The organism is Candidatus Chlamydia corallus (genome assembly GCF_002817655.1).
Classification (GTDB): Bacteria; Chlamydiota; Chlamydiia; order Chlamydiales; family Chlamydiaceae; genus Chlamydia; species Chlamydia corallus.
Genome location: NZ_NWQK01000002.1, coordinates 173,014 through 230,063, shown reverse-complemented (window position 1 = coordinate 230,063; position 57,050 = coordinate 173,014). Strand labels below are relative to the sequence as shown.

Below are 57,050 nucleotides of genomic sequence, written 5' to 3'. Positions count from 1 at the left end.
CCTTCTAGGCTCCTCCTGTAGATTTTTTCCCTCATGTTCCCACTATGCAGCACAGGCCTTAAAATCTCATGGCTTCCTTATGGGGTGTTGGCTCTCTATAAAGAGAATGGGAAAATGTGGGCCTTGGCATCCTGGAGGCATCGACCTTGTTCCTAAGACGACTTTGGAGGAAGCTTTAGAACCTTGCCAGGAAAGAGACGGTTGTGAGTCAATCCATTTTTCTGAATGATTTTCTCCACAGGAATACCAAACCTCCTTGCAATCAACCATAAAGAATCCCCATCCTGAATCACATACTCTTCATCCTGATCTTCTGAAACACTACGAATATCTACAGTTGGGGTGGCCTGGCAAGCCTGTTCTCTACGCGGAGAATTTTGTAGTCGGGATAAGAAATTCTGACTATAGGGAGATTCTTTAGGCATAAGGCGAACTACCTTCTGAAGATCTTCATCAGAAAATTCATGCAAAACAAGATCGCTATCATGAACAAGCAATAGCAAGGCAGCTAAAGACTCCTCGCAAGCTAAATATGATTTTAATACCTTCTGACGTTGTGTAGGTGAAATGATCGTGGTACGGCTTTCTTCGTTACAAAATTCAAAGAAACGCTCAGCTCCGCAACGAATTACCATACGAGCTAACGAGGCGACTGAAGACGCCCGAATTTCCGCACCTACTAATAATGTACGCAAGTAAAGAAATTCTGGAGTCAAACAGAAGTGATAGAGGCAGTCTTCATCTACCCAACCTTCTTGTACAGTCTTTTCTATCATCAAAAACAAGCCCCTAGACGTATAGGGATACTTGTGGCGATACAAATAGTCAATAATGCCAGGAAATTCTTTATTATCAATATTCGGCAAAAGCCACCGAACTCCAGACCCTTGCAACTCCGTATAGGTCAAAGGCTTCGAAAGCACAGGAGTAATATCTATATGGTGGGAAGAGATGGCTATGCTCAAAGCCCAAAGTCTTATAGGCCTACCATAAACATAGCACTCATCTTTGAGTAGGGAAAATAAATCATCTAGAGGTGCTTGAGACAGCTTGTTTAGAAAATCTTCAGAAAGGTAGACCTTACGACTACTTTTAGCAATCAAAGGTCCTGAAAATAGATGCAGTTTGTAGATGTCTTTTCGAAATATGGCAGAGTAAAATAAGAGCAAAAAAAGCATATTCAATCCCAGACTGAGGATCAATACTTGCCAGAGCCACCTAGTTTTTCTTTTGAAAGCCATACATTTTGCGCCTAAAACTCAGTCCATTCTCTCGGATGAAAACACTTGCCACTATACACAGGTCATCGTAAAATCCCTCGTAAAAACAGCCTTGCGTTTATCATCCATGCGGATTCCCTTAACTTTACTGCAAACATACTTTTCAGAACCTCTTTCTACAAAGGAAATTTTAGAAGCCTGTGATCATATTGGCATAGAAGCCGATATCCTAAAAACAACCCCCCACCGATTCAGCTCTGTGGTCACGGCAAAAATTTTAGATGCCATTCCCCACCCCAATGCAGATAACCTCCGTGTAGCCACTCTTACCGATGGGAGAAAAGAGTACCAAGTTGTTTGCGGAGCCCCCAACTGCAACGCAGGGATAACTGTAGCCCTTGCTCTACCTGGGGCGCAATTATTTGATAGCGAAGGGAAAGCCTACACAATCAAAAAATCTAAACTTCGTGGTGTAGAATCTCAAGGGATGTGCTGCGGAGCAGACGAATTAGGCCTCGATGAACTACACATGTACGAGAGAGCTCTTTTAGAACTCCCAGAAACTACTCCTTTAGGTGAAGATCTTGCGACATGGTTAGGCAATACTTCTTTAGACCTCTCTCTAACACCAAATTTAGGTCACTGTGCTTCTCTGCTAGGATTTGCCCGAGAAATCTGCCATGTCACTCAGGCCAACCTTGTCATTCCCAACGAATTTTCTTTTGAAGATCTCCCAACCACAACGATAGAAATGGGTAGTGATCCTGATGTTTGTCCTTTGTTTTCCTATGTAGTCATTTCTGGAGTTTCGGCCCAACCCTCACCAATGAAACTTCAGGAATCCCTACAAGCTCTTAAACAAAAACCTATAAATGCGATTGTAGATGTTACAAATTACATCATGCTTTCTCTAGGACAACCTCTGCACGCTTACGATGCCAGTCAAATCGCTCTCAACTCTCTACGAGCAGAAAAACTCTCAACCCCCGAATCTCTAGTCCTATTGAACGGAGAAACCGTCCTTTTGCCCTCAGGAATCACTGTAGTCCGTGATGATACTTCTCTCTTAGGTCTCGGAGGTGTTATGGGAGGGAAAGCATCCTCATTCCAAGAAACTACAACCACGATAGTCCTCGAAGCTGCGTATTTTCTCTCTGCAGCTATCCGTGCCTCGCAAAAACTCCTTCCTATTCAATCGGAATCCGCCTATAGATTCACCCGGGGTGTAGATCCACAAAATGTTTTGCCAGCACTACAAGCTGCGATTCACTATATTTTAGAGATCTTCCCAGAAGCTAAAATCTCTTCTATCTATAGTTCTGGAGAGATTTGTCGTGAGCTAAAAGAAGTTGCTTTACGCCCTAAAACTTTACAAAGAATTCTAAAAGAGTCCTTCACAATAGAGACCATCTCTCACAAGTTGAATAGCCTAGGATTCTCCTCCACTCCAAAAGAAAACGCTGTAGTTGTGAAGGTACCTTCATACCGCCATGACATTCATGAGGAAATAGACCTAGTAGAAGAGATTTGCAGGACAGAATTTTGGAAGATAGAACATAAAAATCCTATAGCCTGCTATAGCCCGATATACACAATAAAACGTGAAACTGCTCGATTCTTAGCAAACGCAGGACTTCAAGAATTCTTCACTCCTGACTTATTAGATCCTGAAACAGCTTCTTTAACAAGAACAGAAAGAGAAGAAATCTCGCTTCAAGGCTCTAAACATGCAACCGTGCTACGATCCTCATTGCTTCCAGGATTATTAAAAAGTGCTGCTACAAACCTAAATCGCCAAGCTCCCTTTGTCCAAGCTTTTGAGATTGGCACCCTCTATGCAAAAAATGGAGCACAATATCAAGAAACGCAAACTTTAGGAATCCTCTTAACTGAAGATGGCGATTCAAGATCCTGGCTTCCTAAACCACCACCTCTATCTTTTTACTCTTTAAAGGGCTGGATAGAAAAGCTCCTTTACCACCACCATCTTTCCCTAGATACGTTTACCTTAGAGTGCAGCTCGCTATCTGATTTTCACCCCTACCAACAGGGAATTCTGAAAATACACAAACAGCTTTTTGCTACTTTAGGTAGGGTACATCCTGAGTTAGCGAAAAAGGCACAGATTAAATATCCTGTGTTCTTTGCAGAACTAAACGTAGATCTTCTATGCAAAGTGTTAAAAAAGACAACGAAGCTTTATAAACCCTATGCTATTTACCCTTCATCTTTTCGTGATATTACCCTGACAGCACCCGAAGATATGCCTGCTGATCTACTAAGAAAAAAACTTCTAGAAAAAGGCTCTAAATGCCTTGAAAGTGTAACCATTATCAGTATATATCAAGATAAAAGCTTGGAAACACGACACAAAAATGTCTCTCTACGCCTCGTATTTCAAGATTACGAGCGAACATTATCTAACCAAGACATTGAAGAAGAATACTGTCGTTTGGTAGCTTTACTTAACGAATTGCTAACTGAGACTAAAGGGACTATCAATTCATGAAACAACTACTTTTCTGTGTTTGCGTATTTGCAATGTCGTGTTCTGCTTACGCATCACCACGACGACAGGATCCTTCTATTATGAAGGAAACATTTCGAAATAATTATGGTATCATTGTTTCGGGTCAAGAATGGATAAAGCGTGGCTCCGACGGCACGATCACCAAAGTACTCAAAAATGGAGCTACCCTTCATGAAGTGTATTCTGGAGGGCTCCTTCATGGGGAAATTACCCTAACGTTTCCTCATACCACAGCACTAGATCTTGTTCAAATCTACGACCAAGGTAGACTCGTTTCTCGCAAAACCTTTTTTGTCAACGGGCTCCCCTGTCAAGAAGAGCTGTTCAACGAAGACGGAACCTTTGTGCTCACACGATGGCCAGACAACAACGACAGTGATACAATCACAAAACCTTACTTCATAGAAACGACATATCAAGGGCGTGTTATCGAAGGAAGTTATACTTCATTTAATGGGAAATACTCATCGTCAATCCAGAATGGGGAAGGAGTCCGTTCTGTTTTCTCTTCCAATAATATCCTTCTTTCTGAAGAAACCTTCAATGAAGGCGTTATGGTGAAATACACGACCTTCTACCCCAATCGAGATCCCGAAACGATTACTCACTATCAAAACGGGCAGCCTCATGGTTTGCGGTTCACCTACCTCCAGGGGGGAATCCCTAACACCATTGAGGAGTGGCGTTACGGTTTTCAAGATGGAACCACCATAGTGTTTAAAAATGGCTGTAAGACATCTGAGATTTCTTATGTTAAGGGGTCAAAAGAAGGTTTAGAGCTACGTTACAATGAACAGGAAATTGTCGCTGAAGAAGTTTCTTGGCGTAATGATTCTCTGCACGGCGAACGTAAAATCTATGCTGGGGGAATCCAGAAGCATGAATGGTATTATCGTGGGAGATCCGTATCTAAAGCCAAATTCGAACGGCTGAATGCTGCAGGATAGTTTACTTTAATGGCTGATGATACCCTCATTCCTAAACTTATGAAGGACTCGCTATCCCAAGCATGTTCTGAGGGTTTGCTCATTGCCAAATACCCTCCGCTTCAGGTTATAGTTCACTTTGATAAGAATTTTGTTGTAAAAATCAATCTTTCAGTAGCTCCTGTTTTCTCCTGTCTTTTTTTAGGGCCAGCAGCACACAAAGCCATGCAAGAAATTGTTTTATGGTGTTCGCGGTATGCCCAGGGGGAACATCCTCCCTTTTCCTCGCATTTCGCTAAAAACCTTATCCCCCCACAATATCTGAAAATCCTAAACTGCATTGGAAAGATTCCCTTTGGGGAACAGCAAACCTACGCTGAGATCGCAAAAAAAACCGATACACATCCCAGGACTGTAGGAGCTGCGTGCAAGCAAAATCCTCTTCTGCTTTTCTTCCCTTGTCACCGCGTCATAGGAAGCAATGGCGAACGTAATTACATCCTAGGACCTGCAATTCATGAGATACTGTTGAAATTCGAGAAAAGCTACTATCCTCTCGTATGAATAGCTACTCAAGAGTCTTGCAGACGGGGATCTAAAGCATCACGGACTCCATCTCCTATCAGAGCTATCGCAATCAGCAACATCGTTAATATGAGTGCTGGAGGCCAAAGAACAGCGCTCTCTGCAGGGAACCCTGTAACACCTTCTCTCATAAGATTTCCCCAAGAAGCGGAGCTCTCCTCTCCCAAACCTAAAAAGGTCAGACCTGCTTCACAGCTAATCATAGCCATCATGGCAAAGGGAACTAAAGAAATGACAGGGACAACAGCATTGGGAAGAATCTGATGCACCATAATATAATAGTGACTATACCCTAAGTTTGTGGCCGCAAGAACATATCCGCGGTCTCGTTGTTTTAACACTTCAATTCGGATATACCTACTAAATCCTGTCCAACCAAAACATCCCAGCAAGACCGTATTCAATATTAAAGATTTCTTTTGTGTTATGGAAATTACCAACATCAAGATAAAAAGCACAGGCATGGTCTCCCAAATTTCAGTAAACCGAGATAGGATCATATCCACGGTTCCACCAAAATATCCCGAAACTAACCCTATGGTAATCCCAATAGCTAGGGCTATAGCAATCCCAATACCTGCGACTACCAAAGCTATGCGAATGCCAAATACCAAGGATGCAAACAGATCTTTCCGAGTCACTCTGGTAAGTTGCCACCAGGGAACATACTTGTTCATTTCCCGAGATCCCCCAGCGTCATCTTCCCAATGAAAACTACTAAAGAAAGGGTGGATCAAAATGCGAAGATCTTCGGATTCTTTCTCTATCCACACACGCTTATCTTGAATAAAGTTTATAGCACTGCGCAGCTTTGCATAACCCTCAAGTATGTGTCGGGTCTCTAACAAAGAATTTTTATAGGGCTCTGCCCGTTTCTGTACATCAGCATAAGCAATACAAAGGTCTTCGGGCTGTCCCCAATTGTTATAATCGGCTAGGTTTAATTCATGCTCTATTCTTGTCAATGCCATCAGAAACGGCCGGTAGTTGTCAGTAGCGCGATTCCAAGCTTGCTTTGCTGTCTCATAGGGACGCTGCATCTTGTCTACTCTTTGCTGTAATCTTTGAAGGCAGATTCTCTCATTTTTCATTTCAAGGTGACGCAATGTTGGCATCGGAGATCGTCTTTTGTCTTCAAAAGCTATCTGGTACTTCTGTAAAGAAGCGTCTTGTTTCTTCCGATACTTTGCCTTAATGAGAATCCCTAACTGCTCATACGTACTCATATAGCGCCGTTCCATCTCCCAAGTACGTGTGTCTTTAGGCACGAGCATTAGCATCTCAGAGTGTACCTTACTCATGTTCTCTCGAACCTTTTCAGCTCGCATTTTTTTTAAATGTTCCGCTGATGCTGGATCTTGGACTTTCCCACTATAAGCCCAAAAAAAGATAATACATTGAGAAATGACACACACCCCCACCAACCAACGGCGTAACCATCCCCTTGTCAACTTAAAAGAAAGTACAAAAAAGGGAAAAATTACCATCAGAACGTTGAAAAAGAGGTCCACTGGCTTAGTGTAGTATCCTGGGAAAAACAAGTACCTCAGCAAAGGAAAAAAGGCCTCTCCATGCCAAGTGACAAGTAGGGGTTTACTACTTGCAAATAAAGGAGCGTAAATTCCAATCACGGAAACCGCAATAAAAAATTTCCATGATAGAGAGGCTAGTAAATTCTTATGATAAGCAGCTAAAAAACGTTGATAAAAAGAAGGATGCTTCTGCATTTATATCCTCCTTCCCTCTAGCTGAACCCGTGGATCTAATAGTACGTAGCAAATATCTCCCAGCAAATATCCCACCAAAGATAGTGCTGATCCTACAAGCACAGAAAACAAAACTACATTGTGATCACGATTTAAAATTGCCTGATAGAAGAAGTTTCCAAATCCATCTATATCAAATAAGGTTTCCACAACCAAAGCCCCTCCAAGTAACGTTCCTAATGAAGATGCTAGAGAGGTCACTATAGACACTGCAGCGTTTTTCCCTACATGCTTATATAGAATATCCAGCCAGCGCACCCCTCGAGCTTTAGCCGCACAAATGAAATCCTGGCTTAATACTTCTAAAAATATCGCTCGACTTAATCGTGATTGCGCAGCAAGAGCTCCGTAGCTAACTGCACAGAAAGGTAAAAACCCGTGCGACAAGAAGTCAAAGAGACGCCCTAAAGTACTGAGCTCATTCAACACCTCTGGAGGCGAACACAAACCTGAGTAGGGCATCGGAATTGAGGTAAATGGAATCGTTTTATTAATAACAAAGTTATCTAGAATCCAGGGAACTGCAACAAATACAGGAATTGAGAATAGAATAAGAAAAATAAAATTCAGGGAGTGGTCTATCCAGTGGTTTCTTTTCAATGCCATTACCATACCGAATAGTTGGCATAAAACAAAGCCAACAATCATAGGTAAGATTGATAGTACTAAAGAACAACGTAAACGCTTGGTGACTTCTGAAATTACAGTCTTATGTGAATCATTTCGTAAAGTTCCAAAATCTAATCGTAAAACTCGTGACATGTAGCGAGAAAAGCGGGTCTCACAAAAAAAAATCTTCCAGAACTGCTTAGAGCTATAGCAAAAAACTTCTGTTCCTCCGTGATCTTGAAACCATCCTTTTAACATTTCAACTTTAGTATTGATATCTTCTTCGTTGAGCTGTCTTACTAAAAAAGCATTGCTCTCTGCGATCTCTTTATTTCGGACTCTTTGCTCAGGGCTAAGATTAGGGCCGACTATGCCTTGGAGTACTCCACCACGAATAAATAAGTCTGCAGCAATATGGCGATACTTAAGATCGTGGGAGGTATCATCAGCTTCAAATAGCAATGCAGGCATGATAAACTTGGCACAATCCCCCCAATATACCCAGGACTTGGAACCATTTTTCACTCCTGCAGTTTTATTACTCGCATGTGCAAGTTCTTGGAGTCCTGCCTGAATCTTCTTATGAGTAATCTTAGGGCGAGTGTTAAGGAAAATAGGTAGTGTGAGCCCATAGTGTTCTCGAAATTGCAAATAACGGTCAGGACCCTTATAAGAGCGCATCTTATCGGATTTCCCAGCCTCCCCCAAAGAGTCCATAGACTTTTCTTCCAAAACATCCCCAGGAGCTGCGTTTAAAATTACAAAATTGATAGAGACAATAGCAAATAAAGTGAGCGGGATTAAAACTAAACGTTTTAGGATGTACTTAAGCACTGATCCTCCTTCTTCTCGAGCCATACCATAGTTAGGTTGACAGTCTCATCCTGAGCCTCAGGAATTAAATCTGTTCTATGTATAGGTACGAAAATATTTCTCACATAATCCTTATAAAGCAAGGAACAGTGTCGTGAGAATAAGAAAGCATAGGGAGCTTCTTCATGAATAATTTCATGAAAACGATGGTAAAGCCGATTACGTTCTTTGGGATCGTATTCATAGCTTAGTTTATCTATAATTTTATCAGCTTCTTCATTGTGAAAACCTACGGTATTCGCCGAACCTTTTTCCATAGCCCCTTCAGAATGCCATAAAGCCCTAGGATCCTCAGGAGGAATTCCTAAACACCACCCCATTAAAAGGGCATCGAAATTCTTCTCATCAAAAGCTTGTGAAAGATCGGCCATATCCAGACCTAGAAGGCTACACTCTATCCCGATTTCCTTACACGCAGTAGCTACGTAATCAGCAATGGTTCGAGCTGTTACACTCTTCACATAATAGCACAAACGGAAACGGAACGGGACAATCACACCGTCGATAACTTTTTCTCGGATTCCATCGCCATCGGTATCTATCCAACCCTCTTCTTCCAATAGACGAGCTGCTTCTTCTGGAGAATAATGCCATCCTTCGATTTGCTTATTATAAGAAGGAGAGTTAGAAGCAAAAGGTCCGCTAATCGTGTAGCCTTGGCCATCCAAGCATTGTTCGATAATCCTCTCTCTATCGATAGCCATATTCATAGCGCAGCGCACCTGTCGGCTTTGGAAAAATAACGAGTAGCAATTCCATCCTATGTAAGTATAGGCTCGATCTGATGAGATCGTTTCACGAATTGCCCCCCCTTTAGCCACTTGCTTGTTGTACGCAGGGCTTTTCATAAAACTATAGAAGTTATCCCTTTGGTTTGGGGGAAGGTAGGAAATATCTATTTTTCCTGTCTTAAAATCTTGAAATAAAGAGTCTGAGCTTTCTTTAAAATAAACGTAACGCTTTTCAAGGAGAGCTGCAAGAGGATCATAGAAATCAGGATTTCTAGAAAAAACTATCTTCTCATCATCCATACCTGCAAAGTAGTAGGCTCCACAACTTACAATATAGTTGTTCGCCCAATGCATAGTGAAATTTTGCGCCCAAATGGAATTTGTCCGGTAGGCATCGCTGTTATTCTCATCTTCAATAATTTTTTCACCGTTAGCAAAATACTGATATACAAATCTAGGGAGAGGCTGCAAGCTCAGGGTATTAGAGAATGCAGAATAGAGGACTTTACGCTCTTCCTTTCCTTCTTCATTGATTATCGTGTGTGCTTTCCATCTGATTACTAATTTTAAGTCGTTTTCTACTGAGACGGAAACAATATCTTCATAATAAGAGCGCAAAGCTACTGCTCGCATTGTTGCTACATAAGGATTCATAACAACGTCGTAGAAAAACTTAATATCATGAGCTGTCACAGGATGAGGACGTAGGAATACTTCATCTAGCTGAACGTGCTTTGGAAAGACCTTAGGCTCTATAGGACGCCAAAAAATATTAGGACGGAGATAGATGTGAAACTCCTTATCCCCAGAGCCATCTTCAACAAGATGTTCTTCTATTTTGACAGCAAGATCTGGAGAAAATGCTTCATATTTTCCTACGTGGGGAGAGGCTAAACTAGGGATGCAAAGATCATAAAAACCCATCACATAATCAAAGCCGTTAAAAGGACTCAAATTTTCAGGTTTCCCAACATGGGCGGTACGCAGAATTCCATGAGGATGAAAATTTGTTCCTAGCAGTTCAGGGAGAGTCTTCTGTTTATAGGGGTCTGGCGAAAGTAAATTAGGATAATCAGGATCTCCAGACAACAAAGCAAAAGCCTCGTCTCGGACGAGGTTAGGAGGAGTTATAGAGCCAGGCACCGCAGGCATGACCTGTGATATCTGCTGTTGTTTAACTACGCGTGAGATTTCACGAATATCTTCTTGAATATCTCTGACGTTACCTTTTATTGACTTGATGTCTCTTTCAAGTAGGTCTGAGGACCAATACAACAAAATTAAAGAACCAGCAACAATCCCTTTTAAAATTTTGTCTAGCACACATCTTCTATACATGTGACCACCCCCTCCACTTTTAGAGGCAAGGGCTCATAGGGATCTCTCCCGAGCCATTTAACCCGAGGGACCTTAGATTTTGTGTGGTATTAAAATCTCTTGAAATCTTGTACAGTAGGTGTTGCTTAGCACAATCAAGAGAACGTATTTCTTCCTTCTGCAGGGGGGAAAACATTTTTAGGTGATATTTAGATAGCAATATGACAAGCTCCTCGTATGCCAATCGATCCTGTTTGAATTGTAAATTATCTAGCTGCAAACAACCTAAATAGTTCAGCAGCATGTTTTGAAGTCTCTTTGCTTGACACAAACCGTATTGAAAAGATTTTTTAATCTTCATGTAACTATGTTATGCTTTGGACTATGAATGGGTCAAGAAATTTCAGAAGGGGAGACAAGTAACAAAGATTTTTTTAGAAATTATTCGTCGTTACATAAAGTCAAAACAATCTCCAAAATTTTAATATCCGAGTACTTTGAGCATGGAAATCATAGCTCAGCTCGTTGTAGAAAAAAAAAGACAAGCAAGAGTTGAAAAACTCTTGCTTGTCTTTTTGAAACTGAAGTTATTCAGCATGGTCACGATCTGGAGACTCTGGGGAATCTGAATTCTCTTCTTCTGACCCGTCTTTTGACTCATCACCAGAATTCTCGTGGGTTTCGTCTTGGGGAGCTCCACAAAGCTGAGGCTCGCACCCAAAAGCTGAGCCCGCAGAAGGAAGCACAAGAGCTAAAAGAAGGGCTAACATTAATTTTTTCATTTTTATTCTCCTTATTTAAAATACGACAGCTCAAACCGAGATTGGCCAAATAATCAGTAACCTAGGACAAAACAAAGGCTGCCGTAAAGGTTTCCAAGCACTATATAAAAAAAGAAAAATAATCTGCAAATAAAAACTATATTAACCAATGTATAGTGTTATTACTCATGTTGTTGAGGAAACAAGTAAATATCATAGAGTAAAACTATAATTCCCAAAACTGGCAATCCTATAACCAATGGCAGTCGCATTCACCACAATCATCTTCAGACTCCTCCTCGGAGCCTGTTCCCTCTTTTGAATCATCATCAGAATGGTCGTGAGTTTCGTCTTGGGGAGCTCCACAAAGCCGAGGCTCGCACCCAAAAGCTGAGCCTCCAGAAGAAAGCGTAAGAGCTAAAAGAAGGGCTAACATGATTTTTTTCATTTTCATCCTCCTTATTTAAAATCAGTAACCTAGAACAAAATAAAGGCTGCGATCATGGTTCCTTGTATCATGTAAAAAAGAAAAATAATCTACAGATAAGTATATTAACCTATGCATAGTGTTATTGCTCGCGTTGTTGAGGAAACAAGTAAATACCATAGAGTAAAATTACAATTCCCAAGACTAGCAATCTTATAGCCAAGGGGATAGGTAAAAGGCCTAAAGCCAAACACCCATCTATAAATACCTGTGCAAGAGGGTTAGCGGTAAATATAATACTTACCGCAGCAGAAGCACAGAGGGCGACCAGTAAGCCTAAAATTGCTATAGCACTAGCAATTTCATAACGAGAACGTACAGAAAAATCCGCCCGCCAAGAAACCCTGAGTCTGTTCCATAGACTCTCTTGGCTCAAAAGAGGATAACTAAATGTTATTTCATTCATTCAATTAATGATATCCTGAGGATGTATTGTAGAAAATCTCTAAAAAATTAGTATTTATATTCAACACCGTAAAATTTAATAAGTTTTTGTGATTTTTTATAATCTCTTTTTTTTATCTCCTCATAAATTCTTAGACCTTTAGCATTCATACCCTGTTGAAAATAAAGAATTCCTAATTTAGACATAGTTTCTATATCATTGGGTTTTAGTTTGAGGACAATTTCATACTCCTGGATCTCTTCCATAGGCATTTGCAAGTCATGATAACTATAAGCTAGTTGTGCGTGTACCCAAGCATTACCTGGAGCATATTCATTTAAAATTTGAAATTCTTCAATCGCTCTTCGCGCTGTTGCAAAAAATTTTTCTTGAATTTCATCGCTATACCTACCTGAGGGAATCCAATAATTGGCATCAAACTCTGGATATTTTCTTGGATCTGCGTAAAGACCAGAAAGAGCTACGTAGGCATCTGCTAAAGAGACATGTGCACTAAGGTCTACAGGGACGGCTTGAACAACTTTGATATAAGCCTCGATAGCTTTCTGGAGTAAACATTCACGAAAAAGAAAGTAATCTTTCCAAAAACAAAAACAGCTAAATTTCCTAATGACACTATGATTTGGCAAGAATTTGAATATATCAGCAAGAAGAGAGTATTCTTGATTTTGAAGATTTATGGATAACTTAGTAGCAGCTGCAGCTAAATGAGATTGTTCTTCGACAATGTTTTGCGCTCGTTTATTCAGAGGAAGAGCCGCTTCCAGATACTTTGAAGATAGATCCTCAAAAAAATCTAGCTTCCCTGAAAGAAGATAGAGCCGTGTGACAAGGCAAATAAAGAGCGTAAGAAAGAAACAAGCAAGACAGAATGCTGGAATGACTGTTTTTCCTGAGAATAAAAAGAAATATAGAAAAAAGCTAAGCTCAAGAGTCATGAAAAGACAGGCACTGAAAACAAAAACGGTCTGCTTAATTAAGTACTTACGTAAAGAATGGCTTGTTTTGTTACATAAAGCTTCTAAACTGGCCTGAAAACCTAAAGGTTTCATGAATTCTGAGTCCTTCTTTGTTAATTCTAATGGAAAATTATGAGATTAATTGTTTTAATGCAATGTTCCATCTCCCTATTTCCAGTAAAAAAGCTATAGCCATGACTTCTCCTGCGTACCTACTAGCTAATTTTGGAGGGCCTCGTCATGCTGAAGACCTTCAAGAGTTTCTTATTTCGTTACTTACTGATAGAGATGTCACAGGAACTTTTCTCCCCAAATTACTACATAGAAATCTGTTTACTTTTATTGCTAAAAAACGAATATCCAAGGTTCTTCCTCAGTATGAATCACTGGAAGACTGGTCTCCTATTTATTCTGACACCGAAATCCTTGCTAAAAGACTCTCTGAAATCTGCCGAACTCCTGTAATTCCGTTTCACCGCTATCTACCTAGCACTCATAAAAATACCCTCGATGCTCTACGTTCTTTAAACACGCGCTCCATTACAGGGATACCTTTATTCCCTCATTTCACCTATTCTGTTACTGGAAGCATTGTGCGTTTCTTTATGAAACATTTGCCAGAAACACCTATTTCCTGGATTCCGCAATTTGGTAGCGATCCCAAATTTGTTTCTGTCATCACCTCTCATATTCAGGATTGCCTTCAAAAATCAAGAATCTTAGAAAAAGAGTGTTGCTTCTTATTTTCTGTACACGGACTCCCTGTACGCTATATCTCTCAGGGAGATCCTTATAGTAAGCAATGTTATGAATCATTTTCAGCAATTACTGCTAACTTCAAAGAAGCTGAGAATTTTCTTTGCTTCCAATCTAAATTTGGTCCTGGGAAATGGCTCTCTCCATCAACTGCGCAACTATGTAAAAACATACAGACAGATAAGCCTAATGTCATTGTTGTGCCTTTTGGCTTCGTTTCAGACCACTTGGAAACTCTATATGAAATAGAAAAAGACTACCTGCCTCTGCTACGCTCCCGAGGATATCAGGCATTACGAATCCCTACGATTTATGGCTCCCCTCTTTGGGTCTCTGCTCTTGCAGGTATCATGAAGGACAATCCTACAGTAGCTGCCCAAGGGTTAATAAAAACGGGGAAAAAGAAAAATTATGTTTTATAAGCTTTTAAGGAAGACGGTATTGATGTTTTATAGCATTGTATTTTCCTGAACGTCGTGTTTTCACAAGTCCTGCGTTAAACGCTTCAAGCAACTCCCCATTTCTCCCTTTTAGTACCACAAGCCGTAGACCGTCTGCATTTAAGGGTTCTGAGATAATTTTTAGTCTTCCTTTGTACGCAGTCTCTATTAATGCAGTCACTTCAATCACAGGAGCTAGAAGGGCATCGTAACAACTAGACGTTAAACCTTCCAATGCTATTGGAACATGCTGGTACAGGCTAATCACAGCCTCGGGAATATTTTGAGCGACAAGAACTGAAGAGTCAAATTTATAGGCCCCAATAAGACGCCCCTTAAGATCCTCTATAGATTGGTAAGGAGAATCTTGAGCAACGACAAGGACAGGACCTGTGAGCAAAATAGGGTCTGAAAATTGGTAGTGTTCGAGCATTTCAAGAGTAGGGAGTACAGATGTAAATGCTCCTCGGGTCTTTTGATCATCTAAATTCTCAAAGAGATGTACCCAATCTTGATTTACAATATTGATATTCAGATTCTCCTTATAGTTAATTTCGGAAACAAGATCATTTAAAAATGCATTGATATCTGATGTATAAATGCCAAATTGTTTTGGAAACCAGGTAGCATCACGACCTACAAGAACTTCTCTCTTTGCTCGAGAACATCCGAAAAAAATTAGACCTGCAGCCAGTAAACATATTAAGAAATTTATCTTCCAAGAAAATTTTATCTTCACGTTTAGCTGTGCCTCTCTTTTCTGCCTCTTTTTGCATCATATTCTAGATAAGAAATTTTTATCCAGCGCGCTATAAATCCTAATTTTAAAAAAGGCTTATTAATATAAATATCTAAAAAAATAGAAATTTATAAAAAAATTATGAATCTGAAAATCAATACTTTCTGATAAAAAGACAAGTTACTCGATACTTACTGATTCTTGAGAGTCGCTTTTCAAAAGATACTCAGATAGATAGGTTTTCCCAAGTTTTCTTCTTCGTCTTAGGATCAAACTTTCACAAAGAATCTCTTGATTTGAGGCATTTTCTAAAAATATAGTCCCTTGAGAATTAAGAATTTTTCCCAAAACAATATTCTGTAAAAGAGTTTCTACATAATCATTACGAAAATCATAAGGGGGATCTATATAAATCAGATCAAAGGATCTCTTTTGTTTCATAAGTCTTTGAATTGCCAATCTAGCATCTTGCCTAAAGATCATGATAGGAAGTTCTTCCCCGAGTAAAGCACTATTTGCGTGTATTAAGTGTACCGCTTTTGGTGAGATGTCTACGAAAACAACATAAGCGGCTCCACGACTTAGGGCTTCAAAACCCACAGACCCCATTCCAGAAAAAAGATCTAGAAAAGCAGCTCCTTCGATATCTGCCCCACAGATGTTAAAAAAAGATTCTTTCACTAAACCTGAAGTGGGTCGGATATTAGAATTAGAAAATGTTTTTAGGGATTTCCCCTTGTATTTACCTGCTAAAATTCTCAAAGCACCTCTTGCGGAATAAAGTCCACGTAATCGGCAGCCACTAATAAGTACTGAATCCCTCGGATGTTACCAAACCCATCTATAGGACGTCGCACTTTATGAAGATGGCCAAATAGGCATAAAGAGACTCTTCCATCGGTTTCCAATAATTCCGAAACAGGTCCTGAAGTACCATCACTGCTGATCGGGGGATAATGCGTCATCACAATCACCTCTGTCACTTCTTTAGGGAGGGCAGCAATAGCTCTCTTTAAACGGCCGAACTCTCGAAGAAAGATTTTTTCATCCTGCTCTGTATAAAGTTTTTCTTGAACAGGAGGAACAAGTAGACACTCACTCTTCACACATATTGTAGGACTATCCCACAGTCTCACTCCTACAATAGCGAGGTGCGGTTTCAGCAGGGTAAAGCCCTGGGTCAAATAGTATAGAGAGGGGGGGAGTGCTTGTACAATTTTACTTCTTGAAGCGGAGCTCCAGTAATCATGATTCCCACGAATCATATATTTAGTCCCAGGGAGATCGCCGATAAAGGCAAAATCTTTATGAGCCTCTGAGAGATTCATAGCCCAAGAAATATCCCCTGGCAGGAGAACGATATCTTCTGGATTGACAATAGCTTCCCATCGAGAACGAATTTTCTGATGGTATCCTATCCAGGGTTCTCCAAAAACTTCCATAGTTTTTTTAGGGACTCCTAAGGCAAGGTGTAAATCTGCCAAACCATAAATATGCATTTGAGGGAAGCCAATGTGAAAACGCGATTATTGTCACTAATGTAGAAACTCCAACCATAAAAAGCAAACGTCTCTGAAGTTCGTTTCTTTGGAGAACCCTTGCTCAGCTTGAGCATTTTACTTTGATTTAGAAGATATAGTTATCAGGAATGTGTGTGCCCTTGGGAACAATAATAATATTGTCTCTCACAAATAGTTTTTTGTCAGGAGAATCATATTCCGTATAGCCCATGAGATTTTGTAGTTTGACGCCATTTCCAATACGACAATTTTCATCTATGATCGCTTTATGAATCTCGCAGTCTTTACCAATTCCTAAAGAGGGTATCGATGAAGATCCATACCGAGCATTGCCCATAATTATAGATTGCTCCACTACAGAGTTCTCTCCAATCTTACTACGAATCCCTAAGACACTCTGAGATACACGACTCGTATCAATAACACAACCCTCACACAATAAAGAACTTGAGATCATAGAATCAGTAATAATAGCTCCAGGAAGATGATGATTTTTACTATAGATCATTCCTTTATCATCATAACAATTGAGACCTCTTTTGGCTTTGTGAGGCTTTTGAGTTAACGCTATATTTGCTTCATAATAGGAATCTATGGTTCCAATATCTGTCCAATAGCCATTATAAAGCAGAGCTTGTACTTGTCCCCGTTTCATCTGAGTTTTAATAAGATCCTTCCCAAAATCGTTTCCTTGTTCTTCTGTAAGTAAAGAAAATAGACCTTCTCTTCGGAATAAGTAGATGCCCATGGACCCAAGAAAGTCTCCTGAATCTTCGGTTAATTTGTGGATGCGGCGGTGTTCAGAAGAGAGCCGAAAACGATTTAAAACTTCCTTTTCTTGAGGCTTTTCATAGAAATCAACGAGCTTTCCTTGAGAATTGATCTGCAGAACTCCCATCCTATGCGCATCTTTTTCTGGGATAGGCTGGGCAACAAGAACCATGTCTACATTGGTTCTTATTGCCGTATCTACAATGGACCTAAAGTCCATATTGTAGAGCTGGTCTCCCGATAAAATTAAGAAGTATTCGATTTCTGTATCTTCAAAATAAAGTAGGTTTTTTCGAATAGCATCTGCTGTACCCTGATACCACACCTGGTCACCCTGACGTCCTTCAGGAGCAAGAAGATGTATCTGATCCTGCAAAACTCCATGGTAAAAATATGTCTTAAATAAATGCTGTTGTAAAGTATAGGTAAGGTACTGACCTATAACAAAAATTTTCGAAAAACCTGCACGAATTGCATGAGATATTGGAATATCAATAAGCTTATACCGTCCTCCAAAAGATACGGTAGGCTTGCAGCGGCAGTTAGTTAGAGGAGATAGCCTTTTGCCCTCACCTCCACATAAAATAATTACTCCAACCTTATCTCGATAAAAATGAGAGCTCTCAAAATTTGAGGTAGCCCCCTGAAAATCATTTTCTATCATTTGTATTCGCCTGTTCTAATTTAATTTTAAATTAGAAACAAATAAAAAGGCCAACACAACAAAACAAATAAATTTTATAGAAATAATTAAATTCTTTTTAATAAATAAGTTCTAGAAATTAGATTTCAATTCCTAGATTTTCCGAAATTTTGTTTGCCAAAGCCAAATCACCACTACTTAACTTACCGTAAGTGATCAAAGCCTTTATCAAAGTAGGTATAGTAAATACCGAACTTACTTTTATTCCCTGTGGACCAAGCGGTTGACACTCTTTTTCTCTACGATCTAAAAATACCAATGCTTCACGAATTACAAGGCCATTTTCTTCTAGAGCCGTTGCAGTCTCTATTATAGATTTTCCTGAGGCGACAATATCATTAATCACCAAGCATGTTTGTCCTGGAGTAAATAAACCTTCTACTTTAATAGTGTCAGGATTATCGGCATTCTGCAGTTCTTTCCTTCGCAATACCATGGGAATATTATATTTTAGAGAGATGCAGGTTGCTAAGGTTAAAGCGGTATAGGGAACTCCGCAAAGTAAACTACTATTGAATGAAGGACGTAGGCGCCAAATGAGAGTCGCGACTGTCTGAAGAACTTCTGGAGAGGAGATCACAAGGCGCATATCTACATAAATAAGAGTTTCTTCCCCACTGGCCAAAATGTGTTTTCCGAATTTTATCGCTCCGATCTGGTATAGAATTGCTACAGCATTAGCACATAATTTTGCATCTTCGTAATTTACCATGTTCTAGTGTCTCCGACCATTTTTTGACAAAATACAAAAAGCTCACCTATAAAGGGAAACATGCTGATACGCCTATTTCTCGGTATTCCTCTTCCCAAAGGCTTTCCCTTATATGTTGAGCCTCCCTTAGTTCTTGCAACATTTCAAGGAACTCGGTTTGTGGGAACTTATAGCGAGGCTACAGACCCTTTGTATATCGATAATTTGAATCTAGATTACCACTATACTCAAGAATTACTTTATAAAGCAGTCCCTTGTAATTATAAATCTATATATAGAGAGATACCTTTAATCATTTTCCCAGAAGTACTCATAGGAGGTACGCCAATACCATCTAGTCCAGAGAGTAAGTGACGTCCTACCTAAAAGCATAAGAGACTAAACAAGATTATTCTTTGAGTGACAACAGAAACTCTGCGTTACTATTGGTTTTCTTCAACCTTCCTAGCAGGAGGTGCATAGCGTCTATGGCAGTAAGATCTGCTATAGCTTGACGGAAAAGGTATACTCTTTCTAATTCGCTAGGATGATAAAGGAGTTCCTCTTTTCTAGTTCCGCTCTTAATTAAATCGATAGCTGGATATGTTCTTCGATCTGAGAGACGTCGATCTAAGACTAACTCCATATTTCCAGTGCCTTTGAATTCTTCAAAGATTACTTCGTCCATTCTGGATCCAGTATCAATCAAAGCGGTTGCGAGAATGGTTAGCGATCCTCCACCTTCAATATTTCTCGCAGCACCGAAGAAACGTTTGGGTTTATGCAATGCACTCGCATCGACACCCCCAGTAAGAATTTTTCCAGAATGCGGCTGGACTGTATTATACGCACGAGCTAATCGTGTTATAGAATCGAGTAAAATCACCACATCGTTTCCGTGTTCCACTAAACGACGAGCTTTCTCTATAACCATTTCAGCCACTTGAATATGCCTTTCTGGTTGCTCATCAAATGTCGAAGCAACAACTTCTCCACGCACTTGACGAATCATATCGGTAACTTCTTCAGGCCTTTCGTCAATTAACAAGACAATAAGAACGATATCAGGATTATTTACAGCAATAGCGTGTGCTATACTTTGGAGAATAACAGTTTTCCCAGATCTTGGTGGCGCTACAATTAAGCCCCGCTGTCCTTTTCCAATTGGAGCAGTAAGATCTAAGACTCTCTCAGCGAAATGATCTTTCCCCATCTCCATAACGATTCTCTCATTAGGATACAGTGGGGTTAAGTTTTCAAAAAGTACACGCTCTTTAGCTTTATCTGGAGTAGATCCGTCGATCTTATCTACTTTTAATAGAGCGAAGTACTTTTCCTTCTCCTTAGGCGAACGGATCGTACCAATAATCGTGTCACCTTTTTTCAGATCAAATCTACGAATTTGAGCTGGAGAAACATAAATGTCTTCAGCAGAAGGTAAATAATTATATGTTGGGGATCTCAGAAAGCCAAATCCATCTGGAAGAACTTCTAAGACGCCTTCACCTATAAGCAATTCATCTGGTCGTTCTGACTTAGCTTTGACAATCTCAAACACTACTTGAGACTTAGTTAGAGATCCTATATTTTTCACACCGTATTGGCGAGCCAATATATTAAGCTCTTCTATTCCCATTCGTTGCAGTTTAGCAATCTTTGTAACTGTGACAGACTCGGCCTCTTCAGACTCACTGGCAACTACAGCACACTCTCCTATACAAGATTTCTCGTGCATAGAAACATATACATGTTTTTTCGTTTCTTTCACCTTAGGCAAGATTTCTGAAGAACGCTCTTCTTTCATAATGCTCCCTTTAAAGCGTAAAAATATTCTTCAATTTTTTGATGTAATTCTTCTTTAGTACCGTTGTTTTCAATAACAACATCTGCTTGTGCTAATTTTTCTTCGACACTTAGAAAACGCGAGCACCTTTGATAAAAGTCTTCAGAGGAGCGGCCAGTTTTTTTAATGAACCGTTCACGTCGAATATCTTCGTTTGCCATAATAAGAATCACTGAATCAAACCACGCTGCATAGTGTATCTCGTATAATAAAGGCACTTCTGCGACAAACAACGGATGCTTCTCATCTTGAATACCTTGATGATACTGTTCCTCAATAATTCGACAAACTTCTGGATGTAGAATGGCTTCCAGACCTTGCAATAGAACAGAGTTGCAAAAAACTTTGGCTGCTATGGCTTGCGCATCAAACGCCCCACCAACCACAACATCTGGTCCTAAAAGATCTATAACACGACGACCTACGCGCGTATGAGGAATAAGAAAACTATGCGAAATTTCATCAGCACTAACTACATAGGCTCCCAATTCCCGGAAAACCTGGCAAGCTTCGGTCTTTCCAGAAGAGAGATCCCCTGTAATGGAAACTTTTAATAATTTTAACATTCTGCCCAATTTTTTCCAATTAAGATATTCACAGCTATAGGAACAGATAAGGTCATGGCTGATTCCATCTTCTCTCTCACTAGCATCTGCATCTCTTCTATTTCTTCTTGAGGAACCTCGAACAACAGTTCATCATGTATTTGTAATAGCATACGGCTCTTCATTTGCTTTTGTTGTATTGCTTTTGAAATATCTAGCATTGCAAGTTTTATCAATTCAGCGGCACTTCCTTGAATACGAGTATTTACAGCAAAACGCCCTGAAGCAGCTCTTGAGCCAGGAAATTCATTCCAACTATCGATAATTCTCTCTCGACCTAACATTGTAGTCACCTTTAAATCTTTAGCTGCTTGTTCTATAGTTTCTTCAACAAAACGAGCAACTGCGGGATAACGAGAGAAATATGCTTGAATCAACTCTTGAGCTTCGCCAACAGAAATTTTTAAAACTTTTGCCAAACCAAAAGCCTGTTGTCCATAAACGATACCAAAATTTACTGTCTTTGCCTGCATTCGTTGCTGTTTCAAAACCTGTTCTAAAGGCACATGAAACACTTGTGATGCGGTAAAGGCATGAATATCTTCTCCTGACTCAAAAGCAAATTTTAACGATTCATCTTGGCTTAAATGCGCTAAAAATCTTAACTCAATTTGAGAATAATCGGCAGATAAAAAATAACTATTTTTCTCAGCCAAACGAAAAGCCTTCCTAAGTAACATTCCTCGTTCCGATCTTATAGGAATATTTTGCAAATTAGGATCTCGACACGCCAATCTTCCTGTGACAGTTCCTGTCTGATCAAAAGAGGGGTGTATTCTTTGTGTATTGGGATCTACTTGTCTCGGTAATGCCTTTACATATGTGGATAATAATTTTTCAATAGTTCGGAAAGCTAAAATTTTTTCAATAACTTCATGCTCACTACGTAAAGCCTCTAGTACCTCTGCCCTTGTGGATTTTGCCTTATCTATAGGACGAAGACCTAATTCATTATATAAAATATCTGATAACTGTTTTGGTGATTTTATATTAAATGGCTTTCCAGAAAGATCATAGATCTCTTCTGTAAGTGTCGCTAACTCTGTTTCGAGGATGCCTTCTAAAATTGCTAGCTCCTCAACATCTAAAGGCATTCCTGCTCTTTCCATAGAAAAGAGAACCTTCTCCAAAGGCATTTCAATATCACTTAAGATATGACCTAAATTCTTGCGGTTTATTCCTTCTAAAATAGACTCTTTTAATGTAGGGAGGTGGGCAACAAGCTCGCCAAAATATTGCTCAGGTTGTTCTGGTAAACGACCTATAGGCAGTCCCAAATTTCCCCATTCCTTAGCAAACCGATGGGCGTTTTCTGTAAATCCATGGTTTACTAAAAGAGATTGAAAGGAAGTCCTTCCTCCTCCGTTTGTCAAATGCTCAGCTAAAGCTAGATCACAAGAAATTTCTCGAATCACAATGCCTGCATTTAGAAGAGCGTGGCAATCTCGTTTTATATTATAACCATAGAAAGCAAGATCCTTTCTTAAAAAAAATTCTTTTAAAAGAGTAATGATCTCTGGGGATTCCTTCCCTAGGCGAATAAAAAACACCCCTGAACCTTGAGTTAAAGCCAAACCCGCAAGTTCCAAAGAAGGAAGATAGTTTCCTGTATAAGCTGCAGCAAAGGCAATGCTACCCTCTTGCAGAAGCTTTAAAACATTTGTTACGCTCTCGACATCTTCGAGTATCTGTACATCAACTGTAGACACTTTTGTTTGCTTGGACGGCACAAGAGTTTTAAATCCTTGTTGTATATAAAAGTGTATGAGTTTTTCTTCATCAGAGAGATGTTGTGGGAAAGTTAGTGACTGTATTGGCAAAGGAATCGGGATACTATAATCTAAGAGAGCTAGCTTTTTACTAAGCTCTAAAGTGTCTCGCCGTTCACTCAGCATTGTTTGACTTAATCCTTTAACCTCTTCTAAATTTTCTAAAAGTCCTTCAACACTTCCAAATTGTTTAAGAAGCGCTGTGGCTTTTTTAGGCCCACAACCTGGAAGGCCAGGAATGTTATCAGAAGAGTCTCCAACTAATGCGAGATAATCTGGAATGTTCCTAGGAGGAATTCCATAACGGTCTACCACCTCTTGAATCCCTATAATCCCTTGATCTGTCCAAGGATTCCATGCTACAACATGATCATCGACAAGCTGTAACAAATCTTTATCTGCGGTGCATACACAAACTTCATAATTCTCCTGAATCGCCTGCTTAGCAATACTTGCAATGACATCGTCAGCCTCTACCGATTCTTTTTCTAAATAAGCTAATCCTATTAAAGAGCAATACTCTTTAACTAAAGCAATTTGTGAGGGGATATCTTCAAATTTTTTCTGCCGGTTACTTTTGTAATCAGCATAGATCTCCTGACGGCTTTGTTTATTATTGGGCCCGTCAAAAACGGCTACCATGTGTTCTGGGGAGAATTCTTTAATAAGCTTATTTAAAGAACGAATAAATCCAAAAACTGCTTGTGTTGCTTTTCCTTGAGGATTTTTCATTTCTGGCAAACCAAAGTATGCACGAAAGATAAATCCCGAAGCATCTAAAACGAACAGTTTTTTCATTGCGCTTTCCCTTTACTTAAGACCACTTTACAATGCTAAGTAGGGAGGTTTGTATGCAGCATCGTGGGATAAAGGCATAACTTCATGTTTAATCTTACCTGTAACTAATGGGCTTCTAGCTAGAGCCATAGCCATCCGTTTCCACCAACCCTCACCACCAGCGCCAACAACTCTATAGTTATCTTCAATCTTGCAAACAGCAACGATATCTTGAAGCACTTGTTCTTTAGTCGCGCCTACAACATCAATATATCCTTCTTGTTTGGCTTTCTCTGGTGAAAAAATACGTGCTCCAAGCGTATGTACTAACTTTTCTTTAGTGATCAGAGGACGGTTTTGTGTAACTATATCTACAAATTCTCCGTAAAGAAAATTAAGAGTAGCTTGTCGTTCTTCTCTATCATGAGAAGTCCACGGTGTATAAGGGTTCATTGGAGCCTTATCTTTTCCAGATGTCAGTAGCTCACTCTCAACTCCGTACCGATTTAAACCTTCTTTTACATTGAAGAACGGCCCTGAACGCACTCCGACAGAACCAATAAGAGATGAGGAGGTGGCATAAATTTTATTTGCAGCACATGATACATAATAACCGCCTGAAGCACAGAGACCATTAACATAAATATAAATGGGATATCCTTTACGTTCTTTCCAAAAGCGAAGCATGGAGTAAATTCTATCGATCTCAAAAATCTCTCCTCCTGGGCAATCCATATCAATAACAATACCCTTCACACGTTCTTTAAGGGGAGCTTTTTCAAATCCTTCTAAAATATTTTGAACGGTTTTTGCGGTGTTTTTTGAGGAAGCAATCACATCTTTCATTTCAATAACAGCAATAACAGGAGCTGTTTTCCCTAGATCTTTTATCTCTCCTTCAGCGTCTGGCAGACTAACGAAAATAGCATCCCCTGTTCCTAAGGCTGAATTAATGAGTGCGAATATAACGACGAAAGCAAGAACAACTCCGCAACACAGTCCTACTATTGACAAAAAACCTTTGGATATGAATTGCCACAACGTTTTCATAATGACCTGTAAATTTTAATGAATTCTAAAATAGATAAAATAAGGGATGAGTAGAAAAGCTTAAAGATGAAAATGTAAATTTCACATTCTCACCAATTATAAAACAATGTTTTTCTACTAATCTAGAGAACAGCTACTTCTTCTTGTTCGACAGATTCATGAGTTTCGCGTACTATTGAGGGGGAGGGTACAGCAGCAGGTCCTTCTTCCAGGGTTTCTGCAGCGTGGGAGGCCTTAGAGTAGTACTCTTTACCGATATAAGCAACCACAGCAATCCAAACGACCATAATGATGAGTAGAACTAGGGCAATGACATTCAAACTTGCTGCAACAGAAGAGAAGATAACCAGCAGCCCCTGATAAATTAAAGATCCCCCTGACTTTCCTATTCTGGAAACGACACCATCAATAGCGGCTTTCCCATAGTTTTTATCATCTGCAGACAGTGGAATAAAAGCCATTTCTTTGGTTTGATCAAAGAAAGTAAATTTGGTCCCACGAGACAAGATATTTTGCATCCCCCCAGTCCACGCAGCTAACGCAAGAGGAGTCATTCCAAGGATACCCCCGAAAATAGAGATATCTTTTTTTGCAGCAAAAATAGTTCCGAAAAATAATAGCCCCGAGAACAACATTACCAGCGGGGTGATTAAAGCACCGACAGTCCATCCCCATTTACGGATGCACTGCCCTGTAAGAAGAATGGCTGCCAGTACAGAAACGACACCAATTAGGGTGGTAATTCTGCTCATATACCCATTGAATTCTACATGGGAACTATAAATTTGGCTGACTTGATCCTTCCAAACGACTTCAAATAGATGGATAACTAGGTTATAGGATAAGACAATAATAGCGAGTCCTAGTAGGTAACGAGACTGAATGAGATGTATAAAGAGGTTTTTAGCTTTTGCTTTAGGTTTTTTCTTCGCCCTAACACTAGCTACACTCTCTTCCATAGAGGTCTGTCTAGACGGGGGGATCGAGGTAGCAATGGTCAAATGATGAATACGCCTATATAGCCAGATCATAATCAAACCAGAACAGGTGATCAGCAACGTCAGGTTGAGCATTACAGAGTGCCAAGAATCACATGCGAAGGAATAAGCAATAAATGTTTGTTTCCCCATCCAATAGGAAATCTCCCCCGCGCATATTGATGAGAAGTTTAATCCTGTGTTGATAAGAGCGTAAAAACGGCCTGCCTCAGAGATTGTAGTAATTTGATTGGCTAATCCCCAGAATAACATAGAAAGAACGACCGAACTCCATAGTTCTGACATTACGTAATAGATACTGTAACTCCAATAACGGACCATTACAACAAAACCACGAAGGCCCTGAGGTAGGAGCTCTTGTAATTTATCAGCAAGAGAATCCAGATGCAGAACATCGCCCATAGGATAAATTACTGAGGCAAACAAGAAAAAAAAACCAAGAAATGCGGCCATAAAGCAATAAAAAACGGTATCCCGGGGATACCGACTGCCTAACCATCCATAAACCATCGTAACAATAACAGCTCCCGGGACAATTCCCCAAACCTTAAGGAAGGGGATAACTTCTGCCCCAGCATCGGAACCGACAATTACCAAGGTGTCTTTCATATTTTTCAGCAAGCAATAGTTAAAGCCGACAAAAAATGCTAGTAGAAATAAAGGAATAAATTTAGAAAATTCTGATTTATAAACAGGACAAAGATATGCCCGCAGCCTTGAAAAGGGTTTCACTTCTGATGACTGCATAAACTCCTTCCCAACTTTATGGCGCATAAAGACTTATAGACATTCGGTTTACACCCAAGAGACGTCGCATGCTTGTAGTCCCTATAATACTGGTTACTTAGCAAACGGCAAGGCATAAATTAACGATCATGATAAAAAGAGACTCCATTTTACTTAAACCTGTCGTAAAGTTCAAGCGGTTACTAGACAAACTTACAATCTTTGCTGACAACACTTTTTCTTATTAAAATTAGCGTAGGAACTGTTTTTTATAATCCATGATTCTCTCAAGAAAATAGAGAAAACCGAGAGCTACTAAAGGAACTAGCCCAGTCCAGGGAATGTAACCTCCCGCTGTCACCCCTAATAAAATAATAAATTGAACTACTGTGAAGATTTTTCCCCAAAACAAAGAGCCGTAATCGTAGCCTTTCCATCCATTGACTAAAGAAAGGTAACAGACGAAGATAATAAGAAAGATGTCTCGAGCACAAATGAAAAAGAGGTGAGCCATGGACAAGGATCCTTCTATATAGAGCACCGTAATACAGACAAAGACAAAGATTTTATCTGTAATAGGGTCTAGAATTGATCCTAAACGACTTGTTGCTTTATAACGACGAGCAAGATAGCCATCCAAGACATCGCTTAGCATAGCTCCAACAATAGCAAGTAAGCGGATATGCAATTTTTCTTGGCAGAAGTATAGCGCTAGCCACAAACGTGATAGAGAAAGTAGGTTGCAAAATTGTCTCATAATTTTGGCTAACTAGTACGATCCTTTTATAGGAACCTTATAATTAGACCCCATTATAGAGCATGCTAAATCTACAAACAAGCATAGAGTTCGCTCACACGGGTTCTTGTCTTGGGGCTGTTGAGCTCTACATTGACATATATTAGGCTTTCTTTAAAAAGAAGAAGAAAAAAGGAGCGAACTACAACTAGCTTGCGTTAGTCAAGGTAGAGGTGTTCGGAAAGAGAGGGATTCGAACCCTCGGTACCCTTTAGGGGTACGCGTCCTTAGCAGGGACGTACTTTCGACCACTCAGTCATCTTTCCTTATTGGTTCATCACAGCCTAACATTGGATTTTAATCTGACCGTTCTTGTTAAAATAGGTTAGCTGTCAAAATGAAAAATGTCAACTTACGCGAATCTAAGAAGAAAAAAGGGACGAAACCTATTAGAATTTGCCTCTAAAAGCTATTCCAGATCTCTAAGATTTCTATACGGGGTCTGGGTAGTCCTTGGAAAATCTCGCTGAGTAACTAGCACTTGAGGGATATATACTAGATAACATAACCTACCTAGAAGAATCTAAAACTGCCACGAATTACCAAAGTTCGACTCCGATGGATACGTCTGCTACCGTTCCTCTCCCCTCACCCCCTCATTCGAAAGAATCAGAAATGATAGTCTTAGGATGTATGCTAACGGGGGTACATTATCTCAATCTTGCGGCTAACCAGCTTTATGAAGAAGATTTTTATTACCTTGAACATAAAATTATTTTCCGAGTCCTACAAGATGCCTTTAAGCAAGATAAGCCCATAGATGTGCACTTAGCTGGAGAAGAGCTGAAACGACGCAATCAGATTACTGTTATTGGAGGCCCTCCCTATCTAATTACTTTAGCTGAATTCGCAGGTACAGCAGCCTATCTTGAAGAATATGTGGAAATTATCCGATCCAAGTCCATCCTCAGGAAGATGATTTCCACAGCAAAAGAAATCGAAAAAAAGGCTTTAGAGGAGCCAAAAAACGTTACGGAAGCTTTAGATGAAGCTCAGAATTCTTTTTTCAAAATCAGCCAGTCGTCATCAGTAAGTCAGTACACTTTAGTTGCTGACAGGTTACGCGGATTAACAACAACTACAGATAAGCCCTACCTCGTACAATTACAGGAAAGACAAGAATTATTTTTACAGAATGCTCAGGGAGATGGCAAATCATTCTTTTCTGGCATTTCCACACATTTTATTGATTTAGACCAGCTAATTCATGGGTTTTCTCCTTCTAATTTGATGATCCTAGCTGCGCGTCCTGCTATGGGGAAAACAGCACTTGCTTTGAACATCGCAGAGAATCTTTGTTTTCAAAGCCACCTTCCTATTGGAATTTTTTCTTTAGAGATGACAGTTGATCAACTCATTCATCGCATGATTTGCTCGCGATCTGAGGTTGAATCTAAAAAAATCTCTTTAGGCGACCTCTCTGGACATGACTTTCAAAGAATTGTCTCAGTGATCAATGAAATGCAGGAACACACTCTGCTGATTGATGATCAGCCTGGGTTAAAAGTTTCTGATCTACGAGCTCGAGCTCGTAGAATGAAAGAAAGCTATGATATTCAATTTCTAGTTATTGATTATTTACAATTACTTTCTGGCTCTGGGACCCTGCGTTCTATAGAAAGTCGTCAAACAGAAATTTCAGAGATTTCTAGAATGTTGAAGACCCTTGCCCGGGAGTTAAACATTCCTATCCTTTGTCTTTCGCAGCTTTCTCGAAAAGTTGAGGATCGTGCAAATCATCGTCCTATGATGAGCGACCTTCGGGAAAGCGGAAGTATTGAGCAGGATTCGGATTTAGTGATGTTCTTGCTTCGTAGAGAATATTATGATCCCAATGATAAACCTGGCACTGCGGAACTTATTATAGCAAAAAACCGTCATGGTTCTATAGGTTCTGTCCCTCTAGTTTTTGAAAAAGAACTGGCACGTTTTCGTAATTATTCTGCTTTTGAATGTATCAGCTAGTTCGTTCGCAGTTCTAACAAGGGCTAAGTGTATCAGACAATCCGATTTGTCTTAAAACCCAGGAATCAGTATAGTTGTTTGATCGGCTGAGGATAGCACAATGTCTGTAGAAGAATAGCGTGAGCGTTCTATTGCAGCAGGGTTCGGCTGAACAAATTCAAACTTCGGTTTGAATTTGAAGAATCTTCGTCACTTACGACGAAGGAGCATATCAAATCGATACGTTAACCATAAAGAAATTATGTCATCTGTTAAGAAAAAACGAAGACTCAAGATCGCCAAGCACAAGCGTAAAAAAAGACGTCGTAGAGATCGTCATAAAAATAAGTAGTTTTTAATAACGTATGTGGACTCACCCAATTACTTACGATGTGATTGTAGTGGGAGCTGGGCATGCGGGTTGTGAGGCGGCATATTGTTCTGCAAAGATGGGCGCTTCCGTTCTTATGCTCACCTCTAATTTAGATACTATTGCTAAGTTAAGTTGCAATCCTGCCGTTGGCGGTATTGGCAAAGGCCATATTGTTCGAGAGATCGATGCTCTTGGCGGTATCATGGCGGAAGTCACAGATCAATCTGGCATACAATTCCGTATTCTCAACCAGACTAAGGGGCCTGCTGTCCGAGCTCCACGAGCTCAGGTAGATAAGCAGCTTTATCACATCCATATGAAACGTCTTTTGGAGAATACTCCAGGCCTTCATATGATGCAAGGCACCGTAGAATCTCTATTAGATAAAGAAGGCGCGATTTCTGGGGTTACGACCAAGGAAGGTTTGGTATACTTAGGAAAAACCGTAGTGCTCTCCTCTGGAACATTCATGCGTGGCCTAATTCATATTGGGGATCGTAATTTCTCTGGGGGACGTTTAGGTGATCCTTCATCGCAAGGTCTATCAGAAAACCTTAAAAAACAGGGCTTCCCTATAAGCAGACTAAAAACTGGAACCCCTCCCCGTCTATTAGCTTCTTCTATAGATTTTTCTTGTATGGAAGAGCAACCTGGAGATCGGGGTGTTGGTTTTGTACATAGAAGCGAGCCTTTTCAACCTCCTTTACCACAACTGTCTTGTTTCATTACTCACACCACGGTAAAAACTAAGGAGATCATTGCGGCCAACCTACACCGTTCCGCCCTTTATGGAGGTCGAATTGAAGGCGTAGGTCCCCGTTATTGTCCTTCTATAGAAGATAAGGTTGTAAAATTCTCGGACAAAGAACGTCACCACGTCTTTCTAGAACCAGAAGGGCTTCATACCCAAGAGATCTACGCTAATGGATTATCTACCTCTATGCCTTTTGACGTACAATACGATATGATCCATTCGGTACGCGGATTAGAAAATGCAATTATCACCCGGCCAGCCTATGCCATAGAATACGACTATATTCACGGTAACGTGATCCACCCCACATTGGAAAGCAAGCTTATAGAAGGTCTCTTTTTATGTGGGCAAATTAATGGCACTACAGGTTATGAAGAAGCTGCAGCACAGGGGTTGGTTGCAGGAATTAATGCTGTAAACAAGGTACTTAATAGGCCTCCATTCATCCCTTCACGCCAAGAATCCTACATCGGTGTAATGTTAGATGATCTCACGACGCAGATTTTGGATGAACCTTACCGTATGTTTACAGGAAGAGCAGAACACCGACTCATATTAAGACAAGATAATGCGTGTGCGCGCCTATCACACTATGGCTATGAATTGGGGTTACTATCAGAAGAACGTTATCAGTTTGTCAAACAGCATAATCAACTAGTAGAAGAAGAAAAGGCTCGTTTCCAAAAGACATTTAGAAAGTATGGAGATTCTGTAGTATCTTTAGCAAAAGCACTATGTCGTCCTGAAGTTTCTTATGACATGCTTAGAGAAGCATTTCCCAATGATGTTCGTGATTTAGGAGCAATTCTCAATGCATCTCTAGAAATGGAAATCAAATATTCTGGATATATAGATCGCCAGAAAATTCTGATTCAGAGTTTAGAAAAAGCAGAATCTTTACTAATTCCAGAAGACTTAGATTATAAGCAAATAAGAGCCTTAAGTTTAGAAGCTCAAGAGAAATTAGCGAAATTTACCCCCCGAACTCTCGGTTCTGCATCCAGAATATCGGGCATAGCTTCTGCTGATATTCAAGTTTTGATGGTAGCTTTAAAAAAACATGTCCATCACTAACTGTATTTTCCTAGATCTACGAGGACATTCGATTCTTCAGCAACTGCAAATCGAAGAGGCTTTACTAAGAGTTTCGAATCAAAATTTTTGTATTATAAATGCGGATGTTGAGGACGCAATAGTTTTAGGAATTTCCAGAAACTTGAGTCAAGACGTTCACATTTCACGAGCACGAGCAAACAATATTCCGATAATACGTCGCTATAGCGGAGGGGGTACGGTATTCATAGATTCTAATACCCTGATGGTATCTTGGATTATGAACAGTCTAGAAGCCTGTATTCAACCCGAGGCAGTATTAGCATGGACGTATGAGGTCTATAGTCCACTACTTCCTAATACCTTTTCTATTCGCGAAAACGACTATGTTCTTGGCCATAAGAAAATAGGAGGTAATGCACAATATATTCAAAGGTATCGCTGGGTACATCACACGACATTTTTGTGGGATATAGACATAGATAGGTTGTCATACTACCTACCCATTCCCCAAAAGCAACCCCCCTACCGTAACCAGCGCTCTCACAAAGAGTTTTTGACTACGTTACGTCCGTGGTTTCCCTGTCACGATTATTTTTTTGAAAGTATCAAAGCATCTGGCAATTTATTGTTTACTTGGCAAGAATTTCTTGGTAATGAATTAGAAGAAATTCTTGCCCAACCTCATCGCAAAGCTACTACAGTACTAAATTAAAGAAGTTGGTTAAGAAGCATTGACAATTTCTATCTTATTGAAGAAGTAGGCGATCTCGATAGCAGCGTTCTCTAAACTATCAGATCCATGAACAGCATTAATCCCTATAGATTCCCCAAATTTAGCTCGGATAGTTCCTGCAGCCGCTTCTTCAGGATTTGTAGCACCCATAAGCGCACGATTGCGGGTAACGGCATTCGCACCTTCTAACACTAAAACTACGATAGGGCCCGACATCATAAAATTCACAAGTTCTTGGAAAAAAGGACGCTCTTTATGAACAGAATAAAACCCCTCAGCTTCAGTTTGAGATAGATGCATCATTTTCATAGCAGCTATACGTAAGCCAGATTGTTCAAAAATAGATAAGATTTCTCCAATATGAGCTTTGCTAACCGAATCTGGTTTAATAATGGATAGCGTTTGTTCCATGGTGTACACACATCTCCTTTAAATGAAATCATTTTATTTTAGGAGAAGTATAGCATGATCTTTAGGAAAGTCTAGTCCTTGTTCGCTTCTGAAAAATTCTTTTTGAGAGCAATAGGAAGGATATCCGTTAAAGAAGACCCCTCTGGGAGATCTTTAATTGCCTCTGCAATCATACGCTCCGCAGCAATTTTTGAATAACCCAAAGCCGCTAAAGCCTGGATGCCTTCCTCAAAGCAAGAAGAGACCCTATGTGTTCGACTTGTCTCAGCTTTGGAGTCTAAAGGAAGTAGGTCTGGTAATTTTTGTTTAAGCTCGACCATGAGCTTTTCAGCAGTTTTTTTCCCAATTCCTGATACAGAAGATAAGGCACGGATATCTTCAGACCGAACTACAGAACATAGTATCTTTAAAGGTAGGGCACTAAGAATTGCCAAGGCTAGTTTGGGTCCTATTCCAGAAAAAGAAATTAAAATACGAAAACATTCTCGCTCTTCTCGAGAATGAAACCCATAAAGCAGGTGTTCAGTTTCACGGAATATAACGTGAGTAAATACTAGAAAATCTTGATGTAAAGCTCTGATGCATTCTACTGCCCAACGTTCTGTGATAGCAATGTGGTAGCCAATACCTTGGCATTCTATAACAATCGCACTAGTATTCACATAGGTAAGTGTTCCACGAATATAGTCGTACATCTTATTTCACTCCACAAAGAGGACTACGCAATACATGAGTATGACATATAGCAAGTGCAAAGGCATCAGCAATATCTTCATTAGATGGGTCTAAAATATCAGGAAGATTTAACATCTTGCTCACCATCACCTGGACCTGTCTTTTACTAGCGTGTCCTTTACCAACTACTGCTTTCTTTGCAAGATTGGGGGCATATTCAAAAATCGGGATGTTACGCAGAGCTGAGGCAAGTAAAATAATTCCTCGTGCCATTGCTAATTTCATAGTACTTTGAGGATTCCTATTTACAAACTGAGTTTCTAGAACCATGGCATTGGGTTGTGTATCATCCAACACTCCTGAGAGTTCTTCAAACAAAGCCTTATAGCGCATAGGAAGTGGAACTTTAGGAGATAAACGAATTGCACCATAACTATAAGGCCGCACTTGATAGCGATGTTCTAGAGCAATAATGGCATATCCTGCAACTATAGTTCCTGGATCCACCCCTATAATCAATTCTGACACGATATTTATTCCCGAGACACTTTGAAATTATTCTCTTTAAAATATGATCCTAACCTAGATCACCACTTCTAAAGTAATTAATTCTAGGTTTCTATGGAACATTTCCCTCTATTTAAAAAACAGTGATTTTACTACGCAGAAATTCTAGCTACCTAAAGATTTAGATTCTGAGAATAACCAGTCTGCTTCACACTCAAGTTCTTTCCCTAAGAGTCCTTTCAGATGATCTAACTTCATATTTGAAGGCATAGCAACATCCATCTGTTTATGTAGATCCCGAAGCTGACAATATTGATCTTCAACAATATCTTGGAGTAGGGCAACTGTCTTTTTTTTCTCAGCTAGATCGGTTTGAACCTCTGTTAACTTTTCAACAGAACAAACTTCGGAATTAGTTTGGGATCCTTCTTGTTGCTTTAATTTTTCTCGCAACTTAGCAATCTCTAAATGATATGTTTTTATATAAAGATCTTTTTCTTGCTGCAAAGTAATAAGACTTTTCTTTAACTGTTTGATCTCTGCGTATGGGGCATAAGATTTCTCTTCTTCTATCTCTATAGAAGGGGCTCCCTGTTGTGAAATATGACGCTGTAGTTGTTCTTCCAGTTGTTTGATTTTATGCTCATAGCATAAACGACGCCCCTCACTAATTTCTGTTTGCTGTACACTTTGAAGAAGTTCTTTTTTTATCTCATCGATAACGTCATTTTGATGTCGAATTTGTTGCAATTTTTCAGCAAGGCGATTTTGCAACCAATGATTTTCTCCTTGTAGTTTTTCTATCTCCTGATCTTTAGCTTCCTGACGACGGATATATTCTTCTTCTAAAGCAGATAGCTGTTCCTTATACTGGAAGTTGATACGTTCATTCTCCTGATCACAAGAGTCTTGCGTTTCCTTCTGCAATGAAGCCAACTTTCCACTCATTCTGCTACAGACCCCTGAAAGAATACTGCAGACCTGCTCCCACTCCATAATATCAGAATCCTTCCAACGACAAAGCAAACGCAGCATGGAACGAGAACACGAATTGTAATAGTGGGGGGATGATGAACTGGGCGATCGTAGCGAAGATAGATGCAGCTTAAGTATAGATAAGAGCCGCACAGGTTACCTCTAAAGTTAGTCTAATCAATTTATCCTATAACATACGACTGAGTTCTTGTCCTAATTCGTCATAAGTTACTTTTAAAAAGACAGGAAACTTAGCAAGACAACTCTACTTAAATTGAAAAACTTAGAAAATTGCTCAGAACAAGACTCGAACTTGCACGGGCCTACGCCCAAGGGATTTTAAGTCCCTAGTGTCTACCATTCCACCATCTGAGCACAAAAGACAATTCTCTGCTTAGAGAAGCCTTCAATTAAAAGGCATGTTCTTTAAAGAGGATCTTTTTTCTATAAGGATAGAAAACTAAAGAACATCTTAACACAGGGATTTTTCTAGATCAATGATTTTTCGCATTACCAAAGGACACGCCTTAAGCTAACTTGAACTTAAAACATGCCTCTGAAAATTACTATTCTTCTTCTGTAGCAGAAGATGTTTCAGGTAAGAACATTGCAGAAGCATCTTCTTCTACTGCAAAAGAGACTGGGGAGGGTTCATCCTCTGTCTCAGGAAAATGCATAGCATCATCTGCAGACAATAAAGCATTTATGACTTCGCTGCTTTCCCGAACCAAAGCTTGTAATGACTCGTTAAGATCTGCGGAAGTAACTATTGGATCTACAACAGTTTGAGAAATTACTTCTGATATCAACTTTGCTGGAGGCGGGAGCAAGGAAAATTTCTTCTGCTCAACAATTTCATTCTCTTGAGATTCTTCCCAAAGTTCTTCTTTAACAGTATCCAAGATTTCTTGCGATGCGCCAGCCACTTCGGCAATTTCTTTGTGATTTCTACGACGACTTAGCTTTTTCTTCTCTTTCCACTTCTCACCTTTAAAGGAATCCTTTCTCGTCTCTTTCTTTTCCTTTTTACTAGGAGGTGCTGGTTCTGTTCCTTCTTCGGGACTATCAGCAAGCTTCTCATCAATAAAAGGTTGTGGAGTGGACTTGGTTAATTTAATTAGTGCTTCTCTACCACCAGCTATCTTGACTCCACGATCTAAACCGACTGCTTTCAAATTGATTTTAGTATCACGGACTTCCATAACCTCGTAGTCTCCAGCAGGGACTAAAAAAGGTTTACTGTGATCACAGTTTCGGAAAAAACAAATATTTCCTAAAGAAATAACTTCTATAGCTTCAACCATAAAAGGATCTTGTGAAAGATGTTTTGTATTCCTTACCGACAATTTATACCCCTCTCGAGAGGTAATTACAGTTTCTATGACAGGGTCTCTTGTAAAATACACGTAATTATAACCTTTTATTTAGAGTTTTTTGCTACATACTCTAATAAATCTACTATGCGCGTAGCATATCCTATTTCGTTATCATACCACGCAACTAGCTTGAAGAACCGATCATTCAAAGCGATACCAGCTAGAGCATCAAATATAGAGGAGTACTCAGATCCTATAAAATCTGAAGAAACAACCTGCTCATCTGTATAATCCAAAATTCCTTTTAAATCACTTTCTGAAGCCTGTTTCATAGCTTTGCAAATGTCATCATAAGTCGCAGATCTATCTAATCTGACAGTCAAATCAACTACAGACACGTCTTCGACAGGAACCCGGAAGGCCATACCCGTTAATTTTCCCTTTAATTCAGGAAGACATAGAGTTACAGCTTTTGCAGCTCCAGTTGAGGCGGGAATAATATTTTGCAAACATCCACGTCCTCCTCTCCAATCTTTCTTAGAAGGTCCATCAACAACTAGTTGAGTAGCAGTAGCAGCATGAACTGTTGTCATCAAACCTTCTGTAATTCCAAAATTATCCAATAAAACTTTAGCAAGAGGAGCTAAACAATTTGTAGTGCAAGAAGCATTCGATATAACAAGGTCTTTTTCTGGATCGAAAGTATTGTGGTTCACTCCCATAACAAAAGTAGGAATATCACCTTTTCCAGGAGCTGAAATTAATACTCGTTTAGCCCCAGATTGAAGATGTTTCTCAGCATCTTCTTTTTTTGTGAAGAGTCCAGTACACTCAATAACGAGATCAACGCCTAAGTCTTTCCAGGGAAGATTTTGAACATTACGTTCTGACAAAAATTTAATTTTTCGCTGTCCAAGAACAAGGTGGTCCTCCTCACAATGCACATCTCCAGGGAAACGTCCATGTGTAGAGTCAAATTTGAAGAGATACGTAAGGGTATCTCCAGGAACAAGATCATTAATAGCGAGGACTTCCAATGAAGAGTTTCTTTTCAAGATTTGCCTTAAAACTAAACGACCAATGCGTCCAAAACCATTAATTACAACTTTCATTGCCTATCCTTAAAATTCGATAAATTGGAAATTTATTAGCTTTAGCTAGCTAAAAACTCTATAATACACTTTTGAGCATTATCACCAATTCTATTTTGTAGTTTTAAAATACGCGTGTAACCACCTTTTCTTTCTACAAAACGATTCCCCAACTCATCGAATAACTTATTCACAACCAAGCGATCTACATTATATACAGAGGTGTCTCCACCTTTAGCTTGTCGAGCTTCTTTGCTTGTTAATTTGTTGTACCTTATCATAAGCCGTCCACTCGCTATACGTCGTGCTGCTAAGGAGTTTTTCTTAGCTAAGGTAATCATTTTATCAGCATATCGGCGTAGTTCTTTAGCTTTAGGCAATGTAGTCTCTATTCTTTCATAATGAATTAAAGACTTTAACATATTAGCTAACATACAACGATTATGCGAGGAAGTACGGCCAACTCTAAATTTTTTTCTAGCGTGTTGCATTACTTACTATCCCTTTGTATTTTTAGCCCGAATCTTTTCGGCATACCACTTCATTTTTTCTTTTACATTATCTAAACCTACACCAAATTGCGCTAGGTCCATTCCCAATTCAAGCTTCATTTCTTTCAGTTTATTCTTGATCTCACAAAGTGATTTCTTTCCAAAATTCCTAAACTGTAGCAATCGAGGTTCAGGCATGATAACAAGTTCACCAATAGTCTCAATATTTGCATTAGACAAACAATTTGTTGATCTTACTGAAAGTTCGATTTCATTAATTCCTAAAATCAACTTATGAAGAATATCGTCTTTGTTTTCTTTTTCAATAGAAATAGCTTCTTCAAATACAATTTTCTTCTCATCCATATTTTCAAAAATAGAAAAGTGCTTAGTCAAAATTTGAGTTGAAAAAGCTAAAGCTTCTTTAGGAGAAACTCTTCCATCTGTTTCAACAACTAAAACCAAACGATCGAAATCTGTATCTTGACCAACACGTGTATCTTCTACAAAGTAATTCACTAAAGTGACAGGAGAAAAAGCGGCGTCCAAAACAATTTCATAAACACCCTTATCTTCTAAAATAATCCTTTCGGAAGGCGTATAGCCTCTACCAAAAGCAACTCGCAAAACTACTTCCAACTGTATGGGTTGGGTAACAGTAAAAATGACTTGGTTTGGATTAACAGCTTCAAAGTCGCCTTCTTGCAATAAATCTTGCAAAGTAACTTCTTTTTGGCCATTAGCTGCGGCTAAATCAGAAGCATCTATAGAAATTGAAGCTCGCAATACTTGGGTTGTTCTTCCCAAAGAACTATCCTGCATTGGGTACTTTTTTAATAGGGCTCCTTTTAAATTCAGAATGATGTTAGTTACATCCTCAACAACCCCTTCGATCGCCATGTATTCATGAAGTACGCCTGTCATAGCAAACGAAATAATTGCTGGGGCTTCTAAACCAATGAGCAAAGCTCGTCTTAGGGCATTCCCTAGAGTATGACCCATTCCTCTTTCTAAAGGCTCAGCAATAAAGCGAGCATATTTATCTATTGGAAGCCCTTCAACAGGCAACATTTTAACTGCTTCAGGCAGTTCAAACTTATCATAAAGTAAATTGTGTGCGTTATCTGACATCCCTTTCTCCTTACCCTAAAACTACACTCTGCGCCTTTTTCTTGGCCGACAACCATTATGAGGAACAGGAGTTTCGTCACGGATGACAGAAACTACTAAACCAGCAGATATCAAAGCACGGACAGCAGACTCTCTTCCAGCTCCAGTACCCTTTAAACAAACCTCTACTTCCTTTAAACCAGAGTTCATGGCAGTTTTAGCAGCATCTTGAGCTGCTACAGTGGCAGCAAAGGCTGAAGATTTTCTCGAACCAGAATATCCTACTTTACCTGCTGATGCCCAAGAAATCACATTACCAGCAGGATCTGTTATCGATACTATTGTATTGTTAAAGGTAGCTTTAACATGCACAACACCTGAAGGAATATTTTTTAGTTGTTTTCTTTTTACGCTCTTTTTTGCCTGCGCTTGATTTTTAACCAAAACACGACTCCTAATTAAAAATTATTTCTTCTTACCTGCAACTGTTTTTCTTTTACCTTTTCGAGTGCGCGAATTAGTCTTTGTGCGCTGTCCTCTTACTGGTAAGGAAAGTCGATGTCTCTGACCTCGATAAGAGTGGACGGCAATCAATCTTTTAATGTCTGATTGAACACGACGTCGCAAATCGCCTTCTACCGTATATTCTGATTGCAAAAGCGAGTTCAGTCGTCCCACTTCTTCTTCAGTTAATTCAGAGGCCCTTGCCTCAGGATTTAACTTTAACTTTTTAATAATCTCATCAGAACGAGCTGATCCTATTCCATAAATATATGTCAGACTTATTTTTAACTTTTTCTTTGCAGGAATATCAATTCCAATGATGCGTGGCATACGTTGGGCCTCCCTTAAAATAGTATAAGCATCTTAGGTCAAAAATTGTTATTTTTCAATGTCTTCCTTTCGTCCGTTCTGTTTTCAGCACGCCATCGTAGCGACGCATTAACAAAAAGGCATCAACCTGCTTCATTGTATCTAAAACGACTCCTACAACGATCAGCATTGCAGTACCGCCTAAGAAATAACTTACATTAGAATCCACACGAAGTAGATAACCTAAAAGTGAAGGCAATATCGCGATCGCCGCTAAAAATAGCGCTCCCAAAAGGGTCACACGATTCATTGTATACTCTAAATAATGTTGCGTAGGTTTTCCCTGACGTATACCAGGAATAAACGCATTATTTTTTTTCATTTCAGAGGCAATTTGCTCTGGATGAAACTGTGTAGCTGTCCAGAAGTATGTAAAAAATATAATGAGCAACACGTAGCATATAGAATATACTAAACTCCCTGGAGCAAGTAAAGTTGCTATATGCTTCATCCATGAAGACTCTGATGCAATAAATTGTCCTATAGTTGCTGGAAACATGAGGAGTGAAGAGGCAAAAATAACAGGGATTACACCAGCATAGTTAACTTTTAAAGGAAGATAGGACCCTCCTCCAGGGACTTCTCTTCTTCCAATTACTCTTCGAGCATACTGAACAGGGATTTTTCTAACTCCCTCGATAATCAGAATCGTAGTAATAAGGACGAAAACAAAAACAAGAGCAAGGATTAAAATTGAAATTAGACCTAAATCAGAAGCATCTTGAGATCCTAAATTTAACTTATTAAGAATAGACCCTAATACAGAAGGAAACGAGGATAGAATTCCAAGAGCAATAATTAAACTTATCCCGTTCCCAATACCCTTATCAGAAATCTGTTCACCAATCCACATTAACAGGAGGGTTCCTGTAGTCATCACTACAACTGTTGTAATATAAAAAATCCAGGGGGCTCCAAATAACTTGTAGGACAATAAAGTGGGCAGAACAACCCCTGGAATCGTTAGATTCATTCTAAGAGCAAACTTAGCAAACAATAGGGATTGTATTACAGCTAAGGCAACAGTAAATAAACGTGTAAGTCTGCCAATCCTACGCTTTCCTTGATCAGGAGACTCTCGCATTTCTCTTTGGAGTGCGGGCATAAATACGAGAAAAAGTTGGACGATAATTGAAGCCGAGATGTAAGGAACCACACCCAATGCAATTACCGTCATCTGGGCAAAAGCCCCTCCAGAAAAAATATCTGCTAATTGAAATAAATTTTGACCTGATCCCAATAATTGCTTGAAATAAGCTACAGCTAATTCGCCATTAATCCCTGGAACAGGAATAAATACACCAACTCTACAGGCCGCAAGCAAAGCAAAAGTATAAAACAACTTTCGTCGCAATTCGGTAATCAGAAAAAACTGTCTCAATGTGGTCATATAGGGCCTAAACAATCTTATTTTTTAAGCAATGCCTAGCAAATTTTGTACCCCTTGCGATAGTACTACAGCGGCATCTTGCCATACGAAAGTCTTTTCTAGATCTCCTTTGAGAATTACTTTTACTCGCACAGCTTGTTTAGCAATTGCTCTCTTTGCTTTTAAAGCATCTAAAGTAATTGCTTCTCCTTCTTGGAAGAGCTCAGCTAAACGTCCTGTAGTAATTTCTTCAACGCATTTATCAAAACGTTTATGAGAAAATCCTCGTGTAGGGACTCTTCTATACAAAGGAACTCCCCCTCCCTCATAACCGAAACGACGTTTATACCCAGAACGGCTACCATCTCCTTTATGACCACGACCACTAGTTTTCCCGTGACCAGAAGAAGGACCTCGACCTAATAATTTTTTTCTTCGTTTGCGCTCAGAAATATCAAATAATGATTCTAGTTTAATCATTTATAGCTGCTCCTCTTCTTAATAGATCCTTACGCGGGCTCAGTTCTGTAAGAGCTTTAAATGCGGCTTTCACTTGATTCATGGGATTATTAGATCCAAAACTTTTAGCTACAATATCTTTAATACCAGCCATTTCTAAGATCAAACGAATACGAGAACCAGCAACAATTCCAGTCCCAGGTCTTGCTGGTTTTAACAACAACTGAGCTCCATCATGATGAACAAGTACTTCATGAGGGATAGAACCATTCTCTAAGGCTTCTATCTTCATTAAATTTTTTTTTGCAGCTTCACCACCCTTGCGAATAGCGTCTGTTAATTCATTCGCTTTAGCAAAACCATAACCTAAGCGACCCTTGCCATCTCCTACTAAAATCAAAGCAGAAAAACTGAATTTCCGTCCTCCTTTGACGACTTTAGAGCAACGGTTAACAACAAGAACTTTCTCTTCTAATTGATCTTCTTTATGAGAATTCTTTGATAGCGACATCTCTTCTTAAACCTTCATTAAAACTGTAAACCACCTTCTCTAGCCCCATCAGCTACCATAGAGACAATTCCATGGTACTTAAAAGGTCCGCGATCGAAAACAACTCGATCTAGTTGAAGGTTTTTTCCCAATTCAGCAATTTGGGTTCCTAATACCTTAGCAACCTCTTGGTTTTTTTTAGTCAAACCTTGACTCTTATTTAATTTTGATAGAGTGGAAACGGAAGCTAATGTCTTGCCGATAGAATCATCTATCAACTGTACATAAATATGTTTATTTGTTTTCACTACGGATAAACGAGGCTTTGTAGAGGAACCTCTTAATACTTTACGCACTCGTAAAGCCCTTCGCGTTTTCATTAATGACTTTTTACATAATGAACTTTCCATAACCCCCCGACCTATTTTTTGCCTGTTTTTGCAGCTTTACCCGCTTTACGACGGACATATTCATTTTCATAACGAATTCCTTTACCTTTATAGGGTTCAGGAGGACGTTTGGCACGAATATTTGCAGCAAATTCACCAACTAATTGCTTATCAAGCCCTTTCACTGAAATAAGGGTGTTTTTTTCAACTGATACCTGAAGAGTCGGTGGAATAGGAATTTTTGTAGGATGGGAAACCCCAATCGAGAGATCCAAAAATGCACCTTGAACAGAGGCTCTGAAACCCACTCCAATCATTTCTAAACGCTTTTCAAACCCTATATGAACACCTTGAACCATATTTGAAATTAGTGCCCAGTATAAACCTTGCATACAGCTAGGCCTATCAACAACATGGGGAGCTGCATGTACAAATATGCCTTTATCTTTTAAGGTGATTGTTACTTCCTTAACTAGTTGTTGCGTTAACGATCCTTTAGGACCCTTTACAATAATTTGATCATTTTGAATCGAAACTTCTACTCCTTGAGGGAGCATAATAGGTTCTCGAGCCTTACGAGACATGCTTTACCGTCCTATAATTAATCCTGTTACCAAACCAAACAGAGCAATTCGCCCCCAATATTCTTAGATCTGGCTAGAGAACCTTCCATAACTCCCTGAGAAGTCGAGAGGACTGAAATTCCCATATTTCCAAATACATAAGGGATTTTCGCAACCGATACATATACTCTTCGAGAGGGCTTGGATACCCGTTTCAGTTGGTGTATTACTGGTTTACGATCATCGGAATATTGCAAAAACACACGCATAGCGCGCTTACGGTTTTCTTCCTTTACTAAATAATGAGCCAGAAAACCTTTATGCTTAAGGATTTTTACAATAGCCTCTCGCATTTTACTGTGCTCTACGTCTACATACAGATGTTCTGCCATCAAAGCATTACGAATTCGTGTTAATAAATCTGCTATAGAATCACTTGTCATGCCCATACGGATCCTTTTTCCTCTTTATTGAGCTTTCTTAAATCGCAAACCCATCAACTCTAACAGAGTAATGCACTCATCATCTGTTTGCGCAGTAGTTACCCATGTGATATTTAATCCCTGTGTGCGCTTTACACGATCTAAATTAACTTCTGGGAAGATTTGTTGATCATCTAATCCTACAGAATAACACCCCCTTCCGTCTCCTTTATTAGAGAAGCCGCGAAAGTCGCGAATCCGTGGAGAAACAATATTACAGAAACGATCCATAAAATCGTACATACGAATTTCACGAAGAGTAACTTTGGCACCGATTCCTTGACCTTCTCGCAATTTAAAACCAGCAATAGAATTTCGAGCTTTCGTCACTAAAGGTTTTTGCCCAGAGATCATAGTCAATTCTTCTAAGTGAGCTTGGAATAAATTTTTATCTTTAGCAGCTTCAGCAAGTCCCATACTTAAGACAATTTTTTTAAGAACAGGAACTTGCATTTTGTTTGCATATCCAAACTTTTCAAACAAAGATTTGCGAATTTCTTCGGTATAGAATTTTTTTAACCTACTCATATTAGCCTTTCTTTCCTCTTACCAGACGATACAGCTGAGATGTTCCGTCAGGGCGTTTCTGCCACAACTCTCGCCCTTGTTCAGTCACTTTGACAGAGAGCTTCGCGGGTTCACCAGTTATGCTTAAACGTACATTAGAAATATGGACAGGAGTCTCTATACTAATACGTTTACCTTTAGGATTTTGCTGACTACGCTTTATATTTTTTATGCGAATGTTTACACCTTCGACAACTACCTTATCTTCAGTCAAAGAAAGGACTTTTCCTTCTTTTCCTTTATCGTTACCAGCTAATATAAATACCTTATCACCAATACGAATGTTTTGTCTTTTCATAACTTCCTTCTCCTTAAATTACTTCAGGAGCTAGAGAACTAATTTTTATAAAGCCTCTGTCTCGAATTTCTCGAGCTACGGGGCCAAAAATCCTTGTCCCTTTAGGATTTCCTTTATCATCGATAAGCACACAGCTATTTGTATCAAATTTTAAAGTGGATCCATCTTTTCTTGTAATATGTCGACGAGTACGCACGATCACAGCTTTGATAACGTCTCCCTTTTTTATAGAACTATTAGGTTCGACATCTCTAACTGAACATACAATTACATCTCCGACGGTAGCATAACGTCTACGAGAACCGCCAAGAACCTTGAAGCATTTTACTTTTTTAGCTCCAGTATTATCGGCAACTTTTAACTGACTTTCTTGCTGAATCATAATCTTTATCTACCTAATGTTGCTAACCTACACGCCAACATGTTCTATAACACGCCATCTTTTAAGCTTAGACAAAGGTCGTGTCTCTTGAATTTTAACTTTATCTCCCTCAGAAATTTTTAAATCAGTGTGAGCATAATATTTCTTTGAACTCCTCACTACTTTAAGATACTGAGGATGAGAAAATATCCTTTCTACTCGAACAACGACTGTTTTTTCCATTTTTGACGAGACAACAATACCAATCTTAACTTTTCTAGAGCCTCTTGGTTCACTAGCCATGGAGTTTACCTTTTCTTTCTTGTTTTATTGTTAGAGCTCGAGCAATATTTTTCTTATGCATAGAAAACATATGAACCTTTACAGCTTTGTTCTGTAATAAACTTTCTGCTCTTAAAGCAAACAAAGCCTTTTTGTTCCCGTGAATATACGCATCCAAATCGTCTTCGCTTTTTTCTCTTAACTGTGCCAATAAATCCTTCTTAGCAGCCATGTTTTACACCCTTTCTACTCGCTTAACAAAACGTGTTTTTATTCCTAGTTTGGCAGCAGCTCTTCGGAGAGCGTCTTGAGCGTCTTCTTTAGAAACATTCGCTACTTCAAACAATATACGTCCCGGGCGAACTACTGCTACCCAATGATCTGGGGCCCCTTTACCTTTACCCATACGAGTTTCTGCAGGCTTTTTTGTTACACTTTTATCGGGGAAAATACGAATCCATACTTTTCCTCGACGTTTTAAATATCTATTAATCGCAACCCTGCAGGCTTCAATTTGACGACTAGTAACCCAGCCACGCTCAAGAGTTTGCATCGCATATTCTCCAAAGTCTACAAATGTAGCTCCTTTACTTAATCCTGCAAACTGTCCTTTTTGTTGCTTACGAAATTTGGTTCGTTTAGGCATCAACATAATAACTCACACATCCTTATTTACAACTTTAAGCAGCTGCAGAGGGTACTGCAGGGTTGTTAGCAGTTGTAGGCGAATTCTCTCCAAGATTAATCCAAACTTTTATACCAATAATTCCGTAGGTAGTTTCTGCACAAGCTGTAGCATAATCAATGTCAGCTCTTAACGTATGTAGGGGTACACGACCATTTTTATACCATTCGGAACGAGCAATCTCGGCTCCTGCTAACCTTCCTGAAACTTGGATTTTTACACCAATAGCTCCAGCATCCATTACTGATTGCATTGCCTTTTTCATAGCCCGTCTGAAAGAGACACGGCGTTCGATTTGTCTTGCAATGTTATCAGCTACTAATTTTGCATTTAGTTCGGGGCGTTTAATTTCTGCGATTTCTAACCAGACTTCTTTTCCAGTAAGAGCTTTAAGTTCTTCTTTAAGCAGATCAACTTCAGCCCCCTTCTTTCCAATAACTAACCCAGGACGGGCGGTTTGGATAGTAACTTCAATTTTACCACTCATACGACGGACAACAAATCCAGCAGCGCCTTGACATGAGGGCTTTTTTCTTAAAAATTCTCGGATTTTTACATCCTCTATAAGAAATTTACCAAATTCTTGCTTATTTCCATACCAAAGAGAACGCCATTTTTTTGTAACCGCTGTACGAAACCCAATTGGACAACCTTTCTGACCCATGATTCTTCTTCCCTCTTACCGTTCCTTCTCACCAACAATAACAGTCAAGTGACTGGTACGTTTTAAAATAGGAGAGCGTCCTCCTCTACTTTTTGATTTAGATCGCTTGTAGACAGGTCCAGCATCTACTCGAACTTCGATAATACTTAAATTTTCACGCTTTACATTTTCATGTAACTCAGCATTAGCTACGGCGCTATTTAAAACCTTTTTTAAACATCTTCCAGCTTTCAATTGAGAAAATGCCAGCTGTTCCTCTGCTTCTTGAACACTCAGATTTCTCATAAGCCCAGCGGCTAATCTAGCTTTACGAGGTTGTACCCGAATATATCGGGCGATCGCTTTAAACATCCTAAGCCTCCTTTAGACTTACCCTTTCTTCACAGGATGACTTTTAAATATCCTTGTGGGAGAAAATTCTCCTAATTTATGACCCACCATAGTTTCTGAAACAAATACGGTTAGAAATTTTTTCCCATTATGAACTTCAAACGTATGGCCAATCATTTCAGGAGTAATCATTGAACGACGAGACCATGTTTTGATAGGAGTTTTCTTTTCCTCTATGTTCATTGCACGCACTTTCTTTAGGAGGTGGTGATCAACAAACGGACCTTTTCTTAATGATCTACTCATAATCCTTATTTCCTACGATCTTTAACAATCCATTTATTACTTTTACGTTTGTCACGTGTTTTTAATCCCTTTGTAACCTTACCCCAAGGTGTACGTGGAATATATCCGTTATGACGTCCCTCTCCACCTCCGTGGGGATGATCCACGGGGTTCATTGCAGTACCACGGACCGTAGGACGGATTCCCATCCAACGTTTCCTTCCAGCCTTGCCCTCTACACGTAGGTTGTGATCGGCATTTGAAACTGCACCAATGGTAGCTCTGCACCCCTCATTTAACATACGAAACTCACCAGAGGGCATCTTTAAAGTAACATACCCTGGAGATTTAGCTATAACTTGAGCAGCTAATCCAGCAGACCTTACAAGCTTTCCACCTGAAGAAGGTCGCATTTCGATATTATGAACAGACAATCCTAGCGGTATACTTTTTAAGGTCATACAACATCCAGGCTTAAAGGGGCTTCCTTCGCCTGAAACAACAACATCGCCTCTTTGGATCCCCTTGGGGGCAAGAATATAGCGTTTTTCTCCGTCTTCGTAACTTAAAAGAGCAATGTAGGCAGAACGATTAGGATCATATTCCACAGTAACCACTTTTGCAGTGATCCCGTCTTTATTACGCTTGAAATCAATCACCCTGTACAATTGTTTTGCGCCTCCGCCACGATGACGGCAGGATATATGGCCCAAATTATCTCTCCCACCAGAACTCTTCTTAAAGAAAGAGAGCTTTTTATTAGGACGAAGACTTCTTTTAGACTTCGTCCCGCGCAACTCACCACGCGTTGTTAACTCATCAAAAGCGGGAAGAACTAATTGTCTAGTTCCTGGAGTTACTGGTTTAAATTTTTTAAACATGCTGTTTATCTCTCTAATAAATTATCCGACAGAGTGTCCTTGATAGAAAGTCACAATTGCTTTCCTAAATCCTGAGGTTTTCCCTTTACGACGCCCTCGAAACATACGAGCGGGCTGAGGTTTTACATTTATAGTGTTTACACTCTTTACTTTTACATTTTTATCAGCGTAAATTGCTTCTAAAGCCTTGGCAATTGACGGCTTTGTTGCATCATGAGAGACTATAAAAACAAATTTAGGGTCCTTACAAAAACTTCCCCTTTTCTTTCCCTCTCCACTTCCAGCACTTAAATGCTCTAACATTTTAGCTTTTTCTGTTACGTAGTGACGCTTAATTACATCGTAAGGATCTTTCATATCCTAAAATTCCTTCTTAATCTTTCGTTTCAGAAACAAGACGTTCAATAAGTTGCTCCAAAGCTTTTGTAGAAATAACAATATTATGAGCAGAGGCTAGGTCATACCCATTAATATTAATTCCATAGACAAAACCTTGAACTGCAGTGAGATTACGCAAACTTAATCTTAAACTTTCATTCTTTTCTATATGATCTAGGTGATCAATAAATAAAATGCTACGACACTCAATATTGCAATCTTTTAAAAATTTTAATGCTCTTTGAGTTTTAGGAGCTGTTAAAGCACCTACAAATACTGCGTCGTCAACAACAGTTAACTTGTTTGTTTGAATTTTTTGAGCCAATAAAAGCCTAATTGCAGCTTTTCTTTCTTTGCGATTTATACGCACGTGTTGATTAAATTTAGGCTTAGGCCCAAAAACAATCCCTCCTCCACGAAACTGAGGAGAGGCTAAAGATCCCTGACGAGCATTACCTGTTCCTTTTTGTTTGAAGGGCTTTTTCGTAGAGTGACTCACTTCAGAACGATTTCTAGTGCATGCAGACCATTGTCTTTTATTGGCACGAATAGCAACAATATAATCCTTAACCAACTGAAGGCCATCGCCTTCATCTGCAAACAAGGAGTCTACTACTTCAACCTCACCTACTTTATTTCCTGAAAAATCAAATTTTGATAATAAAACCATTAAGCCCTCTCTGCATCACCCCTGTCCTTACCTAAGCTCTAGAAGAATGTTTCACTATAACAACAGAGCCTCGCGCTCCAGGAATGGCACCTTTAACCAGCAGCACTTTTTTTTCTAAATCTACTTTTATTACTTCTAAATTTTTTATAGTAACGTTCTCTGCGCCCATATGACTAGGACGCTTGCTTCCTGGGAAACAACGTCCAGGAGTCGATCGCATTCCTATAGAACCTGCGTGACGATGAAACCCAGATCCATGACTTCCTGGGCCGCCACGAAAACCAAACTTTTTCATGACACCCTGAAAACCTTTTCCTTTTGAAACTCCACGAACATCAACCGCGGAAACATCTTCGAAAACTTCTAATCCAAAAGCATCCCCTAAAGACACTCCCTCAAGAGCCTTCTCAGAAGTTCGGACTTCTTTAAGAAAACGAAAAACTCGACCACCTGCTTTACGCAAATGTCCGAGTTTAGGCTTACTAAAACGTTTTGCAATTGTTTGAGGAGAAGCACTTACTTCTTCGGCGCCCATTTGCAAAGAAAAATATCCATCGTTTTCTTTAATTTTGATCTGAGTCACAACATTAGGCTCAACGCGAATTACTGAGCAAGCGACCAAGGATCCGTCTTTATCAAAGACATGAATCATCCCTTCTTTTTTTCCCATCACACTAATATGAGACCGCATAAACCTATATCCATTCACAATAATGATTTGCTTTCCTCTTAGAAGAACAAAGAAACAAATCTGCTTAGTATTTTACTTATCGAATTCTCTAAAAAGAAAAGGAGTTTTTTCCTTAAGAAAATAAAGGGACAGGTTATCAGAGGGGAAAGATTTTTACAATAGGAAAAGTACTCTAGGTACTAAGAACTCAAAGATAAAAGATTCTGAGGAAATTCTTATTTATAGAAATAAAAAGTCGCTTCCAAAAAATTTTTTAGAAGCGACTTCTTTAAAATAAAGATTAAATTAGGTTACCCTTTCGATTTTGTTTTCTGCCATAGGCCGTACAAACCCACTGCCGAAGAAACTGCCGTCAAGGCTCCAGAAATTGCAGCGCCACAAGCAACTGTAATCGGTAAAGGAATAAGTTTGATTGCATCGACTACTAACTCTAGTCCTTTTTCAATCATAGTCAAAATAGCTTTTTTTACAGAAGCTGTATGCTCTTTACGTAATGCTCTTTCCGCACTTAAAAGTGTCTCACTATTCAGAACCTCTTCGTCTATTTTTAGTTTAGAATTTTGATTAAGATGGAGAGATTCCTGAGCGCGTTTATACATACGTTGTTCTAAAACTAATCCGCAACCAGCGCCAACAACTCCTGCTATATGATTGATTGTCATAACTCCAGCAACAGCGGTCCCAAAGTGACTCGATGTCGTTTTATCTAAGAATGGCTTTGCAGTCAGCTTATTGATTAACATTAATGGACGTAAAACACCAAAGGTTGTCGAGTATGTCGTTGCAGAGACGACCGAACAAGCTTCTTGAGACGTAGCCCACAGGTAATCCCCTCGATTTAATAGCATTTCATTATACTTTTTAGGAGCTTCTTTCTCCGCTATGCCTTTTCCCCCTAAATGCCAAGCTTGACGTGCATATTGGTAACACTTCTGGCTTGAATTAAAGATAACTGGAACAACTCCATTCAATACATTGCCTAAAGCAACAACTTCTCGAGTCGTTTTCAATATACTCTGAGCGCTTTTCGCAGAGGTTAACGCATCTCCTGCAGATCCTGTTTCTTCGAGCACTCCTACAGCACAATCTGAAACAGCCTTGCTTAACTTAAAACATTTATCTAAACTTTTTGTTGTCCCGACAAACTTTGCGAGCCTATTCTCGGGGTTTATAAAAAATTGTTTAAAACAATAAATTCCTTTTTCAACAATGCGCTGACGGGTTTGTTGTTCTTTGGCAACGGGAAGCAACATTCTACTTGATGCGCTTCCTGCTAATCTAATTGCGGTAGTCGCCATTTTTACCTCCTTACAAGGCTTTAAAAAAAAGCAGAATTTATAATAACACAAAACGGCTTAATTTAGTTTAAATGCTATAAATAAAAAATCTGTTGTAAATCTAATTATTTAAAGTAAAAACTATTTTTATTTTTGCCGCTGGATAGCCATTTAAAAAGGATTTTGAATTCATAGAACCCTTTCCTTCTACCTGCACTTCATGCAGGACAACAGCTCCCTTAGAACAGGCAACAGCAAGCTCCTGCTTGTCTGTCACAACAATAGTTCCAGGTGGTCCATATCCTCCCTCTTCTGCTAAAAGAGAGGCCTTACGAATCATCAAGCGCTTCGGCGCTTTCTCAGAGAAAGAGAAAAAGGTCCAGGCTCCTGGAGCTGGCGTGACTCCGCGTATATGGGCATAAGTTTCTTTAGCAGATTTATCCCACGGAATCTGTCCTTCTTCCTTAGATAACTTTGGTGCTATTGTCGCTAAACTAGCGTTTTGACTGACGAGTTGCAGCTGACCCGCCTCAATTTCCTGTAAAGTCTTTATTAGTACTCCCGCACCCTGTGATGCAAGGATCTCCGCCAATTCTCCTGAAGTCATATCAGGATTTATAGGCACATGAGTGGTATTTGCCATGTCGCCTGTATCCATGCCCGCATCCATACGAATGACAGTATTTCCAGACTCAATAGCTCCTTCCATAATACAGCGTTGTATGGGGGCTGCTCCCCGATAAGCGGGCAAGAGGCCTGCATGCAGATTGTAACAACCATAGCGAGGAATATCGAGTACTACCTGACGAAGAATAGCTCCGTAGGCAACAACAATAAAGAGATCGGCATTAAATGCGCGAAGCTCTTCAATAAATTGAGGATCCGAGGCCTTGCTAGGTTGGAGTAGTGGTATACCATAAGTTAAGGCTATAGTTTTTACAGGAGAAGGAACGAGCTGTGCCGATCTTTTTTGAGGTTTATCGACTCGGGTAACAACAGCTAAAATTTGGATTTTGCGATTCAATAGATCTTCCAAAACAGTGGCTGCAAATATGGGCGTGCCAAAATAGACAACCTTAAGATTCAATCAAAGCTCCTTCTCTGTCTATACTTTCTTCTTCAAGCGCTTGCTTATCTATGCTTCGCTCGATACCTCGTTTACTAGGACGTTGACAAAATTCAATGAAATTTTTTACTTCTGGAATATTTCCAAATTCTTCTAGAGTATCTTCTAGGGATTCAAAAAAACATCCATCAGCACGATAGATCTTTTTAAATGCCTTAATAAGAGCCAATCGGGTAACAAAAGGCACTTGTCTACGTTGTAGTCCCACTTTATTAATACCTGCAAGTTGGTAAGGGTTCCCACTTCCGATTGTATAAGGAGGCACATCACGACGAATTCCGCTCAAAGCCCCGACCATAGCATGAGCTCCGATGCGTACAAATTGATGCACACCAACCATACCGCCAAGAATAGCGTAATCACCGACTTGAACATGTCCTGCAAGTTGCGCATGATTACTTAAAACAACATTATTTCCAATAGTACAGTTGTGGGCAACATGAGCCCAGGGCATAATCAAACAATTGTTCCCGATAGAAACTGTTGTGCCTTCGAATGTTGAAGAGGTGATGATAGCGAATTCTCGAATTTCGCAATTTTCGCCAATAGTAACGTAAGTTTTCTCCCCTCGATACTTTAAATCTTGAGGCTTATTCCCAATCATTGCAGAGGGCCATATTGTAGTCCCCTTACCTATTGTTGTGTTTCCATCGATATATGCATAGGACTTAACAACAACGTTGTCACAAAGGGTTACCGTAGCTTTAATAACAACGTACGGTTCAATAACAACATCCTTTCCAATTTTAGCTCCTGGCTCGATAATTGCAGTTGGGTGAATGTCCGCCATGTTTCTCCGTGATTATATGGATTCCTTATCTACCAGAGCAAAGCTCAGCTCTGCTTCAGTGACTAGCTGTGAATCTACACGAGCCTGTGCCAGAGCTTTGCCTCCTTTCGATGATATTAAAGAAAAATCTGCATGCAAGGCAAGTACATCTCCAGGGCGAACAGCTTGACGAAATTTAGCTTTCTGTATCCCTAAAAATAATGCTATACGCTTATTCTTATCATCTTCTAGAACTAAGCCTATCAACACACCAGCAGCTTGGGCCAAAGCTTCTAGTATCAAGACTCCAGGCATAATAGGCGCGTTAGGAAAATGCCCTACAAAGAAAGGCTCGTTTATTGTTACATTTTTCTGTGCCGTGATACTACGCTTTTCGATGTCATAAGATAAAACTTTATCCACTAATAAAAAAGGATATCTGTGGGGGAGCAGGTCTAGTAATTCGCGTAATTTTATGACAGAAGGTTGATTCATCTACTCTTTCTTTATAGTTCTAGTGCTTCTAAAATTTTTTTACCAAAAGCAATATTGGAAGAATGCCCAGAGCCGACAGCGAATACATGTGCGACAAAAGGCCTTCCAACTAGGGAAAGATCTCCAATCAGATCCAGTATTTTATGTCTTACTGGCTCATCGGCAAATCTTAGTTGTCCTCTACTAATAATACCATCGTCCTTAAAAACTACAGCATTATCCAAACATCCCCCTCCAATTAACCCTTTTTCCATCAAAAAACATAACTCATTGTATAGAGCAAATGTTCTACAAGGAGCGATTTCCTGGCGAAAAGACTCTTCAGTAATCACCAAAGACTTATATTGAGTCCCTATTGTTGAGCTTTGAGGATAGTGCAACGTATAGGAAATTTTCAGTTCATCAGAGGGGAAGGCGGCTAAAAAAATATCCTGGTGTTGATAATATACAGGATGCGATAGTCTCGCAATGGAAACCTTATCTTCTTGTTCACAAATACCAGCTTCATCAATTAACTCAACAAAAACATTTGAGCTCCCATCACCTATAGGAATTTCCTCTCCACTACATTGTATAGTCACATTATCTATATTATTAGATCGCAATGCTGCCATAAGATGTTCGACAGTGGCGATTACAGTACTACCTCGAGATAATGTTGTACTTCTTCCTGTAGTATAGACATGATTTAATAAAGCAGGCACCTTTTGATCGCTCCCTGAGAGAGACGGTCGCTGAAAAACAATACCTGTATTTGCTTGTGCAGGCTGTAAAGTAAGGGTGGAAGACTTGCCCAAGTGGATTCCCACTCCAGAATAGCGAACTTCTCGCTTTAACGTTCTTTGAGTTCGTTCTAACATGTAAAAACCTGACAACGAGTCTCTGTATATTATCGAATTTCTTTTTTAGCAAGCAAGCGATATCCTAAGAATCCTCCTCCTAGATAACTGACTGCACAGAAGGCTATAAAAATCATAGGGAAATCTCCACAATAACCATAAAGCGTTTTATAGTTAAATAAAGGCAAAGAAGCTTGCAATACTCCTGAGGGAGCTTTAGCTTTTCTAGTATCACAAGGAAGAATTTTAAGCACTCTACCTAAAGAATCAACAGCCGCTGTAACACCAGTTTGACAGGCACGCACGCAAGGCATACCGAGTTCTTGATTTCTCAACATCCCATGAAGAAAATGTACTTGAGGGAGTCGTGATTTAGGATACCATCCATCATTAGTTAGGTTGACCAGGATTTCTGCATCCTGTTTTTTATAGGAGTGCAAACGAGAACCGAATGTCTCTTCATAGCAAATCGTTATACCTATACGAGGCAAGCCTGAAACCTGTAGGACTCCAGAACGTGTGCCAGGGAGTCTCTTGCATCCTAGGGCATATCTAGGAAACATTTTTTTACAAATGAATGATCCAAATTTACCTCCTGGTATATATTCTCCACCAGGCACAAGGATGCGCTTGTCATATCCTATTGAAACTCCTTCTTCTGGTATCAACTCAGCAGAGTTGTACCAATACAAAGAGGAATCTTTTTTTTCCCACCGTTCCAAGCCAATAATTACTGGACAATGAAAGTGTTGCGTAAGAGCCTTGGCCCAATCACTATTCGATAAAAACGCCTTACCTTCAGGAAGCGGCGCAAAAGAAGATAGTAAAGGCAAACAAGCTTCATAAGGATAGACTTTCTTATGTTTACCGAAAGGCACGACCACTTCTGGGAAAATAAGCAAATCTATGGGTTGTTGTATTAGGGATACTATCTCAAGGAGTTGTTCCCAGACGACTGTTGGGCATTTAAGTTTAGGTCGTACTGGAGGGTGTGCGGGCTGAACAACAGCGACACGCAGCTCCCTCTTTTCTTGTTGAAAAGCGTGTTTAAGATATTCATAATGAATACCCCCCAAAGCATAAGGCAAAAGAAGTGTCGTTAACCACAACATTTTAGCATGCGGTTTTTTCAATAGCAAAGCATAGAAGCTGATATTTACAGCTATGACAACAAAGCTTTGGCCTGCCCACCCTAAAAATCCACCAAACTGTCGTCCATAAGCACAGGCTGTCATAGGCCAACCTAGATAATCGAAAGACATTCCAGAAAAGATACCGTAAAATCGAATCATCTCAATCGCAACCCATACACCAGGAAGACTCCATAAAAAAGCTGTTTGTTTCTGACGCATGATTGTGCTTAGAAGACAGGAAAATCCTGAGAATAAAAGGGATAAAATAGTGATTAACGTGAACCATACAAAATAAATGAACTTGCCTATGTATTGATCGGAAAGCATCCAAGAAAAATGGATACCTTCTATTGTAAAGATCCAGAAAAAACACAATATAAACAGAGTGGGTAAGGAGAGGGAAGGCTTTTTTAAAGGTTCTAGACTATACCAAAAGAGTCCATAACCACAGGTTATTCCTAATATTGAAACGAATCGACTTAAATCTGGTTGGGCAAAAGCAAGAAGGAACCAAGAAACAACAAAACAAAAGATTCGTAGCACGTACTCTCCTTATTTATTCATGCCAAGCCGTGCTTGACGCCGTCGATCTGCTTCGTTATATCGACGTTTTTCTTCAGGAGTCTCTGGAACAATCTGATGGACAGGAATGGGTTGATTGTCCTCATTGACAGCAACAAAGGTAAAATATGCAGAGGTAATATGCCGGCGTTCCTGTTTATAAATATTTTCTGCCCACACTTTAACTCCCACTTCTAAGGATGTACGCCATGTTCTGTTTACCGCAGCTTTACAGATAAGATTTTCCCCCATGTATGCGGGAGCATAGAAGCGGAGAGCGTCAACAAAAGCAGTAACACAAACAGATTCTGTGTGTCGTTCTGCGACCACTAAGGCTAAACGATCGAGCAAACTCATTAGCAATCCCCCAAACACGGTATTATTAGCGTTCAGATCGTTAGGGAAAATTTTATAAATATGTCCGTCAATACAGCTAAACGAGACGGGTTTTTTCTTAAGCATCGCGGACTCTCTCGAAAAGATTTTAACAGGATACCCCTGGTTGCGATAGTATCGGTCAAGTCAAAGAAAATCAAGAGATTCCTAAGCAAGAAAAACCACGGCTTTTATTTTCTTAGCCTCTGCTGTTTTTGATTATTTTCTTAGAAAGCGAACGAATTACAATTCCATAAAAGGATTGTTCACTTGTGAAAATCCTGTGCCTTTTTGTCTATGTTTGATTTCATGACGGATAGAAAAAAGAAGGTCCGAATCAAAATCCATTTTTGATGCCCATTGAAGATAAGTAAGAGGAATTTCTGAAAAACAGCGTCCTTTGTGCTTCCCTAGAGGCATATATTTCATTTTGATAGGTTTAGCTAAAACCTGTTTCAGCTGTTCTAAGGTTCGGAAACGTTTACAAAGATGTTTAAAAATATTTATATTGATTTCCACATCTTTCATTGCACGATGATTGCCGTCATACGGAACATTAAAGTGTACTGCTAAGGATTCTAAAGAATTGTTAGGACTGTCTCCGTATTCTTTTGCTAATCGGAGGGTGTCGATAATGGTATATTTTGGAAGGAAGGTCTCTCCGATTCTTTCCATCTCTTGAGAGAGAACCTGCAAATCGAAACCCACGCTATGTCCTACAATATAGTCACCTTCTTTAAAGAAGGCTTTAATTTGAGGGAAAATTTCGGCAATTTTAGGTTGATCTCTCAACATAGCATTAGAAATATGGTGGACTCTCTGTGACTCAGCGGATACAACGCGTTCTGGGTTGACTAAAAATTCTATTGAATTAATTACGCTATCAAAAGTGAAGCGAACAGCAGCAATTTCAATAATACGATCTTTTTTTACATCTAGACCTGTCATTTCACAATCTAGGCAAGTAA

General features: G+C 39.5%; 65 protein-coding genes, 2 tRNA genes and 2 pseudogenes (2 of these 69 only partly in view). 10 read left to right on the top strand and 59 right to left on the bottom strand.

Translation table 11 applies throughout. The annotated features are described in order from the left end of the window. Positions 1–229: the 3' portion of a membrane protein insertion efficiency factor YidD gene (gene yidD / locus CMV32_RS03495; RefSeq protein WP_100934543.1), read on the top strand. The gene continues 83 nt to the left of window position 1, outside the view; the window shows 229 of its 312 coding nt (coding positions 84–312); the start codon falls outside the window, past its left edge; its stop codon occupies positions 227–229. Here the strand turns inward: yidD and CMV32_RS03490 are convergent. Continuing rightward, a complete protein-coding gene (locus CMV32_RS03490) occupies positions 153–1,241 on the bottom strand; it encodes a LysM peptidoglycan-binding domain-containing protein (protein ID WP_100934542.1) in 1,089 nt (362 codons plus the stop codon). The two genes, yidD and CMV32_RS03490, sit on opposite strands and share 77 nt — an antisense overlap. 106 nt (positions 1,242–1,347) lie before the next feature. On the opposite strand from CMV32_RS03490, the gene pheT reads away from it, so the two are divergent. Genes pheT through CMV32_RS03475 form a run of 3 tightly spaced genes read left to right on the top strand, consistent with a single transcriptional unit; the run spans position 1,348 to position 5,240 of the window. Next, positions 1,348–3,729 carry a phenylalanine--tRNA ligase subunit beta gene (pheT, locus tag CMV32_RS03485; protein ID WP_100934667.1) on the top strand — a complete coding sequence of 794 codons (2,382 nt, stop codon included), beginning with the start codon at positions 1,348–1,350 and terminating at the stop codon, positions 3,727–3,729. After that, positions 3,726–4,697 (top strand): toxin-antitoxin system YwqK family antitoxin, encoded by a 972-nt coding sequence (locus tag CMV32_RS03480; protein ID WP_100934541.1) that lies wholly within the window; start codon positions 3,726–3,728, stop codon positions 4,695–4,697. Before pheT ends, CMV32_RS03480 begins: the two co-directional genes overlap by 4 nt. A gap of 9 nt (positions 4,698–4,706) precedes the next feature. Further along, positions 4,707–5,240 (top strand): methylated-DNA--[protein]-cysteine S-methyltransferase, encoded by a 534-nt coding sequence (locus tag CMV32_RS03475; RefSeq protein ID WP_100934540.1) that lies wholly within the window; start codon positions 4,707–4,709, stop codon positions 5,238–5,240. 8 nt (positions 5,241–5,248) lie between these two features. Here the strand turns inward: CMV32_RS03475 and CMV32_RS03470 are convergent, their stop codons facing one another. From CMV32_RS03470 to CMV32_RS03435, 8 genes and pseudogenes are all read right to left on the bottom strand, one after another. Beyond that, complete coding sequence (locus tag CMV32_RS03470) at positions 5,249–6,988, bottom strand: ABC transporter permease (RefSeq protein WP_100934539.1); 1,740 nt, start codon at positions 6,986–6,988, stop codon at positions 5,249–5,251. Further along, the gene (locus CMV32_RS03465; protein ID WP_100934666.1) at positions 6,989–8,470 is read right to left on the bottom strand and encodes an ABC transporter permease; all 1,482 of its coding nucleotides are present in this window, start codon (positions 8,468–8,470) and stop codon (positions 6,989–6,991) included. Then, positions 8,452–10,323: pseudogene (locus CMV32_RS03460) on the bottom strand (ABC transporter substrate-binding protein); the annotation flags it as partial. The gene CMV32_RS03465 and the pseudogene CMV32_RS03460, both read right to left, overlap by 19 nt. Before the next feature lie 140 nt (positions 10,324–10,463). Next, positions 10,464–10,563 (bottom strand): annotated as a pseudogene (locus CMV32_RS05730) (hypothetical protein); the annotation flags it as partial. 581 nt (positions 10,564–11,144) lie between these two features. Further along, on the bottom strand, positions 11,145–11,339 hold the full coding sequence (locus tag CMV32_RS03450; RefSeq protein ID WP_100934536.1) for a hypothetical protein: 195 nt from the start codon (positions 11,337–11,339) through the stop codon (positions 11,145–11,147). A 229-nt stretch (positions 11,340–11,568) separates the two neighbouring features. Next, positions 11,569–11,766, bottom strand: coding sequence for a hypothetical protein (locus CMV32_RS03445; RefSeq protein ID WP_100934535.1), 198 nt, complete (start codon positions 11,764–11,766; stop codon positions 11,569–11,571). 121 nt (positions 11,767–11,887) lie between these two features. Beyond that, complete coding sequence (locus tag CMV32_RS03440) at positions 11,888–12,211, bottom strand: hypothetical protein (RefSeq protein WP_100934534.1); 324 nt, start codon at positions 12,209–12,211, stop codon at positions 11,888–11,890. Between the two features lie 47 nt (positions 12,212–12,258). Then, complete coding sequence (locus CMV32_RS03435; RefSeq protein WP_100934533.1) at positions 12,259–13,263, bottom strand: tetratricopeptide repeat protein; 1,005 nt, start codon at positions 13,261–13,263, stop codon at positions 12,259–12,261. 101 nt (positions 13,264–13,364) lie between these two features. On the opposite strand from CMV32_RS03435, the gene hemH reads away from it, so the two are divergent. Beyond that, a complete protein-coding gene (hemH, locus tag CMV32_RS03430; protein ID WP_100934665.1) occupies positions 13,365–14,348 on the top strand; it encodes a ferrochelatase in 984 nt (327 codons plus the stop codon). A 4-nt stretch (positions 14,349–14,352) separates the two neighbouring features. On the opposite strand, the gene CMV32_RS03425 is transcribed toward hemH, so the two are convergent. The 5 genes from CMV32_RS03425 to CMV32_RS03405 form a co-directional block, all read right to left on the bottom strand. Then, positions 14,353–15,099, bottom strand: a complete 747-nt coding sequence (locus CMV32_RS03425) for a transporter substrate-binding domain-containing protein (protein WP_420807402.1) — start codon at positions 15,097–15,099, stop codon at positions 14,353–14,355. 186 nt (positions 15,100–15,285) lie between these two features. Then, complete coding sequence (gene rsmD, locus CMV32_RS03420) at positions 15,286–15,867, bottom strand: 16S rRNA (guanine(966)-N(2))-methyltransferase RsmD (RefSeq protein WP_100934531.1); 582 nt, start codon at positions 15,865–15,867, stop codon at positions 15,286–15,288. Then, entirely contained in the window at positions 15,864–16,604 is a 741-nt protein-coding gene (locus CMV32_RS03415; protein WP_100934530.1) for a metallophosphoesterase, read from the bottom strand. The genes rsmD and CMV32_RS03415 overlap by 4 nt, the downstream gene beginning before the upstream one ends. Before the next feature lie 127 nt (positions 16,605–16,731). Further along, positions 16,732–18,060 carry a glucose-1-phosphate adenylyltransferase gene (glgC, locus tag CMV32_RS03410; protein WP_100934529.1) on the bottom strand — a complete coding sequence of 443 codons (1,329 nt, stop codon included), beginning with the start codon at positions 18,058–18,060 and terminating at the stop codon, positions 16,732–16,734. A gap of 118 nt (positions 18,061–18,178) precedes the next feature. Then, positions 18,179–18,811, bottom strand: a complete 633-nt coding sequence (locus CMV32_RS03405) for an orotate phosphoribosyltransferase (RefSeq protein ID WP_100934528.1) — start codon at positions 18,809–18,811, stop codon at positions 18,179–18,181. Positions 18,812–18,871: 60 nt separating this feature from the next. Here CMV32_RS03405 and CMV32_RS03400 point away from each other — a divergent pair, with 60 nt between their 5' ends. Then, entirely contained in the window at positions 18,872–19,165 is a 294-nt protein-coding gene (locus tag CMV32_RS03400; RefSeq protein WP_100934527.1) for a hypothetical protein, read from the top strand. Between the two features lie 34 nt (positions 19,166–19,199). On the opposite strand, the gene rho is transcribed toward CMV32_RS03400, so the two are convergent. The 7 genes from rho to CMV32_RS03365 all read right to left on the bottom strand — a co-directional run bounded on the left by rho (position 19,200) and on the right by CMV32_RS03365 (position 27,620). Then, positions 19,200–20,426, bottom strand: coding sequence for a transcription termination factor Rho (gene rho / locus CMV32_RS03395; RefSeq protein ID WP_420807401.1), 1,227 nt, complete (start codon positions 20,424–20,426; stop codon positions 19,200–19,202). Between the two features lie 164 nt (positions 20,427–20,590). Next, complete coding sequence (gene coaE / locus CMV32_RS03390; protein ID WP_100934525.1) at positions 20,591–21,199, bottom strand: dephospho-CoA kinase; 609 nt, start codon at positions 21,197–21,199, stop codon at positions 20,591–20,593. Next, positions 21,193–23,805 carry a DNA polymerase I gene (polA, locus tag CMV32_RS03385; RefSeq protein WP_100934524.1) on the bottom strand — a complete coding sequence of 871 codons (2,613 nt, stop codon included), beginning with the start codon at positions 23,803–23,805 and terminating at the stop codon, positions 21,193–21,195. The genes coaE and polA overlap by 7 nt, the downstream gene beginning before the upstream one ends. 27 nt (positions 23,806–23,832) lie before the next feature. Then, positions 23,833–24,834, bottom strand: a complete 1,002-nt coding sequence (locus CMV32_RS03380) for a S49 family peptidase (protein WP_100934523.1) — start codon at positions 24,832–24,834, stop codon at positions 23,833–23,835. 122 nt (positions 24,835–24,956) lie between these two features. Then, complete coding sequence (gene npt2 / locus CMV32_RS03375) at positions 24,957–26,579, bottom strand: NTP/H+ exchange transporter Npt2 (protein WP_100934522.1); 1,623 nt, start codon at positions 26,577–26,579, stop codon at positions 24,957–24,959. A gap of 229 nt (positions 26,580–26,808) precedes the next feature. Further along, a complete protein-coding gene (locus tag CMV32_RS03370) occupies positions 26,809–27,315 on the bottom strand; it encodes a CDP-alcohol phosphatidyltransferase family protein (protein WP_100934521.1) in 507 nt (168 codons plus the stop codon). 217 nt (positions 27,316–27,532) lie between these two features. Further along, positions 27,533–27,620, bottom strand: a tRNA-Ser gene (locus tag CMV32_RS03365). Positions 27,621–27,912: 292 nt separating this feature from the next. Here CMV32_RS03365 and dnaB point away from each other — a divergent pair. The 4 genes from dnaB to CMV32_RS03345 all read left to right on the top strand — a co-directional run bounded on the left by dnaB (position 27,913) and on the right by CMV32_RS03345 (position 32,193). Next, positions 27,913–29,319 carry a replicative DNA helicase gene (gene dnaB / locus CMV32_RS03360; protein WP_100934520.1) on the top strand — a complete coding sequence of 469 codons (1,407 nt, stop codon included), beginning with the start codon at positions 27,913–27,915 and terminating at the stop codon, positions 29,317–29,319. A 241-nt stretch (positions 29,320–29,560) separates the two neighbouring features. Then, positions 29,561–29,650: an AURKAIP1/COX24 domain-containing protein gene (locus CMV32_RS05725; RefSeq protein ID WP_072054076.1), complete on the top strand. Its 90-nt coding sequence runs from the start codon at positions 29,561–29,563 to the stop codon at positions 29,648–29,650. 13 nt (positions 29,651–29,663) lie between these two features. Next, positions 29,664–31,499, top strand: coding sequence for a tRNA uridine-5-carboxymethylaminomethyl(34) synthesis enzyme MnmG (gene mnmG / locus CMV32_RS03350; RefSeq protein WP_100934519.1), 1,836 nt, complete (start codon positions 29,664–29,666; stop codon positions 31,497–31,499). Beyond that, positions 31,486–32,193 (top strand): lipoate--protein ligase family protein, encoded by a 708-nt coding sequence (locus tag CMV32_RS03345; RefSeq protein WP_100934518.1) that lies wholly within the window; start codon positions 31,486–31,488, stop codon positions 32,191–32,193. The genes mnmG and CMV32_RS03345 overlap by 14 nt, the downstream gene beginning before the upstream one ends. Before the next feature lie 9 nt (positions 32,194–32,202). Here CMV32_RS03345 and ndk read toward each other — a convergent pair whose 3' ends face one another. The 38 genes from ndk to CMV32_RS03155 form a co-directional block, all read right to left on the bottom strand. Beyond that, entirely contained in the window at positions 32,203–32,625 is a 423-nt protein-coding gene (gene ndk, locus CMV32_RS03340) for a nucleoside-diphosphate kinase (RefSeq protein ID WP_100934517.1), read from the bottom strand. Between the two features lie 71 nt (positions 32,626–32,696). Then, on the bottom strand, positions 32,697–33,320 hold the full coding sequence (gene ruvA / locus CMV32_RS03335) for a Holliday junction branch migration protein RuvA (RefSeq protein ID WP_100934516.1): 624 nt from the start codon (positions 33,318–33,320) through the stop codon (positions 32,697–32,699). A gap of 1 nt (position 33,321) precedes the next feature. Beyond that, the gene (gene ruvC / locus CMV32_RS03330; RefSeq protein ID WP_100934515.1) at positions 33,322–33,828 is read right to left on the bottom strand and encodes a crossover junction endodeoxyribonuclease RuvC; all 507 of its coding nucleotides are present in this window, start codon (positions 33,826–33,828) and stop codon (positions 33,322–33,324) included. Between the two features lie 144 nt (positions 33,829–33,972). Next, entirely contained in the window at positions 33,973–34,935 is a 963-nt protein-coding gene (locus CMV32_RS03325) for a hypothetical protein (RefSeq protein WP_100934514.1), read from the bottom strand. Between the two features lie 139 nt (positions 34,936–35,074). Beyond that, positions 35,075–35,157, bottom strand: a tRNA-Leu gene (locus CMV32_RS03320). Between the two features lie 191 nt (positions 35,158–35,348). Next, positions 35,349–36,188, bottom strand: coding sequence for a GrgA family transcription factor (gene grgA, locus CMV32_RS03315; protein WP_100934513.1), 840 nt, complete (start codon positions 36,186–36,188; stop codon positions 35,349–35,351). A 14-nt stretch (positions 36,189–36,202) separates the two neighbouring features. After that, positions 36,203–37,210 (bottom strand): type I glyceraldehyde-3-phosphate dehydrogenase, encoded by a 1,008-nt coding sequence (gene gap, locus CMV32_RS03310; protein WP_100934512.1) that lies wholly within the window; start codon positions 37,208–37,210, stop codon positions 36,203–36,205. A 41-nt stretch (positions 37,211–37,251) separates the two neighbouring features. Beyond that, positions 37,252–37,680 carry a 50S ribosomal protein L17 gene (gene rplQ, locus CMV32_RS03305; RefSeq protein ID WP_100934511.1) on the bottom strand — a complete coding sequence of 143 codons (429 nt, stop codon included), beginning with the start codon at positions 37,678–37,680 and terminating at the stop codon, positions 37,252–37,254. Between the two features lie 6 nt (positions 37,681–37,686). Then, positions 37,687–38,811 carry a DNA-directed RNA polymerase subunit alpha gene (locus tag CMV32_RS03300; protein ID WP_100934510.1) on the bottom strand — a complete coding sequence of 375 codons (1,125 nt, stop codon included), beginning with the start codon at positions 38,809–38,811 and terminating at the stop codon, positions 37,687–37,689. Between the two features lie 21 nt (positions 38,812–38,832). Next, on the bottom strand, positions 38,833–39,234 hold the full coding sequence (gene rpsK / locus CMV32_RS03295) for a 30S ribosomal protein S11 (RefSeq protein ID WP_010883265.1): 402 nt from the start codon (positions 39,232–39,234) through the stop codon (positions 38,833–38,835). A gap of 21 nt (positions 39,235–39,255) precedes the next feature. Beyond that, positions 39,256–39,624: a 30S ribosomal protein S13 gene (gene rpsM / locus CMV32_RS03290; RefSeq protein ID WP_100934509.1), complete on the bottom strand. Its 369-nt coding sequence runs from the start codon at positions 39,622–39,624 to the stop codon at positions 39,256–39,258. Between the two features lie 55 nt (positions 39,625–39,679). Next, entirely contained in the window at positions 39,680–41,053 is a 1,374-nt protein-coding gene (gene secY, locus CMV32_RS03285; protein ID WP_100934508.1) for a preprotein translocase subunit SecY, read from the bottom strand. A 24-nt stretch (positions 41,054–41,077) separates the two neighbouring features. Further along, entirely contained in the window at positions 41,078–41,512 is a 435-nt protein-coding gene (rplO, locus tag CMV32_RS03280) for a 50S ribosomal protein L15 (RefSeq protein WP_100934507.1), read from the bottom strand. Further along, entirely contained in the window at positions 41,505–42,002 is a 498-nt protein-coding gene (gene rpsE / locus CMV32_RS03275) for a 30S ribosomal protein S5 (RefSeq protein ID WP_100934506.1), read from the bottom strand. Before rpsE ends, rplO begins: the two co-directional genes overlap by 8 nt. A gap of 17 nt (positions 42,003–42,019) precedes the next feature. Beyond that, positions 42,020–42,391, bottom strand: coding sequence for a 50S ribosomal protein L18 (gene rplR, locus CMV32_RS03270; RefSeq protein ID WP_100934505.1), 372 nt, complete (start codon positions 42,389–42,391; stop codon positions 42,020–42,022). An 11-nt stretch (positions 42,392–42,402) separates the two neighbouring features. Then, positions 42,403–42,954 carry a 50S ribosomal protein L6 gene (rplF, locus tag CMV32_RS03265; RefSeq protein ID WP_100934504.1) on the bottom strand — a complete coding sequence of 184 codons (552 nt, stop codon included), beginning with the start codon at positions 42,952–42,954 and terminating at the stop codon, positions 42,403–42,405. Between the two features lie 26 nt (positions 42,955–42,980). Continuing rightward, on the bottom strand, positions 42,981–43,382 hold the full coding sequence (gene rpsH / locus CMV32_RS03260) for a 30S ribosomal protein S8 (protein WP_100934503.1): 402 nt from the start codon (positions 43,380–43,382) through the stop codon (positions 42,981–42,983). 18 nt (positions 43,383–43,400) lie between these two features. Then, complete coding sequence (gene rplE / locus CMV32_RS03255) at positions 43,401–43,943, bottom strand: 50S ribosomal protein L5 (protein ID WP_100934502.1); 543 nt, start codon at positions 43,941–43,943, stop codon at positions 43,401–43,403. Position 43,944: 1 nt separating this feature from the next. Beyond that, positions 43,945–44,280, bottom strand: a complete 336-nt coding sequence (gene rplX / locus CMV32_RS03250) for a 50S ribosomal protein L24 (RefSeq protein WP_100934501.1) — start codon at positions 44,278–44,280, stop codon at positions 43,945–43,947. A 13-nt stretch (positions 44,281–44,293) separates the two neighbouring features. Beyond that, a complete protein-coding gene (gene rplN / locus CMV32_RS03245; RefSeq protein ID WP_100934500.1) occupies positions 44,294–44,662 on the bottom strand; it encodes a 50S ribosomal protein L14 in 369 nt (122 codons plus the stop codon). A gap of 27 nt (positions 44,663–44,689) precedes the next feature. Further along, positions 44,690–44,944, bottom strand: coding sequence for a 30S ribosomal protein S17 (rpsQ, locus tag CMV32_RS03240; RefSeq protein WP_100934499.1), 255 nt, complete (start codon positions 44,942–44,944; stop codon positions 44,690–44,692). Continuing rightward, positions 44,937–45,155: a 50S ribosomal protein L29 gene (gene rpmC / locus CMV32_RS03235; RefSeq protein WP_100934498.1), complete on the bottom strand. Its 219-nt coding sequence runs from the start codon at positions 45,153–45,155 to the stop codon at positions 44,937–44,939. The genes rpsQ and rpmC overlap by 8 nt, the downstream gene beginning before the upstream one ends. 3 nt (positions 45,156–45,158) lie before the next feature. Further along, positions 45,159–45,575, bottom strand: a complete 417-nt coding sequence (rplP, locus tag CMV32_RS03230) for a 50S ribosomal protein L16 (protein ID WP_010883278.1) — start codon at positions 45,573–45,575, stop codon at positions 45,159–45,161. Positions 45,576–45,603: 28 nt separating this feature from the next. Then, on the bottom strand, positions 45,604–46,272 hold the full coding sequence (gene rpsC / locus CMV32_RS03225; RefSeq protein WP_100934497.1) for a 30S ribosomal protein S3: 669 nt from the start codon (positions 46,270–46,272) through the stop codon (positions 45,604–45,606). Positions 46,273–46,287: 15 nt separating this feature from the next. Next, entirely contained in the window at positions 46,288–46,623 is a 336-nt protein-coding gene (gene rplV / locus CMV32_RS03220; RefSeq protein WP_100934496.1) for a 50S ribosomal protein L22, read from the bottom strand. A gap of 18 nt (positions 46,624–46,641) precedes the next feature. Then, complete coding sequence (gene rpsS / locus CMV32_RS03215) at positions 46,642–46,908, bottom strand: 30S ribosomal protein S19 (RefSeq protein ID WP_010891970.1); 267 nt, start codon at positions 46,906–46,908, stop codon at positions 46,642–46,644. Positions 46,909–46,913: 5 nt separating this feature from the next. Beyond that, on the bottom strand, positions 46,914–47,768 hold the full coding sequence (gene rplB / locus CMV32_RS03210; RefSeq protein ID WP_100934495.1) for a 50S ribosomal protein L2: 855 nt from the start codon (positions 47,766–47,768) through the stop codon (positions 46,914–46,916). A 21-nt stretch (positions 47,769–47,789) separates the two neighbouring features. Then, entirely contained in the window at positions 47,790–48,125 is a 336-nt protein-coding gene (locus CMV32_RS03205) for a 50S ribosomal protein L23 (protein WP_100934494.1), read from the bottom strand. A 16-nt stretch (positions 48,126–48,141) separates the two neighbouring features. After that, entirely contained in the window at positions 48,142–48,816 is a 675-nt protein-coding gene (gene rplD / locus CMV32_RS03200; protein ID WP_100934493.1) for a 50S ribosomal protein L4, read from the bottom strand. 31 nt (positions 48,817–48,847) lie between these two features. Next, a complete protein-coding gene (gene rplC / locus CMV32_RS03195) occupies positions 48,848–49,507 on the bottom strand; it encodes a 50S ribosomal protein L3 (protein ID WP_100934492.1) in 660 nt (219 codons plus the stop codon). 290 nt (positions 49,508–49,797) lie between these two features. Beyond that, positions 49,798–50,805: a CT529 family inclusion membrane protein gene (locus CMV32_RS03190; protein WP_100934491.1), complete on the bottom strand. Its 1,008-nt coding sequence runs from the start codon at positions 50,803–50,805 to the stop codon at positions 49,798–49,800. A gap of 100 nt (positions 50,806–50,905) precedes the next feature. Beyond that, positions 50,906–51,871 (bottom strand): methionyl-tRNA formyltransferase, encoded by a 966-nt coding sequence (gene fmt, locus CMV32_RS03185; RefSeq protein WP_100934490.1) that lies wholly within the window; start codon positions 51,869–51,871, stop codon positions 50,906–50,908. Beyond that, complete coding sequence (gene lpxA / locus CMV32_RS03180) at positions 51,861–52,700, bottom strand: acyl-ACP--UDP-N-acetylglucosamine O-acyltransferase (RefSeq protein ID WP_100934489.1); 840 nt, start codon at positions 52,698–52,700, stop codon at positions 51,861–51,863. The genes fmt and lpxA overlap by 11 nt, the downstream gene beginning before the upstream one ends. A 12-nt stretch (positions 52,701–52,712) precedes the next feature. Then, positions 52,713–53,174, bottom strand: coding sequence for a 3-hydroxyacyl-ACP dehydratase FabZ (gene fabZ, locus CMV32_RS03175; RefSeq protein WP_100934488.1), 462 nt, complete (start codon positions 53,172–53,174; stop codon positions 52,713–52,715). Between the two features lie 11 nt (positions 53,175–53,185). After that, positions 53,186–54,034 carry a UDP-3-O-acyl-N-acetylglucosamine deacetylase gene (gene lpxC / locus CMV32_RS03170; RefSeq protein WP_100934487.1) on the bottom strand — a complete coding sequence of 283 codons (849 nt, stop codon included), beginning with the start codon at positions 54,032–54,034 and terminating at the stop codon, positions 53,186–53,188. A 29-nt stretch (positions 54,035–54,063) separates the two neighbouring features. Beyond that, positions 54,064–55,689: an apolipoprotein N-acyltransferase gene (lnt, locus tag CMV32_RS03165; protein WP_100934486.1), complete on the bottom strand. Its 1,626-nt coding sequence runs from the start codon at positions 55,687–55,689 to the stop codon at positions 54,064–54,066. A 9-nt stretch (positions 55,690–55,698) separates the two neighbouring features. Further along, positions 55,699–56,169, bottom strand: a complete 471-nt coding sequence (locus CMV32_RS03160) for an acyl-CoA thioesterase (RefSeq protein ID WP_100934485.1) — start codon at positions 56,167–56,169, stop codon at positions 55,699–55,701. A 156-nt stretch (positions 56,170–56,325) separates the two neighbouring features. Continuing rightward, positions 56,326–57,050, bottom strand: partial view of a putative quorum-sensing-regulated virulence factor gene (locus CMV32_RS03155; RefSeq protein ID WP_100934484.1) — the 3' portion only. Its footprint extends 25 nt past the window's final position; 725 of the gene's 750 nt are visible here — the last part of the coding sequence; the start codon falls outside the window, past its right edge — the gene reads right to left on this strand; the stop codon is at positions 56,326–56,328.

Coding starts and splice junctions, on each gene's coding strand:
- CMV32_RS03490 (WP_100934542.1), bottom strand. CDS start 1,241: ATGGCTTTCAAAAGAAAAACTAGGTGGCTCTGGCAAGTATTGATCCTC.
- pheT (WP_100934667.1), top strand. CDS start 1,348: ATGCGGATTCCCTTAACTTTACTGCAAACATACTTTTCAGAACCTCTT.
- CMV32_RS03480 (WP_100934541.1), top strand. CDS start 3,726: ATGAAACAACTACTTTTCTGTGTTTGCGTATTTGCAATGTCGTGTTCT.
- CMV32_RS03475 (WP_100934540.1), top strand. CDS start 4,707: ATGGCTGATGATACCCTCATTCCTAAACTTATGAAGGACTCGCTATCC.
- CMV32_RS03470 (WP_100934539.1), bottom strand. CDS start 6,988: ATGCAGAAGCATCCTTCTTTTTATCAACGTTTTTTAGCTGCTTATCAT.
- CMV32_RS03450 (WP_100934536.1), bottom strand. CDS start 11,339: ATGAAAAAATTAATGTTAGCCCTTCTTTTAGCTCTTGTGCTTCCTTCT.
- CMV32_RS03445 (WP_100934535.1), bottom strand. CDS start 11,766: ATGAAAAAAATCATGTTAGCCCTTCTTTTAGCTCTTACGCTTTCTTCT.
- CMV32_RS03440 (WP_100934534.1), bottom strand. CDS start 12,211: ATGAATGAAATAACATTTAGTTATCCTCTTTTGAGCCAAGAGAGTCTA.
- CMV32_RS03435 (WP_100934533.1), bottom strand. CDS start 13,263: ATGAAACCTTTAGGTTTTCAGGCCAGTTTAGAAGCTTTATGTAACAAA.
- hemH (WP_100934665.1), top strand. CDS start 13,365: ATGACTTCTCCTGCGTACCTACTAGCTAATTTTGGAGGGCCTCGTCAT.
- CMV32_RS03415 (WP_100934530.1), bottom strand. CDS start 16,604: ATGCATATTTATGGTTTGGCAGATTTACACCTTGCCTTAGGAGTCCCT.
- glgC (WP_100934529.1), bottom strand. CDS start 18,060: ATGATAGAAAATGATTTTCAGGGGGCTACCTCAAATTTTGAGAGCTCT.
- CMV32_RS03405 (WP_100934528.1), bottom strand. CDS start 18,811: ATGGTAAATTACGAAGATGCAAAATTATGTGCTAATGCTGTAGCAATT.
- CMV32_RS03400 (WP_100934527.1), top strand. CDS start 18,872: ATGCTGATACGCCTATTTCTCGGTATTCCTCTTCCCAAAGGCTTTCCC.
- rho (WP_420807401.1), bottom strand. CDS start 20,426: ATGGGAATAGAAGAGCTTAATATATTGGCTCGCCAATACGGTGTGAAA.
- coaE (WP_100934525.1), bottom strand. CDS start 21,199: ATGTTAAAATTATTAAAAGTTTCCATTACAGGGGATCTCTCTTCTGGA.
- polA (WP_100934524.1), bottom strand. CDS start 23,805: ATGAAAAAACTGTTCGTTTTAGATGCTTCGGGATTTATCTTTCGTGCA.
- CMV32_RS03380 (WP_100934523.1), bottom strand. CDS start 24,834: ATGAAAACGTTGTGGCAATTCATATCCAAAGGTTTTTTGTCAATAGTA.
- npt2 (WP_100934522.1), bottom strand. CDS start 26,579: ATGCAGTCATCAGAAGTGAAACCCTTTTCAAGGCTGCGGGCATATCTT.
- CMV32_RS03370 (WP_100934521.1), bottom strand. CDS start 27,315: ATGAGACAATTTTGCAACCTACTTTCTCTATCACGTTTGTGGCTAGCG.
- dnaB (WP_100934520.1), top strand. CDS start 27,913: ATGGATACGTCTGCTACCGTTCCTCTCCCCTCACCCCCTCATTCGAAA.
- CMV32_RS05725 (WP_072054076.1), top strand. CDS start 29,561: ATGTCATCTGTTAAGAAAAAACGAAGACTCAAGATCGCCAAGCACAAG.
- mnmG (WP_100934519.1), top strand. CDS start 29,664: ATGTGGACTCACCCAATTACTTACGATGTGATTGTAGTGGGAGCTGGG.
- CMV32_RS03345 (WP_100934518.1), top strand. CDS start 31,486: ATGTCCATCACTAACTGTATTTTCCTAGATCTACGAGGACATTCGATT.
- ndk (WP_100934517.1), bottom strand. CDS start 32,625: ATGGAACAAACGCTATCCATTATTAAACCAGATTCGGTTAGCAAAGCT.
- ruvA (WP_100934516.1), bottom strand. CDS start 33,320: ATGTACGACTATATTCGTGGAACACTTACCTATGTGAATACTAGTGCG.
- gap (WP_100934512.1), bottom strand. CDS start 37,210: ATGAAAGTTGTAATTAATGGTTTTGGACGCATTGGTCGTTTAGTTTTA.
- rplQ (WP_100934511.1), bottom strand. CDS start 37,680: ATGCAACACGCTAGAAAAAAATTTAGAGTTGGCCGTACTTCCTCGCAT.
- CMV32_RS03300 (WP_100934510.1), bottom strand. CDS start 38,811: ATGTCAGATAACGCACACAATTTACTTTATGATAAGTTTGAACTGCCT.
- rpsM (WP_100934509.1), bottom strand. CDS start 39,624: ATGCCACGCATCATTGGAATTGATATTCCTGCAAAGAAAAAGTTAAAA.
- secY (WP_100934508.1), bottom strand. CDS start 41,053: ATGACCACATTGAGACAGTTTTTTCTGATTACCGAATTGCGACGAAAG.
- rplO (WP_100934507.1), bottom strand. CDS start 41,512: ATGATTAAACTAGAATCATTATTTGATATTTCTGAGCGCAAACGAAGA.
- rpsE (WP_100934506.1), bottom strand. CDS start 42,002: ATGTCGCTATCAAAGAATTCTCATAAAGAAGATCAATTAGAAGAGAAA.
- rplR (WP_100934505.1), bottom strand. CDS start 42,391: ATGGAAAGTTCATTATGTAAAAAGTCATTAATGAAAACGCGAAGGGCT.
- rplF (WP_100934504.1), bottom strand. CDS start 42,954: ATGTCTCGTAAGGCTCGAGAACCTATTATGCTCCCTCAAGGAGTAGAA.
- rpsH (WP_100934503.1), bottom strand. CDS start 43,382: ATGGGCATGACAAGTGATTCTATAGCAGATTTATTAACACGAATTCGT.
- rplE (WP_100934502.1), bottom strand. CDS start 43,943: ATGAGTAGGTTAAAAAAATTCTATACCGAAGAAATTCGCAAATCTTTG.
- rplX (WP_100934501.1), bottom strand. CDS start 44,280: ATGAAAAGACAAAACATTCGTATTGGTGATAAGGTATTTATATTAGCT.
- rplN (WP_100934500.1), bottom strand. CDS start 44,662: ATGATTCAGCAAGAAAGTCAGTTAAAAGTTGCCGATAATACTGGAGCT.
- rpsQ (WP_100934499.1), bottom strand. CDS start 44,944: ATGGCTAGTGAACCAAGAGGCTCTAGAAAAGTTAAGATTGGTATTGTT.
- rpmC (WP_100934498.1), bottom strand. CDS start 45,155: ATGGCTGCTAAGAAGGATTTATTGGCACAGTTAAGAGAAAAAAGCGAA.
- rplP (WP_010883278.1), bottom strand. CDS start 45,575: ATGTTGATGCCTAAACGAACCAAATTTCGTAAGCAACAAAAAGGACAG.
- rpsC (WP_100934497.1), bottom strand. CDS start 46,272: ATGGGTCAGAAAGGTTGTCCAATTGGGTTTCGTACAGCGGTTACAAAA.
- rplV (WP_100934496.1), bottom strand. CDS start 46,623: ATGTTTAAAGCGATCGCCCGATATATTCGGGTACAACCTCGTAAAGCT.
- rpsS (WP_010891970.1), bottom strand. CDS start 46,908: ATGAGTAGATCATTAAGAAAAGGTCCGTTTGTTGATCACCACCTCCTA.
- rplB (WP_100934495.1), bottom strand. CDS start 47,768: ATGTTTAAAAAATTTAAACCAGTAACTCCAGGAACTAGACAATTAGTT.
- CMV32_RS03205 (WP_100934494.1), bottom strand. CDS start 48,125: ATGAAAGATCCTTACGATGTAATTAAGCGTCACTACGTAACAGAAAAA.
- rplD (WP_100934493.1), bottom strand. CDS start 48,816: ATGGTTTTATTATCAAAATTTGATTTTTCAGGAAATAAAGTAGGTGAG.
- rplC (WP_100934492.1), bottom strand. CDS start 49,507: ATGCGGTCTCATATTAGTGTGATGGGAAAAAAAGAAGGGATGATTCAT.
- CMV32_RS03190 (WP_100934491.1), bottom strand. CDS start 50,805: ATGGCGACTACCGCAATTAGATTAGCAGGAAGCGCATCAAGTAGAATG.
- lpxA (WP_100934489.1), bottom strand. CDS start 52,700: ATGGCGGACATTCACCCAACTGCAATTATCGAGCCAGGAGCTAAAATT.
- fabZ (WP_100934488.1), bottom strand. CDS start 53,174: ATGAATCAACCTTCTGTCATAAAATTACGCGAATTACTAGACCTGCTC.
- lpxC (WP_100934487.1), bottom strand. CDS start 54,034: ATGTTAGAACGAACTCAAAGAACGTTAAAGCGAGAAGTTCGCTATTCT.
- CMV32_RS03160 (WP_100934485.1), bottom strand. CDS start 56,169: ATGCTTAAGAAAAAACCCGTCTCGTTTAGCTGTATTGACGGACATATT.